This is a genomic window from Chromobacterium amazonense (assembly GCF_001855565.1).
GTDB classification, from domain to species: Bacteria; Pseudomonadota; Gammaproteobacteria; order Burkholderiales; family Chromobacteriaceae; genus Chromobacterium; species Chromobacterium amazonense.
The window spans coordinates 1-57,671 of record NZ_MKCR01000001.1 but is presented as its reverse complement, the minus strand read 5'-3'; the positions used below and the strand labels follow the sequence as shown (position 1 = coordinate 57,671).

Genomic DNA, 57,671 nt, shown 5'->3' with positions numbered 1-57,671 from the left:
GAAGGAATACCCGGATTGCGCCCAGGCGCTGGCCAAATACCGGATCAATCCCGGCAACGTCGGCAAAGGCGCCAAGGGCGACGACAAGTTCGCCTTCATGATCCGCACCGCGATGGAGTACGACAAGGCCGTGCGCATCGGCGTCAACTGGGGCAGCCTGGATCAAGCCTTGCTGGCGCGCATGATGGATGCCAATAACCGCTCCGCAGCCCCCTTGCCGCTGCCCAAACTGATGCAGGAAGCGCTGATTGTTTCGGCGCTGGAGTCGGCCGATAAAGCCATGGAAATCGGCCTGTCGCCGGACAATATCATCCTGTCCTGCAAGGTCAGCAATGTGCAGGACCTGATCAGCGTCTACCGCGAGCTGGGCAGCCGTTGCGACTACCCGCTGCACCTGGGCCTGACCGAAGCCGGCATGGGCAGCAAGGGCATCGTCGCTTCCAGCGCCGCGCTGGCCGTGCTGTTGCAGGAAGGCATAGGCGACACCATCCGCATCTCGCTGACGCCGCAACCGGGCGAGGCCCGCACCAAGGAAGTGGTGGTGGCGCAGGAGTTGCTGCAAACCATGGGGCTGCGCAGCTTTACGCCGCTGGTCACCGCCTGTCCGGGCTGCGGCCGCACCACCAGCACCTTCTTCCAGGAGCTGGCGGACGATATCCAGAACTACCTGCGCGAGCAGATGCCGGTATGGCGTCTGCAATACCCTGGCGTCGAGGACATGAAGGTGGCGGTGATGGGCTGCGTGGTCAATGGTCCGGGCGAGTCCAAGCTGGCCGACATCGGCATCTCCCTGCCCGGCACCGGCGAAGTGCCGGTGGCCCCGGTCTATGTGGACGGCCACAAGGATGTGACGCTGAAGGGCGACAACATCGCGGCCGAGTTCACCGCCATCGTCGACAACTATGTCAAAACCCGCTATGGCGAAGGCGGCGCCAAGCGCCGCGAAAACGCCAGCCGCACCATTCCGATCCAGCCGGTGAAAGCCTGACGGAACCAGAATTCAGCTGATACAAGAAGATAGCAATGGCTCAGAAATACCAAGCGGTCAAAGGCATGAACGATGTGCTGCCGACCGAATCCTACCAGTGGGAATATTTTGAAGGGGTGCTGCGCAAGCTGCTGGCCGACTACGGCTACCACAACATCCGCACCCCTATCCTGGAAAATACCGCGTTGTTTGTCCGTTCCATCGGCGAAGTCACCGACATCGTCGAAAAGGAAATGTACACCTTCATTGACAGCCTGAACGGGGACAGCCTGACGCTGCGCCCCGAGGGCACCGCAGGCACGCTGCGCGCGGTGGTCGAGCACAATCTGCTCTACAACGCCACCCAGAAGGTGTGGTACATGGGGCCGATGTATCGCCACGAGCGTCCGCAAAAGGGCCGCTACCGCCAGTTCCACCAGATGGGCGTGGAAGCGCTGGGCTTTGCCGGCCCGGACGTGGACGCCGAAATCATCGCGATGACGGCCGACCTGTGGCGCCGTCTCGGCATCAGCCAGTATGTGCGTCTGGAAATCAACTCGCTGGGCAACAAGGAAGAGCGCGCCGCCCACCGCGACGCGCTGATCCAGTACCTGGAGCGCCACGTCGACATCCTGGACGAGGATGGCAAGCGCCGCCTGTACACCAATCCGCTGCGCGTGCTGGACACCAAGAATCCGGCGCTGCAGGAAATGGCCAACGCCGCGCCCAAACTGTCCGACTATCTGGGCGAGGCGTCGCGTGCCCATTACGAGGGTTGGAAGGCGATGATCGCCGCGCTGGGCGTGGAGTATGTGGAAAACCCGCGGCTGGTGCGTGGTTTGGACTACTATAACCAGTCCGTGTTCGAGTGGGTGACCACCGAGCTGGGCGCCCAGGGCACCGTCTGCGCCGGCGGCCGTTACGACGGCCTGATCGAGCAGCTGGGCGGCAAGCCGGCGCCGGGCATCGGCTTCGGCATGGGCATGGAGCGCGTGCTGCTGTTGCTGCAAGACAAGGGCCTGCTGCCGTCGCAGCGCGGCGTCGATGTCTACCTAGTCAACCAGGGCGAGGGGGCGGGCCTGTACTCGATGAAGCTGGCGCAGCAACTGCGCGCCGCCGGTTTCTCCGTGGTGCAGCACCTGGGCGAGGGCAGCTTCAAGTCGCAAATGAAGAAGGCCGATGCCAGCGGCGCAGCGTTCGCCGTCATCGTCGGCGAGAACGAGATCGCCGCCGGCCAGGCCGTGATCAAGGCCTTGCGCGCGGAAATCGAACAAAAGACCGTGGCAGCCGCGGATGTCGCCGCGACGCTGGCCACTCTGAAAGCTTGATTGAATAAGGGGGAACGCAATGGCGTTCGACTTGCAGGAACAGGAACAGATCGATTCGATGAAGGCCTTCTGGCAGCAGTGGGGCAAACTGATCGGCGGCGCAGTGCTGGCGGTCAGCCTCGGCTACCTGGGTTACAAGGCCTATGGCATGTATCAGCGCCAGCAAGCGGAAAAAGCGGCGGTCGCCTATGAGGCGGTGGACGCCGCCATTGCCGCCAAGGACGTCGCCAAACTGAAAGCGGCGGCCCAGCAACTGCAAGGCGAGTTCGCCAGCACGGTTTACGCCAGCCGCAGCGCGCTGGTGCTGGCCAAGGCGGCGTTCGACAAGAACGACCTGGATCTGGCCGCCAGCCAGCTGCAGTGGGTAGTGCAGAACGGCAAGGATGAAGCGGTGCAGGCCATCGCCCGCCTGCGCCTGGCATCGCTGCATCTGCAGCAGAAGAAATACGATGCCGCGATTTCTGAGCTCAACCAGCCGCACCCGGCGGCTTTCGACGCTGAGTATCTCGAGTTGAAGGGCGATGTGTTCTCCGCCAAGGGCGATACCGCCGGCGCGCGCGACGCCTACAAGGCCGCGTTGGCCAAGCTGGTGGAAGAAAACCCGAACCGCGAGCTGGTTCGGATGAAACTCGACGCGCTGGGAGGCTGACCGCATGCGCCGCCAACTGTTGCTTACCGCTGTCATCTCTTCCTTGTCGCTGGCTGGCTGCGCCAGCTGGTTTGAAGGTTCCTCGCAATTTCAGCCGACCCCGCTGGCCGCCATCAAGCCGCTGCAGACGCTGGAGGTCAAGTGGACGCTGCAGCAGGCGGCGCCGGCCGGCAGCTTTCTGCCGGTGTACGCCAACGGCAATGTGGTGAGCGCCGACGCGACAGGGCGCATCCGCAGCATCGATGCCCTGTCCGGCCGTATCCAGAGCGATGTGTCGCTGAAGCGCGGCCTCAGCGCCGGCGTCGCCGTAAGCGGCGATACCGTGCTGGTGGGCACCCAGGATGCCAAACTGCTGGCGGTGGACCGCGCCAGCGGCAAGACGCTGTGGGAGCAGTCCCTGACCAGCCTGATGCTGGAAGCGCCGCAGATCGCCGGCGACAAGGTCATCGTGCGCACCAACGATGCCCGTCTGACGGGGTTCAACCTGGCCGACGGCAAGCAGCAGTGGTCGGTCGGCAACGTATTGCCGCAGCTGACGGTGCGCAACGACGGCTCGATGCGCGCGGTGGGCCGCGAGGCGGTGATGGTGGGGCAGGCCGGCGGCCAGCTCGACATCATCAATCCACAAACCGGCAATTCGCTGTGGCAGGGCGCCGTGGCCACGCCGCGCGGCGCCACCGAGCTGGAGCGCGTCACCGACGTGACCAGCCGCCCGGTATTCGATGGCGGCCAGGTGTGCGCCGTGGCCTATCAAGGGCGCGTCGCCTGCTTTGAGGCGCGCAGCGGCAGCTTGCAGTGGGCGCGCGAGATCTCGTCCAGCCGCGGCCTGGCGGTGGATGCCCGCAATGTCTACGTGACGGCGGAAAACGGTTCGGTCTGGGCCTATGATCGCCAGAGCGGCCGCAACGTCTGGAAAAACGACGATCTGAAGTACCGCGATGTCTCCGGCCCGGTCATGCTGGGCCGCTTCGTGCTGGTGGTGGATGGCGAAGGCTATGCGCATCTGCTATCCAACGAGAGCGGCGGCATTGTCGGCCGCAGCAAGATCGGCACCTCCGGTCCGGTCAATCAACCGGTGTCGCTCGGCTCCTCCGCCCTGGTACAGGGACAGGATGGCCGCTTGGCGATGCTGAATTTGGGATAAAAGCAGTTTTACATGAAACCTACCGTAGCGCTGGTCGGCCGCCCCAATGTGGGCAAGTCGACCCTCTTCAACCGGCTGACCCGCAGCCGTGACGCCCTGGTCGCCGACCAGCCGGGCCTGACGCGTGACCGTCATTACGGCCAAGGCCGGGTCGGCGAGAAGCCGTATCTGGTGGTGGACACCGGCGGTTTCGAGCCGGTGGTGGACGAAGGCATCCTGTTCGAAATGGCCAAGCAGACCTTGCAGGCCGTTGACGAAGCCGATGCCGTGGTGTTCCTGGTGGACGGCCGTTCCGGCCTGACGCCGCAAGACAAGATCATCGCCAACCGCCTGCGCCAGCTGGACCGTCCGGTGTTCCTGGCCGTCAACAAGGCGGAAGGCATGAAGCATGCCATCGCCGGCGCCGAGTTCCATGAACTGGCGCTGGGGGAACCGCTGGTGATTTCCGCCGCCCACGGCGACGGCGTGCGCGAGCTGATGGAACTGGTGCTGGAGGGCTTCCCCGATGAAGTGGAGGAAGAAGACAGCCGCCATCCGAAGTTCGCCGTGATCGGCCGGCCGAATGTCGGCAAGTCCACCCTGGTGAACGCCATTCTGGGCGAGGAGCGCGTCATCGCCTTCGACCAGGCCGGCACCACCCGCGACAGCATCTATATTGATTTTGAGCGCGAAGGCCATACCTATACCATCATCGACACCGCCGGCGTGCGTCGCCGCGCCAAGGTCAACGAGATGCTGGAGAAATTCTCCGTCATCAAGACCATGAAGGCGATTGAAGACGCCAACGTCGCGGTGCTGGTGCTGGATGCCCAGCTGGACATCTCCGAGCAGGACGCCACCATTGCCGGTTTCGCGCTGGAAGCGGGACGCGCCCTGGTGGTGGCGGTCAACAAGTGGGACAACCTGGACAGCGAGCAGAAAGACACCGTGCGCCGCGAGATCGCGCGCAAGCTCAACTTCCTGGATTTCGCAAAGTTTCATTACATCTCGGCCATCGAGGGCCGAGGTGTGGCAGACTTGTTCAAATCGATCGACGAGGCTTACCGCGCCGCGATGGTGAAGCTGGCGACGCCGAAGCTGACGCGGGTGCTGCAGGTGGCGCTGGAGCGCCAGCAACCGCCGCGCAGCGGCCTGATCCGCCCCAAGATGCGCTATGCGCACCAGGGCGGGCAGAATCCGCCTATCATCGTCGTGCACGGCAACGCGCTCGACAATATACCCAACAGCTACACCCGCTATTTGGAACATACTTTCCGTAAAGTGTTCAAACTGCAGGGCACCCCGCTGAGAGTGCAGTATAAATCGTCGGAAAACCCGTTCGACAACGACGACGGCAAGGAGAAATCCCGGGCCAAGCCTAAGCCGATGTCCAAGATGCGGGGCAGGGAAAAAGAAGTTCGCTACGGCAAAAACAGCAAAAAATAGTACGCCGGAATGTTTTCTGCTAAAAATAAGCAGGCCGCCGCGCTGTTCGCTGTACAGTTAATACAACAATCAACGATTCGGAGAAAAACGAATGAGCTCTAAAGGGCAAATGTTACAAGACCCGTTCCTGAACATCCTGCGTAAGGAACACGTGCCGGTCTCCATCTATCTGGTCAACGGCATCAAGCTGCAGGGTCAGGTTGAATCCTTCGACCAGTACGTGGTTCTGCTGAAGAATACGGTCACCCAGATGGTTTACAAGCACGCCATCTCCACCGTGGTCCCGGCTCGCGCGGTTACCATCCCGCACGAACACCCGGCGCAGAAGCAGGAACAGGCGCAGGACGCCTAAGGCAGCCGGCCTCGCCGCCCGGGCCGATTGGCCGCATCATGCATGCGGCCTTTCGGCCTTTGTCTTTTATCGCCGCACTAGATTGCTACAGCATGTTTGATCGTCCCGACTTAGGCGACCAGGCCGTTCTGGTCAGCCTGGATTTTGGTGATGCCGACTACCAGGAAAGTGTCGCCGAGTGCGCCGAGCTGGTGCGCAGCAGCCATGTCGAAATTCTCGGCATGGTGCAGGGCAAGCGTCAGCGCCCTGACGCGGCCCTGTTCGCCGGCAAGGGCAAGGTGGAGGAGATCGCGTCCATGGTGCGGGCCACCGGCGCCAACGTGGTGATCTTCAACCACGCGCTGTCGCCGGGCCAGGAGCGCAACCTGGAGCGCGTGATCCAGTGCCGCGTGATCGACCGCAACAGCCTGATCCTCGATATTTTCGCTCAGCGAGCCCGCAGCCATGAAGGCAAGCTGCAGGTGGAGCTGGCCCAGCTGTCGCATCTGTCCACGCGGCTGGTGCGCGGCTGGACCCACTTGGAGCGGCAGAAGGGCGGCATCGGCCTGCGCGGCCCAGGCGAAACCCAGCTGGAAACCGACCGCCGCCTGCTCGGCATCCGCGTCAAGGCGCTGAAGGAGCGTTTGGCCCAGGTGCAGAAGCAGCGCAATACCCAGCGCAAGGGGCGCAATCGCGCCGGCATCGCTTCGGTGTCCATCGTGGGCTATACCAACGCCGGCAAATCCACCTTGTTCAATGTGCTGACCAAGGCCAACAGCTACGCCGCCGACCAGCTGTTCGCCACGCTGGACACCACCAGCCGCAAGCTGTTCCTGAACCACCAAAACTCCGTCGTGCTGTCCGACACCGTCGGCTTCATCCGCGATCTGCCGCATACCCTGGTGGCGGCTTTCCGCGCCACGCTGGAGGAGACGGTCCAGGCCAATCTGCTGCTGCATGTGGTGGACTGCGCCAACGAGATGCGCGATGCGCAGATTGAGGAGGTGAACAAGGTGCTGGCCGAAATCGACGCCGATGGCATTCCGCAGCTGATCGTATGGAACAAATGCGATCTGAAAGCGCTGCCGCCGGAGATCGAGCGCGGGGAGGATGGCCAGATCGTTTCGGTACGCGTATCGGCGCTGAAGGGCGAGGGGCTGGAACTCTTGCGCGAGGCGATTGCCGAACGGGTGCAACCTTTCGCTAACAACCATAAAGAACCATACGAGCATGTCGCAGAATGACCCGAACCGTGGCCGCAACGGCCAGAATGGGCCACCGGACCTCGATGAAGTGTTCCGTGATCTGAACCGCAAACTGTCCCGCCTGCTGGGCGGCAAGTCCGGCAATGGCGGCCCGAACAATCCGATGGGCCAGGGCGGACGCCCCGGCTCCGGCATGTCGCCGCCGTCGTTCAAAGGCGGCGCCGCCGCCGTGATCGGCGTATTGGCCGCCTTGTGGCTGGCCAGCGGCTTCTACGTGGTGGACGCGCGCGAAGCCGGCGTGGTGTTGCAGCTGGGCAGTTTCAACCGCCTGACCGAGCCTGGCCTGCAATGGCATGCGCCTTATCCGTTCGAAAAGGCAGAGATCGTCAACCTGACCGAACTGCGCAGCGTCGAAGTCGGTTATCGCGGCAGCGCGCAGAACCGCGTGCCGGAAGAGTCGCTGATGCTGACCGAAGACCAGAACATCATCGACGTTCAGCTGTCGGTGCAGTACGACATCAAAGATGCGCGCGCGTTTCTATTCAACAACGCCTCGCGGGAGCGCGACGGCAAGGATCTGGTCAAGCAGGCTGCGGAAACCGCCATCCGCGAAGTGGTGGGGCGCAACAAGGTAGACTTCGTGCTGAACGAGGGGCGTGCCCAAATTGCTGCCGACGCCCGCAAGCTGATCCAGGAAGTGCTCGACCGCTATCAGGCCGGCATCCGCATCGCCAAGGTCAACATCAACGACGTGCAGCCGCCGCAGCAGGTGCTGGCGGCGTTCGACGACGCGGTGAAGGCGGGCCAAGACAAGGACAAGCTGCTGAACGAGGGCATGGCCTACGCCAACGAGGTGGTGCCCAAGGCCAAGGGCATGGCCTCGCGTCTGGTGCAGGAAGCCGAGGCTTACCAGCAGCAGGTGGTGGAGCGCGCCGAGGGTGATGCCCAGCGATTCAAGCAAGTGTTGCCTGAATACAACAAGGCGCCCAAGGTCATGCGCGACCGCATGTACCTCGACATGATGCAGCAGATCATGCACAACAGCAGCAAGGTGCTGGTGGATCAGAAGGGCGGCAACAGCCTGCTCTACCTGCCGCTGGACAAGCTGGTGCAGATGACCGCCCCCGGCGCCGCCGCGCCGGCACCCGCCCAACCCTCCGCGAGCCCGGCCCCTGCGGCCCCGGCCCAGCCGGCTAATCCGCCGGCGGCCAAGAACGGGCGCGATACCTCGCGCGGTCGCGATATTTTTGGAGCGGAGCGATGACGCAAAGACTGATCCCAACCCTGGTGGCGATCGCCGGCGCGCTGTTTGTCGCCAGCTTGTCGCTGTTCACCGTCGATCAGCGCCAGTACGCGCTGGTCTTCCAGTTCGGCGAGGTGGTCAAGGTGATCTCCCAGCCGGGCATCCAGTTCAAGATTCCGCTGCTGCAGAACGTGCGCTATTTCGACCGCCGCGTGCAGACCATCGATGCGGAAACGCCTGAGCTGTTCAATACCCGCGAGAAGAAAAACGTGCTGGTGGACAGCTTTGTGAAATGGCGCGTGGTGGATGTGTCGCAGTTCTACAAGAGCGTGGGCACCGAAGCCGCCGCGGTGGCGCGTCTGAAGCAGACCATCAACGATGGCCTGCGCGCGGAGTTCGGCCAAAAGACCGTTGCCGACGTCATTTCCGGCCAGCGCGATCAGGTGATGGAGACGGTTCGCAAGCGCGCGGACGCGGATGCGCGTAAAATAGGTGTGGAAATTCTCGATGTCCGCTTAAAACGCGTCGACTTTCCGGATAAAATAAGCAGTTCCGTCTACGACCGCATGCAGTCCGAGCGTCGCACCGTGGCCAGCAAGCTGCGCAGCGAAGGCGCGGCCGATGCCGAGCGGGTGCGGGCGGAAGCCGACAAGCAGCGCGACGTGATCCTGGCCGAAGCCTATCGCAAGGCGCAGGAGCTGAAGGGCGCCGGCGACGCCAAGGCTGGAGCGATCTACGCCGAAGCCTATGGCAAGAATCCGGAGTTCTACGCCTTCTGGCGCAGCATGGATGCGTACAAGGAGTCGTTCAAGAACAAGAGCGACGTGCTGGTGCTGGATCCAAGCAGCGATTTCTTCAAGTACCTGAAGAACCCGCAGGCGGGACAAGGCAAGAGCAAGTAAGCGACAATTGAGTATAAAGAAGACTGGCCGGGGCGACCTGGCCAGTTTGCTGATGACAAGGCGGGGCTCCTCCCGCCTTTTATTCTGTTGAAACGAAATGCGTAATTGGCTGTTACCTGAATATATCGCGGACATCCTGCCGGCCACGGCGCGCCAGGTTGAATCCGCCAAGGCCGCGATGCTGGAAGGCTTCCGCGTGGCCGGCTACGAGCTGGTGCTGCCGCCGCTGATCGAGTACATCGATTCGCTGGTCAGCGAAGGCGACGTCACGCTGGATCTGAAAACCTTCAAGCTGGACGACCAGTTGTCCGGTCGGCAGCTGGGCCTGCGCGCGGACATCACGCCGCAGGTGGCGCGCATCGACGCCCACCTGTTGGGCGGCCGCACCGGCGTCACTCGCCTGTGCTACGCCGGCAGCGTGGTGCACAGCCGTCCATCCGGCTTGACCAGCTCGCGCGAGCCGCTGCAGGTCGGAGCCGAGCTGTACGGATACGCCGGCATCGAGGCCGATCTGGAGATCATCGATCTGATGCTGTCCACGCTGGAAAAAGCCGGCGTGGAAAAACTGCGTCTGGACGTCGGCCATATCGCCATCTACCGCGGCTTGGCCGCGGCGGCGGGCCTCGCGCCGGAGGTGAGCCGCGAGCTGTTCAGCCTGTTGCAGAACAAGGACGCCGCGGGCATCGCCGCGCTGGTGGCCGGCGTGGCCGAGCCTTACAAGAGCGCCTTCCTGGCGTTGCCGGAGTTGTATGGCCCGGCCGCGGTGCTGGAGAAGGCGCGCACCCGTCTGCCCTCGCTGCCGGAGGTGGAGCTGGGGTTGATGCAGCTGTCCGCCATCGCCCGCGCGATGCAGGGCCGGGCGGAGCTGAGCTTCGATCTGGCCGAGCTGCGCGGCGACTTCTATCACACCGGCCTGATGTTCGCGGCTTACGCGCCGGGCTGGTCCGACGCCATCGCGCGCGGCGGCCGCTACGACAATGTGGGCCGGCGCTTTGGCCGCGCCCGTCCTGCCACCGGCTTCAGCCTGGACTTGCGCGATCTTTTGCGCATCCTGCCGGAGCGCGATTCCAGCCGCGGCATCCGCGTTTCGGCGCGCCATCTGCCGGCTGCCGCTGAGGAAGTGGCGCGTCTGCGCGCCGCGGGCGAGATGGTGGTGGTCGATTATCTGGGCGAATCGGCGGAAGCGTTGAATTGCGATCGCGAGCTGGTGCCTGCCGAGCAGGGCTGGCAGCTGGCGCCGTTTCATTGATTTTTATTTGAATCTGACTGACGAAGAGGTTTTTTCCAATGTCCAAGAACGTTGTCGTGATTGGCACCCAGTGGGGTGACGAAGGCAAGGGCAAAATCGTTGACTGGCTGACCGACCACGCGCGCGCCGTGGTGCGTTTCCAAGGCGGCCACAACGCCGGCCATACCCTGTGGGTGAACGGCAAGAAGACCGTGGTACGCCTGGTGCCGTCCGGCATCCTGCGTCCCGATGTGGAGTGCTTCATCGGCAACGGCGTGGTGCTGTCGCCGGAAGCCCTGCTGAAGGAGATCGACGAGCTGGAAGCCGCCGGCGTCAACGCCTCCGCGCGTCTGAAGATCGCCGAAGGCTGCCCGCTGATCCTGCCGTACCACATCGCGCTGGACCAAGCGCGCGAAGCCTCGCTGGGCGCCGGCAAGATCGGCACCACCGGCCGCGGCATCGGCCCTTGCTATGAAGACAAGGTGGCCCGCCGCGCGCTGAAGGTGATCGACCTGTTCAATCGGGAACGCTTCGCCTCCAAGTTGAAGGAAAACGTAGACTACTACAATTTCCTGCTGACCAACCTGTTCAAGGCAGAGCCGGTAAGCTACGAGGCGATCCTGGCCGACACCATGAAGATGGCTGAGCGCATCAAGCCGATGGTGGCGGATGTGTCGCGCACCCTGTACGACCTGGACAAGGCCGGCACGCCCATCCTGTTCGAAGGCGCACAGGGCACCCTGCTGGACATCGACCACGGCACCTACCCGTATGTGACTTCGTCCAACTGCGTGGCCGGCGCGGCAGCGCCGGGCGCCGGCGTGCCGCCGCAAATGCTCAACTACGTGCTGGGCATCGTCAAGGGCTACGCCACCCGCGTCGGCTCCGGTCCGTTCCCGACCGAGCAGGAAAACGAAATCGGCGCCTTCCTGGCCAAGCGCGGCAACGAGTTCGGCTCCGTTACCGGCCGCCCGCGCCGCTGCGGCTGGTTCGACGCCGCCGCGCTGAAGCGCTCGATTCAGATCAACGGCGTGTCCGGCCTGTGCGTGATGAAGCTGGACGTGATGGACGGACTGGAGGAGATCAAGCTGTGCACCGGCTACATGCTGGACGGCAAGCAGATCGACATTCTGCCGTTCGGCTCCGATGCCGTGACCAAGTGCGAGCCGGTATACGAAACCCTGCCGGGCTGGACCGGCACCACCGTCGGCGTGAAGCGTTGGGAAGATCTGCCGGCCAACGCCCAGGCCTACCTGAAGCGCATCGAAGAAGTTTGCGGCGCGCCGGTCGACATCGTGTCCACCGGTCCGGACCGCGAAGAAACCATCGTGCTGCGTCACCCGTTCGGCCTGTAAGCCGCGCGAGATTGCGCCAGTAAAAAAGCCCACCGTGCAGCGGTGGGCTTTTTTGTTGGCTGCCCACCTGATCGGGGCGAGCGCTCTCAGATCTTCTTCGGCTTGGGCGGTTTGTAGCCGTCGTTCAGCGTTTTCAGGAAGGCGAGCATGTCATTGATGTCCTGTTCGTTGAAAGCCGACTTGGCGCCGGGTTTGCCGCCGAATGGCGGCTCCATGTTGACATTGCCATGGTAGCGCGCCGGCAGATCATCAAACTTCGCCACTTTGCCATCCTTGCCTTTCGGGTACCACTTTTCCGGATGCGTGTCGCGCTCGGCATAGAAGCGCAATACCTGGCGCAGATCGCTGAACACGCCGTTGTGGAAGAAGGTTTTGCGCGTGGCGACATTGCGCAGGCTGGGCGTGCGGAACAGGCCGCAGTATTCGGGGTGGTTCTTGAGGTCGGTACGATAGGGGCCGCACAGGCCCAGGTCGTAGTAATGGCTGTTGCGGTTGGCGGCGATGGCAGGGTTGCGCGGCGCGCCGACGGCGATGTGGCCGAAATCGCTGAACAGCGGAAACGCGCCGTTTTCGCTGCGCGCGCTCAGATGGCAGGACGCGCAATTGCCCTTGGCCGGGTCATTGAAGGCTTTCAGCCCATGCATTTCCTGGGCGCTGAGCTTGGTTTGGCCGCGCAGATAGGCGTCGTACTTGCTGTTGTAAGGGGCAAATTCCCTGGGGTTCTGCTGGAAAACCTCCAGCGCCAGCACCGCCTTGGCGAACGCCGCGTCCGGATGGCTGAAGATGTCCTTGCCGAACAACTGGCGGAAACTGTTCGCCGCATGCGACGCCTGCAATTTTTTCACTACGGCGGCTGGCGTGCCATTGGCCATTTCGTTGGCGGCCAGCAAGGGCAGGGAGGCCTGGCTGTGGGTGGAGTCGGCGCGGCCGTCCCAGGTGAAGCCGCCAGTCGGGCCGGCATCCTCGCTGTCATTGCCATCGTCGTCGTGGAAGTGTTCGCTGAAGGCCGGCACGGTTTGCAGATAACGCAGGGATGGCACGGCGCGGGCGCCAGGTTGCTTGCCATCGACGCCGCCCAGTTGCACGGCCAATCCGTTGGGCGGGCCATAGGCATGCGCTGGGCTATGGCAGGTGGCGCAGGACATGGCGCCGGACGCCGATAGCGAGCGGTCGAAAAATAGCTGGCGGCCCAAGCTTTCCAAGGCCTTGGCGCTGACCGGCCGGGCGCCGGGCGCATAGGCGGCGCCGACATAAGCTGGTTTGGCTGGCGGAGCGGCAAGAGTGGAAGTGGAAAGGGCGGCCAGAATCGATAGCGGGATGAGTGTGCGCAGCATGATGTCGGATGAATGAGGTGTGGCGGCGACTGTACTGCGTGAAAGTGACAGAAATGTGACAGTGGGCAGTTTGTTTCCCGGATGTAGTGGGCGCGTGTAATGTTAACAGTTTGTAAGCATAATGAAACATTCCATCAGGATAATCCGCACACTTCATCAAACCGCAAGGATGATCATCCCATGCAACGCTTGACCTGTGGCTTTGCGCTGACCCTGATCGGCGCGGCCGTACTGACCGCCTGCGGCGGCGGCGGTTCCTCTACCGCCAGCGCGTCACCCTCCAGCACCAGCGGCGTGGTGACCGGCAGCTATTTCCGCCACGCCAAAGTGTGTCTGGATCAGAATGGCAACGGACATTGCGACAGCAATGAGCCGTTTACCTACACCGACAACAATGGCGCGTTTTCGCTGAAAGGCAGTGGCGCGGTGCTGGTGGAGGTGGGAACCGATGCGACGCGTTATGACCCCGATACCGGCACGGCCACCCCGGTAACCGACCCGCTGATTTTCCGCGCCCCGTCCGGCGCCAATAATGTGGTGGTCAGCTCATTGACCACCGAAATCGCTGACCTGATGGATGGCGGCATGGATCTGCCCACCGCGCGCAAGGCCGTGGCCGATCGCCTAGGCGTCGATCCGGAAAAAGTGATGGCCGACCACAACAAGGAAAGCGATCCCGACGTCAAGGCCACGCTGAAGTCTGCGATCAACCAGAACATCGACGCCATCGCCAGCGCGGTGAAGGAAGCCGGCGCCGCCGGCGATATCAAGAGCAATCTGCACAAACGTCTGGGCCTGAGCGATATCAAGAACGTGGTGGTGATCTACGCCGAGAACCGCGGCTTTGATAACTTGTACGGCCTATTCCCTGGCGCCAACGGCATTCCGAACGTCAATCCGACGTCCAAGGGCAAGGCGGAGCCGCAGAAGGATTTTGACGGCTCGGTCCTGCCCGTCTTGCCGCCGACATGGGGTGGCCTGACCGCTGGCGGCCAGAGCGTGAGCTTGACCCAGCAGCAGACGGCTAACTTCGCCAACAAGCCGTTCCAGATCGACGATCCCAAGGGCCTGAACGGCACGGGCGTGGTGGTGTCGCAATCGGTGATCACGCGCGATCTGGTGCACCGCTTCTTCAATAACCAGATGCAGATCAATGGCGGCGCCAACGACAAATTCGCCGCGTATTCCGATGCCGGCGGCCTGACCATGGGCTACTACGACGGCAGCAAGATGGCGATGTGGCAGCTGGCCAAGCAGTATACGCTGGCCGACAACTTCTTCATGGGCGCTTTCGGCGGCTCTTTCCTCAATCACCAGTACCTGATCTGCGCCTGCGCGCCGGAATATCCCAATGCCGACACCTCGGTCGCCAAGGGCAGCATCTCGGCGATCGATACCGACGCCAAGGGCAATTTCCTGCGTCTGACGCCGGCGGCCAATAGCCCGGCCTCGGCGCTGATTGGCAAGCCGGTTTACAAGAACGACAGCACCTTGACGCCTAAATTCAGGAGCGACGGCACCCCCGCGGCCAAGGATGGCAAGTTCTACGCCGTGAATACCATGCAGCCGCCGTTCCAGCCGACCGGCAACGCCTCCGCGGACAAAAAGCAATACGGCGATCTGACGAAGGCTTCCACTTTGCCGGTGCAAACCCAGGCCACCATTGCCGACCGTCTGGACGACAAGAAGGTCAGCTGGGCCTGGTATGCGGGTGGCTGGAATACCGCGCTCACCGACAGCAGCCAGATTTACGGCGGCGCGATCCAGTTCCAGCCGCATCACCAGCCTTTCAATTACTTCGCCAATTTTGACCCGGTGAAGCAGGCTGACTACCGCGCCAAGCACCTGAAGGACTTCGATCAGAGCTTCCTCGCCGACGCAGCCAAGGGCCAGTTGCCGCAAGTGGCGTTCTACAAGCCGCAGGGCAATCTGAACCAGCATCCTGGCTATGCCAGCGTGACCGATGGCGACCAGCACATCGCCTCGGTGATCGCCCAATTGCAGAAGAGCCCGCAGTGGAAAAACATGCTGGTGATCGTCACCTACGACGAAAACGGCGGTTTCTACGACCATGCCGCGGTGCCGAAAGGCGATGGCTGGGGACCGGGCACCCGCATCCCGGCGATTGTGATCTCGCCGTTCGCCAAGAAGGGCTTTGTCGATCATACCCAGTACGACACCGCATCTATCCTGCGCTTCCTGACTCGCCGCTTCGGCTTGAAGCCGCTGCCGGGCGTAACTGCGCGCGACGCGGCGCTGGTGAAGAACGGCGGCAAGCCGATGGGAGACTTCCTGAGCGCGCTGTCGTTCAACTAAGCGGGACATCGTTCCATTGCAACCGCCCGGCCTGGTCCGGGCGGTTTTGTTTGTGGGCGCGGCGGATAGCGCCGCGCGTAAGCGAGACGCAGTGGTGAGTACGGAGGATGGGCGGCCGAAAAGCGAGATGGACAAAGAAAAAGGCAGGCCTAGAGGCCTGCCTTCATGGCGAATTCCAGCGTAACGGCTTAGCGTTCCACGTGGTAGTTCGGCGCTTCCTTGGTGATCTGCACGTCGTGGACGTGGGATTCGCGGATGCCGGCCGAAGTGATCTCGACGAACTGAGCCTTCTCATGCAGCTCAGCGATGGTCGGGCAGCCCAGGTAGCCCATCGACGAGCGCAGGCCGCCCACCAGCTGGTGGATCACCTGGCCGATCGGGCCTTTGTACGGCACGCGGCCTTCGATGCCTTCCGGCACGAACTTGTCGGCGGCGTTGGAGCTGTCCTGGAAGTAACGGTCGGCCGAACCCTGGCTCATCGCGCCCAGCGAGCCCATGCCGCGGTAGGACTTATAGGAACGGCCCTGGAACAGTTCCACTTCGCCCGGGGCTTCCTCGGTGCCGGCGAACATGCCGCCCAGCATCACCGCGTTGCCGCCGGCCGCTAGCGCCTTGGCGATGTCGCCGGAGAAGCGGATGCCGCCGTCGGCGATCATCGGCACGCCGGTGCCTTTCAGCGCTTCGGACACGTTGTGGATGGCGGTCAGCTGCGGCACGCCCACGCCGGCCACGATGCGGGTGGTGCAGATCGAGCCGGGGCCGATGCCGACCTTGACGCCGTCGGCGCCGGCCTTGACCAGATCCAGCGCCGCCTGGGCGGTGGCGATGTTGCCGCCGATCACGTCGACATGCGGGAAGTTTTGCTTGACCCAGCGCACGCGGTCCAGCACGCCCTGGCTGTGGCCGTGGGCGGTGTCCACCACGATGACGTCCACGCCGGCGGCCACCAGCGCCTTGACGCGCTCTTCGGTGTCGGCGCCGGTGCCGACGGCCGCGCCGACGCGCAGACGGCCTTGGCTATCCTTGTTGGCGTTCGGGTGTTCGCTGGTCTTGATGATGTCTTTGACCGTGATCAGGCCCTTCAGCTCCCAGGCGTCGTTGATCACCAGCACGCGCTCCAGGCGGTGCTTGTGCATCAGTTCGCGGGCCTCGTCGATGCTGGCGCCTTCCTTGACGGTGATCAGGCGCTCGCGCGGGGTCATGATGGAGCCGACGGTCTGGTCCAAGCGGGTTTCGAAGCGCAGGTCGCGGTTGGTGACGATGCCCACCACCTTGCCGGCTTCGATCACCGGCAGGCCGGAGATCTTGTACTGGCGGGTCAGCAGAACCAGATCGCGCACCAACATGTCCGGCGCGATGGTGATCGGGTCTTTCACCACGCCGCTTTCATGGCGCTTGACCTTGGAAACTTCGGCAGCCTGCTTCTCGACGCCCATGTTCTTGTGCACGATGCCAATGCCGCCTTCCTGCGCCATGGCGATGGCGAGGCGGGCTTCGGTCACGGTGTCCATGGCGGCGGAAACCAGCGGCAGGTTCAAAGTGATGTTGCGAGTAAGGCGCGTGGCGAGCGAGACGTCGCGCGGCAGAACTTCAGAATGAGCTGGGACGAGGAGAACGTCGTCGAAAGTATAGGCTTTCTCGATGATACGCATCGCGTTTCCTTAGGCGGCAAAGCCGCATTGTACCGGATCGGCGACTGTTCTGCAAAAACGCGTTCCGACCGCTTTTGCGCGGCCGGATGGCAAGCCTTACAATCCGAGACATACAGCCAGAGGGTTCGGGGATAGCGACAATGAAGTCATCTTTAGTATGGACGTTTTTGCTGGTTTTGCTGACGCCGGCCGCCGCGTTGGCCGAGGTCTACACCTGGACCGACGCCAACGGCAAAAAGGTGTATTCCGATCAGCCGCCGCCCAATGTCAACGCGCGCAAGCTGAACGTGCGGACGCACTCTGCGCCGATGCCGGCCTCCGCGCCGCAATCGGAAAAAAAGACGGAAAAGAAAGCCGAGAGCAAGCCCGTGGCGTCGGATAGCGCGGCCATCGCGGCCGCCAACGCCAAGATCAAGGAGCAGAACTGCAAGCAGGCGCAAAACAATTTGTCCACGCTGCAGCTGAACGGGCGCATCCGCCTGCCGGGCTCCACCGCGCTGGCCACCGACGCCCAGCGCAACGAGATGATCCGCCAGGCTCAGAAAGACGTACAGACCTGGTGCAATAAATAAGTGTCCAAGCCCGAATTCGACTACCAGAGCGTATTGCAGAACCTGCCGTCGCTGCCCGGCGTCTACCGCATGCTGGGCGAAGACGGCAAGGTGCTGTACGTCGGCAAGGCGATAGATCTGAAGCGCCGCGTCAGCTCGTATTTCCAGAAGAACGACCTCAGCCCGCGCATCCGGCTGATGGTGCGGCAGATCGCCAATATCGAAACCACGGTCACGCGCTCCGAGGCCGAGGCCTTGATTCTGGAGAACAATCTGATCAAGGCACTGTCGCCGCGCTATAACATTTTGTTTCGCGACGACAAGTCCTATCCCTATCTGATGCTCAGCGGCCATGCCTTTCCGCAGATGGCGTATTACCGCGGCGAGCCGAAAAAGCCCAATCAGTACTTCGGACCGTTTCCCAACAGCTACGCGGTGCGCGAGAGCATCCAGATCCTGCAAAAAGTCTTCCGCTTGCGCACCTGCGAGGACGCGGTGTTCGCCAATCGTTCCCGCCCCTGTCTGCTGTATCAGATCAAGCGCTGCTCCGGCCCCTGCGTCGAGCATATTTCCAAAGAAGAGTACGCGGCGGATGTCGCCAGCGCGGTCGCCTTCCTGAATGGGCGGCAGAGCGAGCTGATAGACGAACTGACGCGGCGGATGACGGCGGCGGCGGAGGCGATGGCCTTTGAGCAGGCGGCCGAGCTGCGCGACCAGATCCAGGCGCTGGCGCGGGTGCAGGAGAAGCAGTTTGTCGCCAGCAACCAGAGCCAGCAGGACTGCGACGTGGTGGCGGCGCGAATCCGCGATGGCCAGCCCTGCGTCAATCTGGTGATGATACGAGGCGGCCGCCATCTGGGGGACAAGAGCCACTTCCCGATAGGCGGTGAAGCCGATACCGCTGAGGAAATCCTGCAGGCCTTCGTCGCCCAGCACTATCTGAATGCCGCGGTTCCGACGACGCTGGTCGTCAATGGCGGGCTAGACGACGCGCTGCAGCAGTTTTTGCAAGAGCGGGCAGGCCGCAAGATCGCCATCGTCAGCAACCCGATAGGCGAGCGTCGGGTATGGCTGGAGATGGCGGAAAAGAACGCCGAGCTGGCCATTCTGCAGCGTTTGGGCAGCAAGGCCACGCAAACCCAGCGGCTGGCGCAGTTGAACGAAGTGCTGGAACTGGAGGACGCCGGCCGTTTCGAGTGCTTCGACATCAGCCACTCCATGGGAGAGGCCACGGTGGCGTCCTGCGTGGTGTACGACAAGGGCGCGATGCAGCCTGGCGAATACAGGCGCTTCAACATCACCACCGCCGCGCCGGGCGACGATTACGCCGCCATGCGCGAAGTCCTGTCACGTCGCTACGGCAAACTGGCGGACGGCGAGGGCAGATTGCCGGACGCGGTGTTCATCGACGGCGGCAAGGGCCAAGTGGGCGTGGCGCTGGAGGTATTCGGCGAATTGGGGCTGAATCTGCCCATCGTCGGCATCGCCAAGGGGGAGGAGCGCAAGCCCGGTCTGGAAACGCTGATCCTGCCGTACTTGGAAAAGACGCTACAATTGCGCCAAGACCATCCGGCATTGCACCTGATCCAGACCGTGCGCGACGAGGCCCACCGCTTCGCCATCACAGGCCATCGCGCGCGCCGGGCCAAGGCGCGCACGGCATCGACGCTGGAAGACATTCCCGGCATCGGCGCCAAGCGCCGCCAGCAGTTGCTGACGCGTTTTGGCGGGCTGCGCGGCGTGGCGGCCGCCAGCGTGGATGACCTGACGCAGGTGGACGGCATCAGCCGCACCCTGGCGGAAAAGATTTACAATGCCTTGCATTAGTTGATTGTAAGCGGCGGGCACCCCTGATCCAGGCTCGGGGCGCCGGCTAGCGTTGTTGACGAGCCTAAAGCGACAAGACCCAAACCGATGCCCTTCAATTTGCCGATATTACTGACCTGGATCAGGGTCGCCTTGATCCCGATCTGCGTGGCGGTGTTTTTCCTGCCGGACTCCATCTTGCTGCTGCATAGCCGCAATGTCGTGGGGGCCGGCATTTTCGCATTGGCGGCCGCCACGGACTGGCTGGATGGCTTTCTGGCGCGCAAGCTGGGGCAGACATCGGCATTCGGCGCCTTTCTCGATCCGGTGGCGGACAAGCTCATCGTCGCCGCCGCGCTGATCCTGCTGGTGCAGCTGGGCCGCACCGAAGGCTGGATGGCCATGATCATCATCGGCCGCGAGATCACCATCTCGGCGTTGCGCGAGTGGATGGCGGGCATGGGCAACCGCAACAGCGTGGCGGTGGCTTATATCGGCAAACTGAAAACCGCTGCGCAAATGCTGGCGATCACGCTGCTGCTGTACGATGGCACCTTGTTGCCGGGCCTTGATGCCCGCTGCTTGGGAAATTTTTCCATGTACGTCGCGGTCATATTGACTTTATGGTCAATGGTTTATTACCTGCAAATGGCCGCCAAACAGTTTGCGGGGAAAAAAATAGATGTATGAAGTGTTGACAGCCCCAAACAAATCTCTATAATTCGCAGTCTCTCGCCGCCGCTGACGAAGCAGCAGCGAGATCAAGATGGTTGTAGCAAGTTATGCAGCGCGGGAATAGCTCAGTTGGTAGAGCGCAACCTTGCCAAGGTTGAGGTCGCGAGTTCGAGCCTCGTTTCCCGCTCCAGCAACTTGAAACAATTTTCGATGCGGGAATAGCTCAGTTGGTAGAGCGCAACCTTGCCAAGGTTGAGGTCGCGAGTTCGAGCCTCGTTTCCCGCTCCAAAAGTATTGAAAAAATTTGTGATGCGGGAATAGCTCAGTTGGTAGAGCGCAACCTTGCCAAGGTTGAGGTCGCGAGTTCGAGCCTCGTTTCCCGCTCCAAACAAGTTTGAAAAATCTGCACTGCGGGAATAGCTCAGTTGGTAGAGCGCAACCTTGCCAAGGTTGAGGTCGCGAGTTCGAGCCTCGTTTCCCGCTCCAGAATCAAGCTTGAAAAATTTGCAGCGCGGGAATAGCTCAGTTGGTAGAGCGCAACCTTGCCAAGGTTGAGGTCGCGAGTTCGAGCCTCGTTTCCCGCTCCAAAATTCAGATTGATCAGATATAATCTGGTCGATACGCCGGTTACGGCGGGGTAGCAAAGTGGTTATGCAGCGGATTGCAAATCCGTCTACGCCGGTTCGATTCCGACCCCCGCCTCCAAATAAAACCCCGTAAGTCAAAGACTTACGGGGTTTTTCTTTGTCTATTCCTTAGCTGTCAACCACAGGAAAACGGCCAGTTTTCCGCAATTTTCAGCCTCTAACCACTCGAAAAATCAGCCGAACCACGCGTAGACTATAGTTTTTGCCCTCTACGCGAGTTTTCATGGCTACCAAACGACAACGGCCCAGCGGTTCCTGGGAGTTCATCGTCCGGCGCAAGGGCGTATTGCCGCGCCCGGTGTCGTTCACGTTCGAACGCGAGGAAGAGGGCGACAACTACTGCTCCCGGCTGGAAGCGCTGCTGGACCGCGGCATCGTGCCGCCCGAACTGCTGCACGAAAAACCGGACCTGGCCACCATTGGCGACGCGCTGCGCGATTATCTGGTGAGTGTGCCGGTGGCGGAGTCCGACAAGCCGGTGCTGGCCACCCTGATGGGCAAAGTGGGCGGCGTGGAGCTGCGCACGGTCAATTACAGCTGGGCGGAAGCCTGGGTGCGCGCCTTGAAGCAGGAGGCGCAACTCTCGCCCTCTACCATCCGCCATTATGTTGGTTCGCTGGCCCGCTGTTTTGACCACCTGACGCGCCGGCCCAACTCCACCTTTGTCACCAACCCGCTGCGTCTGCTGCCCAAGCGCTACGCCACGTATAACGACGCCGACGCCGCGGTATTGCGCGCCACGGCGCCGCAAGGGCAGGTGGTGCAGGTGCCAGTGGACGAATGGCGCGATAGGCGGCTGGCGCCGCACGAGGAAGAGGCCGTGCGCAAGATCATGGCCGGTGAGAAACCAGCCGGCCGCCAGCGCGCCCTGGCGCTGCGTTGGCAAGGCGCGCTGGAGTTCCTGTTCGATCTGGCCCTGGAAACCGGCATGCGCCTGCGCGAGATGTACACGCTGGGGCTGGATCAGGTGGACGAGGGCAAGCGCACCATCTTTCTGGAAAAGACCAAGAACGGCGACAAGCGCCAGGTGCCGCTGACATCGGTGGCGCTGGAAGCGCTGGCGCGCTACCGGCGCCAGGTGGCGGCCGGCGAGCGCGGCATGGAAGGCTGGCAGTTTGAGGGCGGCCGGCTGTTCCCGTGGTGGGATGGCAATGACAGCGCCATTGTGTTGAAGAAGACCACTGCGCTACTCTCTCGCCAGTACGCGCGCATCTTCGAGGCGGCGGGCTGCGAGGACTTTGGTTTCCACGATCTGCGGCACGAATTCTCCCAATGTCACTGTGTTGCGCATTCCTAATAAGCATTGCCTGGCAAGGTTTTCTAGCAATACGCATCATTTCCCACGTTGCGTAAAGGTGTGGCATTCAGCAATTAGCTGAGATTGGCACTCCAACCGTGATTGGTTTTTACGCCAGATTTCCCGAAAACAATAACAATGTTGTTCATTCCGACCCAGTCCACCCTTCTCAGGGATATCTTGGACTATTACGTTGAAGCTATCTCGGTCAAAAAACGTAGCTACAAGACTGAGGTGTATCGAATCCGGCCATTAAAGGAATTGCTAGGCGACTTGCGTCTCAGCGAGATAACCCCAAAGCATGTCGTGGCCTACCGCGACAGACGCTTGGCTACGCCAAACCCGAAGAACAACAATCTGCCGCTTGCGAATTCTACGGTTAAGCTCGAGCTGATGTTGCTATCACATGTTTTCAGCACCGCCGTCATGGAATGGGGTATGGAATCTCTGATCAACCCAGTCGAGAAGATTCGCAAACCCAAAGCCCCACCTGGCCGTTCACGCCGGCTTACTCCACAGGAAGAAAAGAAGGTTTTGGGGGCCGCCTTTCGTCATCCAAATCATGAGTTCTTTGCCATTGTTGCTCTTGCCCTGGAAACAGCTATGCGCCAGGGCGAGATACTTGCCATTCGGTGGGAAAACATCAGTTGGGCCAAGCGCACTGTATTTTTACCGCTCACAAAAAATGGAGACCTGCGCGAAATTCCACTGAGCCGCAAGGCTTACATCGTTCTGCACGACTACATGACACCTGCCAGAGAGGGGCGGGTTTTCGGTTATACCTCCTCGGGTTTTAAGAGCACTTGGAGAGCGTTCATGCAGAGGTTAGAGATCAAGGATCTTCACTTTCATGATCTTCGGCACAGTGCTATCAGTTCGCTTCTGGAGCGCGGACTAAACACGATGGAAGTCGCAGCTATCTCTGGTCACAGAAGCATGGCAATGCTACGTAGATATAGCCACCTACTAGCTTACAAGTTGGTGGAGAAGCTTGACCCTAAACCAAAGCGAAAGAAGAATCGCCCAATTCTGCGCGACCAACTGCCACCCTATCCCGCTCTGATCACCCATTACAGCAACTGTGTTGTCGTGGACTTCCCCGATTTCCATGATCTGCGTGTAGGGGCCAGCAAAGAGCAAGACGCCATAGAGCGCGCCAAGGGTATATTGCTTCGCAAGGTCGTTGGCATACTCTGCGATGGATATGAGCCACCTACACCAAGTTTTCCGGACTCCATTGGCGTACCATCATCAAAGAGCCGGATTGAAATGATCTCCCCGATCTAGATTCCTTATCTGGACAGGATTAATGGCAATAAGGTGGCATTTCTTTCAATTTCCGGTGGTATTCGATAGCAATCCAAAAGGCGGAACTGGAAAATTGGTAATTGATATGAAAAAGGTCGATGTTCTGAATCGTTATCCCTGGCAATTTCGCATAGGGAGAGAGATTGACCATAGCGTACCGGAGAGCTGGCTGCCGACCATTGCTGATCTGTGCGCCGCCATTGATGAACTGGTTGGCCAAGATGTACAGGAACAGTTCTACTGGCGTGACATCAAGGAGAAGCGTGGCCAATTGGCAGTCGACTATGTTGCCCCGGCGGTGTTGGCCGACACTATCGAGGCCTTGGTCGATGCGGCAGAGTCGGACTGCCGCAAAGCGGGCCAGACCCCGCCTACCAATGCAAGCAATAAATGGATAAGTCCATGCTGATGTTTCTGGATACCGAGTTCACCGACTTCATCGACTGCGAGTTGATCAGCATCGGCATGGTTAGCGAGGATGGGCGACATGTGCTGTATGTGGAAGTGCAGGACTTCGACCGCTCAAAGTGCAACGGCTTCGTCCAGTCGGCTGTATGGGGTAGCTTGGGTCGGATAGATGGGGCAATCGTGCGCAAGGCCGATCTGCAAAGCCGGTTGCGGGAGTGGTTTGAGACGTTGCCGCGCAGCGTGACGATTGCTTGCGATTCACAGCATGACCGCGATTTGTTGGGCGACGCCCTGGGTGGCGAATGGCCGGCCAATCTCACCGGCTGGTTCGACCTGCGGCCGTTAGTTGATACAGGTATATTTGACCGGGCGGTCGTGGACTACCATTCCCTGGATCGGCCCTGGCATCACTCTCTATATGACGCACACGCACACCGAGCCGGATGGATGGCGTGGATGGATCACAAACGCCGCGAAAAATTGGGGGAGTAAAGGGCGGTACGTCCTCAGCCTGAAGGACAAACCCATGATCCTGAGCATGGAGATGGCCAAAGAGAGCCAGCTGCATGAAGATTTTCTTTTCAATCGCTTGGCATGCATCTATACTCAATGCCTCAATTACGCGTTTGGTAGCTTAGCTGCCTCAGCAGTGTGCAAGCTATCTATTGTCCGGCGTTTCGCAGGACTGAGTTGTGGTGGAGGGCATCAACGACACGAAGATCGGTGTCGGACGAGCCGACACCGATCTTCGTGTCTATTAAAGGTAATTGAGTGTGTCTGGCACTCCTTTGGATCAATTTATTGCTGTTGTTGACCCCAAGGGGTGCCACTTAATCAACCTACCCAATCGAATTTGGGTATTTGGCGGTCCTGTAGCTGAAAATACTCAGGAGCGCTCTGAGTCTTTACGAGACTCATTCTGGCGTCATACTCTCAACGCAACTCCTCCACAAAATTGGTTTGCGGATCTTGATCGCCCGGAAAATCACCAAGGGTGGTGGGCTTTTTCTGGTTATGAAGATCTTCTTGAGTTTGAGCGAGATGCATGTTATTTGGCCAGAAAAACTATTTTATTCTCAGAATCTCCGGGCGCTCACGCTGAATTGGGGGCCTTGGCACTTGATGACTCTATTCTCCCTAGACTCTTTGTTGTCGTTCAGAATCAGTATTTAAACGAAGGTACTCGCGAGTCATTCCTAAATTTGGGACCAATCAAAAGGGCTTTAAATAAAGGGGCTCGTTGCGTTATCGATGGGAGTGTGCCTAAAAATCTGACAAACGATGATTTCGAAGCGATTGTTGATAGTTTCAATGCGGTGCTTGGGGAAGGAGAGCATAATAGGGTTTCGCTGCAGTTAAAAAATCCTACGCATCGTTTACTTCTTATCGCCGATCTCGTAGATTTATTTTTGGTAAGCAAGGCCGTAGATATTCAAAAGGCTCTTTCTCATTTTGAAATAGAAATACATATTGATAGTCTTGCAAAAGAGCTCAATCTACTGAGTTTTTTCAATCTCGTGCGGTTGGAGTTTCGGGGCAATGAACCATTTTGGGTTAGGAGCCCAGGTAGTGATTCTCCTTGGGTAGACTATACAGCAAATTCCGGCAATGCTCATTTTGATAGAGGAAGATTTAAGGTAGTTTCTCAGACATATGTGGAAGCAGACAAAAGATTGAACTACATATTTAGGAGGTCAGCATGATTCCTGAATATGAATCTTTGTTTGCTCGCATTTTGGCTCAGAGCCCATTTTCCTCCAAGGAGCTTGTTACGCTGCTTGGAACTGCTCCGGATCGTTATAAAGATCATTTTATCCAGAAGCGTAATGGACGGGGATTGCGTCAAATTTCCCAGCCAACTGCAGAATTGAAATTCCTTCAAAGACTATTAGTAAATTTTGAATTTTGCAACCTCCCTGTACACAATGCAGCTACTGCGTATCGGGCCGAGAAATCTATAAAATCTCATGCCGTAGAGCATGCCAAGAACTCCTATTTACTAAAACTTGATTTTAAAGATTTTTTCCCAAGCATAGGCTCCGATGCGATCAAACATAGACTTCGTTTAGATATGAATTATTCTGAAACGGAGTTGTGGATGCTATGCCAAATTTTGTGTCGGCGCGATCGTTTGACCAACCGGCTTCAGTTATCCATAGGGGCCCCAAGCTCTCCATTTTTATCTAATTACATAATGTGGGAGTTTGATTGCAGAATTCAGAGTTACTGCGATCAGTTAGGTGTTTCCTACACAAGGTATGCTGATGACCTAGCTTTCTCCACTTCGGTACCACATATCCTTGATGTGGTTCATGAATATGTAGAGAGGCTTTTGAGGGAATTGTCTTATCTAGGCATTTCCTTGAATAAGGAAAAAACAGTTAATGTTTCAAAGAAGAATAGGCGTTCATTGGTTGGGCTTGTTCTAAGTAATTCAGGAAATGTTTCTATAGGTCGCGCCGAGAAACGTAATTTGCGGGCTGCGATGCATGCATTGATTAATAATAAATTAACTCAAGATGAGGCGGGTAAGCTTCGTGGAAAAATGGCATTTCTTTTGGCAATTGATCCAGATTTTGTCAATGGGTTATGTGTAAAATACAACTTTACAAGAGTGGCAGATATTCAAGCAACTAATTACGATTCTTCCCAGCCACAAAAAAATGATGGTACGGATGATCTACCCTTCTAAAGGGCCTGAATAATATGAATATCCGGATTGGCCGAGTTGTAGGTCTAGTCTTTCCGGGTGGTATCCGATTCAGCATGAAGAGCCTCACAGACAAGCAATCCGTCGAGCGTCAGCCTGCTCATCTATTTGAGCTGGTCATTAGCGCAACTCCTCGAGAGGAACTTTAATTACTTCAGGGAAGGCAGCTTTCCACGCATCTTCTTCAGCAGCACTAATTAGCCGAACGCATGTAAGGTTTCTCTTGGCTCGGGAACAAGCTACATAGACTAACTTCCTGTTTTTTTCAGTTTTTGAGTCTAAAGGGCTTGAGGTTGAAAATATATTCTCGAAATTATATTCATTCCAGAAGTACTCATCGAGTACTACAAGTACATTCTCAATACCTGTGCCTTTCGTCTTGTGCATCGTTATATAGCTCTTTTTCTCGTCGAGATAGTCGAAATAATTTATGATATTATCAAACGAGATGTCATTTCCAAGGAGCCTGCTCAGAAATTCATACTTATTTTTTTGATTCTTTAATTCATCAAATAGATATTCATCAATATCCCGCCCAGCATCAGTCATGCGTTTGACTGTATTGAGGCCACTGCTAAAGTCTTCGCAAAATAACAAGAACTGTGGATCTTGGCTCATGGTTGCTAAGAATTGATGAGCGTGTTTCACGTAGTTTTCATGAGATTCATTTTTTGCAATCAAACCATAATTTATTGAAGCTTCTAGTACCCCTATTGCTGGGGATTTTGAAGAAATGATCTCATTCATTCGATTGAACAAGTCTAGTTTGTCTGTTGATTTTGAGAGTGTGAAGCCATTCCTTCGTAATATGGAAATAACTTCATTATAACTTTTGCTCTGGAAAAGAGAGCATAGTTCCACGATCTCGTTGAACTGAAGAATGCCGAGTGTTTTTTCGATTTGTTCAGTGAGGTCAGTTCCGTAACGATCAGAGAATATTTCGAAGAGATTGCTAAAGCCAGCATCGGCAGCAATGGCTTTATTCGTTAGCATTAATATTTTTTGGTTGGACGTTCCCCCTGCACGTTCAACTAATTTGTTTAAGGCAGTCGAGTACTGTTCTTTATCAGCCCGCTCGCTCTTTGTGCTTGGCTTATTTTCGTAGATTGAATAGTAACCTCGTACATATCCTTGGCGATCATCCAGTGTTTCGCGGGAACCATCGTCTTTAGTTTTGAATGCCACCTCCTGGGTCATTTTATCTAATCTAAGTGGGTTGAGAAAATCTACTACCTGCTTTGAGCAGCGGAAATTATCCTCTTTTTCAATTCTAATCAGCATTCCTTCAGAAACGTATCGATCTACGTCCCCAATTCCATCGTCGTAAATTCCTTGCATTGAGTCACCAAACAATCCAACCAAAACATTTTTTTCTTTTGCTAATAGAGAGATGAGTACCTCGATGATTTCTGGAGAAGTGTCTTGATACTCATCAATAAAGATGTAGTTAAAGCGATCGGAGACTATTTTTCTTAAAACTGTAGATTGCCTTAGGAGTATACAAGCAATTGTTATGAGGCTGTCGTGGCCGTACGACAATGATCGAAGGCTGTCATACTTCCTTTGGTTGTATTTTATTGAATAGGGGTCTTTTGTGAAAATATAAACACGTAGATTCTGATTGAGATTATCAATTTTTTGATTAAGTTCAAGGTTGTACTTTGAACGATCCTTATCGTACTCCCTTTTTCCAACATGTTTTGGTGTTTTTGTGCTTGTTAATTCGTATGTGCGCCGAGAGTATATCTCATAGGTTTTTTTAAATCTTTCAAATTCAGCTTTAAGAAAATCACTTTCACTCTCATAGTCTTCGTTAGTCCCAACGGCAAATGGTGCGACCGCGAAAATATCGAAAATTATGCGATGTATATCAAGCTTAAAGCCAGATATAAGCGAGTGGAGGAACGAATGAATGGTGAGTGCAGGGAAAACTCCACCAATACGTTTATTTATCTCATTTGCTGCTTTGTTTGTATGGGTTATGCAGACAAGAGAGCTGTCGGCGTAATTTTTCGAAATAAAGGTCAGCAATTCTTTAAGCGTTTCTGTCTTTCCACTTCCAGCTCCACCCTGTAATACGAAATTTTGCTTATTAGTCAAGCATTGCTTAACCTGCTCCAATGCTGTTAGTTTGATATCCATTGAAGGCCCTCTTTTATGTAGCTGGGCGTCTGCCATTGAGCTTTGTCGCATGTTAGTGCTAGAAACAATAGAGACGATGCGAATGCCGATTTCTTGTCGAGAATTCGTTCAATAAGATCATATGCGTTGGGGTGTGAGTCAAAATCTTTTTTATTTTTCAATCCTTGTAAGCTATCAATATTATTCTTTATTAGTTCTCTGTTCAAATGAGCGAAGGCATCTTCAAAACTTCTGCCATGATATCCGTTTTCATTTTTTTGGTAGGCTACATATATGTTTGGATTGATTGTTTTTAAATTTTGGTTTCGTAAGTCTTCAAACCAAGATGGAAATGTTGTGTCACTAAGTTCAGGAGCAGCATAGTAATACTTGATAGTTTCGTTGCTTGTATTCTCAGCTGTTGCAACCGATGTAGCCTCATAAACGGTTTGCTTCTTTCCTTCTGTATTTGTATGGATTTCTGATTTTGTAGAATCGATATCGGTGATGATAAGGGTCTTTATTTCTAATAAATCTAGGAAGTGCCGAAATGCCTTTGCATTCGCACCAACCTCTAGGATTGTTATATTTTGTGAGGACAGCGGTACATAAGTCTTATCACCGTTCATCAATTTGTCATGCTGTTCAATGAAGTATGGTAGAAGCATTCTTTCTGTAATTCCCTCAATGAAAATTACTTTGTCCGCAAAGAATAATTCGCAAGAGTCTAGGGTCAGAAATTGCTCGAGAAATTTAAATGATTCAGTGTCGCTGCCGTAGCGTGAGGACAGAGCATCGTGAAAATTTATTATCGAGGCTTTTCCATCGGAGTTTCGCAAATATCGAATATCTTCAAAGTCGCATTGAGAAACGATATGTGATGAATGAGTGGTGATGAACGTCTGAAGGGAGCTGATTTCTTTCAGAATTAGCTTGATTTTGTTTGCAAAGACATACTGCATTTGTGGGTGAGTATGTGCCTCAGGCTCTTCAACAAAAAGAAGGTTGATTCCTCTTCCTAATTTGTTAAAAGACTCTTTTCTAATTTCTATCGAAAGCAACAAGTAAAGAATATTCATATGGCCGAGTCCATTAAAATTTTCCGGCAAATATTCTTTCTCGTCTCCATAAACGACTTGAGAGGCATCTTCTAGAATTTCATTTGACTCTAGATTCGATATGACTTTAATGTCATTCAGTCCTAGGAAAGTCTTAGATGTTTCCAGAAAGGGTTCGAAGAATTCTTTATATGTCTCTTCAAGCTTTTGATCCATTGTTAGCATTAAACCATTGATTGGATCGAAGTCTGTGGAGGCCTTATTGCTGCGATTGAAATATTGGGTGGTTAGCCGAGATAAAATGTTTTTGCCACCATCAGAGCTGGTGATCTGCCCCCGCTAGCCATACCAGCAATCAGGAGAGAAGTCCTAGGTTTGCATGGTGGTGGAACCTGCTGATCTTTGGCTTGCTAATTGTGCCTGGCGATGGCGTGCCGCAAATTCCGCTGGCGGTATCCGGCCAATCGATCCATGGGGACGGACTTGATTGTAATCGTCCCGCCACGCGGAGATGATCTGCCTGGCCTCCGCCAGCGAATCAAAGACATGCTCGTTCAGGCATTCGTCGCGGAGTCTGGCATTGAAGCTTTCGATGTAACCATTCTGCATCGGCCGGCCTGGTTGAATCAGGATGTGGCGGATGCCGCGGCTTTGCGCCCAGCCCATGAATGCCCGACTGGTGAACTCCGGCCCATTGTCCGTCCGGATCGCTGACGGATAGCCGCGAAATTGCGCCGCCTGATCCAACATCCGCGTGACGTATTGACCGGACATCGAGAAATCCACCGCAATCTGCACCGCTTCGTGGCTGAAGTCATCGGCGACCGTCAGGCATTTCAAGCGCCGACCACTGGCTAACTGGTCGCTGACAAAATCCATGCTCCACACCTCATTCCACTGCGTAGCGGCTTGCAGCAGCGTGCGCACGCCGGTCAGCTTACGCCGACGGTTACGTCGTCTAACCGCCAGACCTTGTTCGCGATACAAGCGGTACACCCGCTTGTGGTTGATGCCCGGAAACTCGGCGCGCAACAGGTCATGCACTCGCCGATAGCCAAAGCGGCGGCGCGTGTGGGCGATATCGATGATGCGGGCGGTCAGCCGATGCGTGAATGCATCGGTTTGCGGCGGATGTCGCCAGGCGTCTCGAGAAAGCCCCACAAGCCGGCAAGCGCGGCGTTCCGACAATGCCAGTCCGCTGCTTAGCATGATGCGGATGGCCTGCCGCTTGGCTTGCGGGGCTAGCGCTTTATCCCGAAGGCGACCTTGAGAGCTTCGATATCGAGGTGGGCTTCGGCCAGCAGCTTCTTGAGCCGGGCATTCTCGGCTTCCAGATCGCGAGCGCGCTGCAATTCCGCGACGTTCATGCCGCCGTATTTGCTTCGCCATTTGTAGAAGGTGGCTTCAGAGAAGCCTCCCTGGCGGCAGACCTCCTTGATGGCCATGCCGAGTTCGGCCTGCTTGAGAAAGCCGATGATCTGCTCTTCGGTGTATCTGCTCTTCTTCATATCCGTCATTTTCCTTCAAGTGACAGACTTCTCTCTACTTTTGATTGGTAGGAGCTGAGGGGAGCAGATCACAGCTTCTCGCGCTGCTCTTCGTTCAGTTCATGGGGCATGATCGAAAGCGGGAGAGTAGAGGCTACTCAAGCAGTGTAGCAGCTGCTTTAGGCATGTGACTGAGAAAGGGCTGACGCAGAACAAACGGCTTCAAATCCGCCGAACTAAGGGCCTCTCGCCTGGCCCATCGCGCGCCGCGCTCATAGGGTAGCCAGCATGAAGCTTTCCACCGCCTGCGCCAGCTCTTCCGGCTTTTCCCATTGGATCATATGGCCGGCGCCCGGTATGGTCGTTTCGCTCAGCCGGGCGAAACAGGCGCGGCGCTCGTCCAGCGTGGACATGACGCCTTTGACCGCGGGATGCTCAAACGGATGTTCGCCCATGACCCACAGCACAGGCGCGGTGATGCGGCGCCAGCAGGCCATCGCTTCCTCCAGCCGGTACAAAACCGGATTGACCATCTTTTGGCGCGGATCGGCGCGATAGATGACGCCGTTCTCGGTCGGTCGGGTCAGTTCCGCCGCCAGCCATTGCGCGCGTTCATCGCTGAGCAAGGGGTTGCGCCCGCGCAGCTTGTCCGCCACTTGTCTCGCATCCACCATCGCCTCGTAGCCGATGTCGGATTGGGTTTCCCGCAACCAACGGGCGTAACGGCCCGGAGCCTCGGCCGGCCGCGTGGCGTTCAGGCCAAACCCTTCCACCAGGGCCAGGCGGTCGATCCGCTCCGGCCGCACTCCAGCGTAAATCCCCGCGATCATCGCGCCCATGCTGTGCCCCAGCAACCGGACAGGCTGTTTTGGCGACAGCTGGGTCAATAGATCATCCAGATCCGCCAGGTAGTCCGGGAAGTAGTAGCTGCCTTCATTCCACTGACTGTCGCCGAAGCCGCGCCAGTCGGGCGCCACCACATGCCAGGCCTGCCGCAGGTTTTCCACCATGAACTGGAAGGTTGCCGAACTATCCATCCAGCCGTGCAGCAGCACCATCAGAGGCGCGTCTTCAGCCCCCCAGTGACGGAGATGATAGCGGCGCTGGTTCAGCGTCTTGTATTGCGAAATATGTTCGGGCATGGGAGAAGCTCCTTCCTGGCGGGGGGATTGCAAGCGGATGCGCGCACCTATTTTACGTCCGGTCCCGGCAGCAGAGATGGCTATCATTTAGTGAGAATTATTTTTAAGAAAAAATTTAAAGTGTTTTGTTGTGTTGTGTATTTGTAACACGTGAATAAGGAATTTGTTTACAAATTGACTTTGGGATATCTGATTTAAATCAAAATCTTATTGAAGTTTTTATGGATTGCAACTAGCAGTCTTCGTATTGAATGTCCTGCGGCGCTTACATTATGCTCCCGTCCAGATTGAGCAAGATGCTTGGCAATCGCCGCCGGCCGCGCAGCAAGCCGCGCCTACGGCCAAACCCTCGGAAGAGGTGCAGTTCAACCCGGTTTTCCTGAATCAGACCTCCAACGGCCAGCAAATTGATCTGGCGCGATTCAATCAGCCGGGGGCGGCCTTGCCGGGAACCTATCGTGTGGATGTCTATGTCAACAATGCCTGGGTAGGGCGTCGCGATGTCGAAATGAGGACGTTTGCCGACGGCAAGGTGTTGGCCTGCTTCAACCGCGCGCTGCTCGATGACTTGGGCCTGGACGCCTCGCGCCTGGCGCAGCCGGAAGTGTTGCCCGGCCGCAATGAGCCGGGGCGCTGCGTTGAAATCAGCGCTGTGGTGCCGGGCGCGTTTTCAGCGTTCAATAGCGCGGATTTGAGACTGGATGTCAGCATTCCGCAAAAATATCAACGCGCTTCGGCGCGCGGATATGTCGCGCCGGAATACTGGGATGCCGGGGTGCCGATTGCGGGCTTCGTCAATTACAACGCCAATGCCTATCGCGCCGACAACCGCGGGCAGGGCAATTCCACGCAATATTATCTGGCTGCGAACACAGGGCTGAATATCGGACTCTGGCGGCTGCGCTATGACGGCACCTTGACCCAGCAGGACGGCAATGGCCAAAGCCAGCGCAATTATCAAACCGCTTCCACCTACGCTCAGCGCGATGTGACCGATTGGCACTCGGTATTGACGATAGGAGATTACTTCACGCCGTCCGATTTGTTCGGCAGCGTATCGTTTCGCGGCGTGCAGATCGCATCGGATGATCGAATGTTGCCGGAGTCGCGACAGGGTTATGCGCCGGTTGTGCGGGGCGTGGCTGAGACGAATGCCAAGGTGTCGATCCGTCAAAACGGCAATGTGATTTATGAAAATGTGGTTCCGCCTGGCGAATTCAGCATCGATGACCTTTACAACACCGGTTTCTCGGGCGACCTGGAAGTGACGGTGACCGAGGCCGATGGCCGGGTGCGCAAGTTCATTGTGCCTTATGCCGCGGTGCCCCAACTCTTGCGCGACGGAAGCAGCCGGTATTCATTCAGCGCCGGCCAGTGGCGCAGCAATAATATGAGGCAACGGCCTAATTTCGCGCAGGCAAGCTATCAGCGCGGCATCAACAATAGTTTGACGGCTTATGGCGGCGTAATCGTGAGCGATCATTACCAGTCCATGCTGCTGGGCTCCGCCATCAACACCGCATATGGCGCCTTGGCCTTGGACGTCACCCAGTCTTGGGCCGCAGCCTTGGCCAACAGGCTGGGCGTGAACGCCATGCAAGGTCAAAGTTACCGTCTGTCTTTCAGCAAATTGCTGGAGAGGACGCGCACCAATTTCATGGTGGCGGCCTACCGCTTTTCCACGGCCGATTATCTGGGGTTCCAGGACTACGCCAATCTGCTGAACGGGAATGGATTTATCGCCCGCGCCAAAAACCAGTTCCAGTTGAATGTGGACCAGCCGCTGGGCGGCAAGCGCGGCCATCTGTTTCTGACCGGCACCACGCAGGATTACTGGAATCAGTCCGGCCGCAATACCAACTATCAGCTAGGGAAGGTCTGAACAAGTCTCCAATCTTCCCGTAAACTGACTCCCCCTCAGTCAGATCCAGGACGCCAGCATGCGACAGCAGATGACCTTCACCGATCTCGAACTCGCCGCTAAGAAGAAGCGCACCCGCCGCGAAATCTTTCTGACAGAGATGGATCAGGTCATGCCTTGGGCGCAGCTCGAAGCCGTCATCGATCCAGTGTATCCCAAGCCTGGCAACGGTCGCCGCCCCTACCCGTTGTCCGCCATGCTGCGCGTCTACTGCCTGCAGCACTGGTACAGCCTGTCCGATCCCGCCATGGAAGAAAGCCTGTACGAGATCGCCTCCATGCGCCAGTTCGCCGGCCTCTCCCTGGACGCCGTCCCGGACGAAACCACCCTGCTGAACTTCCGCCATCTGCTGGAAAAGCACCAGCTGACCCACGCTCTGTTTACCGCCATCCACCAGCATCTCTGCGACAAAGGGCTGATGTTGAAGCAAGGCACCATCGTCGATGCCACCCTGATCCACGCGCCCAGCTCCACCAAAAACGCTCAGGGCGAGCGCGATCCGGACATGCATCAAACCAAGAAGGGCAATCAGTGGTACTTCGGCATGAAGGCCCATATCGGCGTCGACGCCCAGTCCGGCTTGGTGCATCACGTGGCCGGCACCCCCGCCAATGTGGCGGATGTCACGATGGTCGATCAGTTGTTGCACGGCGAGGAAATCGATGTGTTTGGCGACGCCGGCTTTGCTGGCGTGCACAAGCGAGCCGAACACCAATCGCGAGCGGTGCGTTGGTGGATTGCGATGAGGCCCGGCCAGCGCAAAGCGCTGACCGATTCAGCCGACGACCGGCAGATCCAGCTGGGCGAAATGGTCAAAGCCAAGATTCGGGCCAAAGTGGAGCATCCGTTTCGGGTCATCAAGCAGCAGTTTGGCTACCTGAAAACACGCTACCGCGGTTTGAAGAAGAACACCGCGCAACTGATGACGCTGTTTGGGCTGGCCAACATCTGGCTGGCGCGAAAGGCCTTGCTGGCGGCGAGTTAAAAGGCCGGATGACCGGAAGCACCCGGTCATCCTCATGGCGGGCGATCTGGAATTGGTGGGTGAAATGCAACCGAAGCCCCGCGAGAAATTGCATTTCTGTTTGCGTGGCAGGTTGTTCAGACCATCCCTAGGGTATGGCAATAGTTTCAAACAGTTGAGCTTGAATCTGTCGGCCGGCCGTTCGCAAGACGGGGCAGGCCGCAGCGTCAATCAATATCTGCTGAGCGTATCTATGCCGCTGGGCGGCGGCCCTTCCGCGCCGCTCTTGAGCGCCAGCGTCGGAACCAGCAGCGATCAGAGCAGCAGTGGGCAAGTCAGCTTGAGCGGCGTGGCGGGCGAATTGCGCAATCTGAGCTACAACGTGTTCGCCAACCATAGCCATGCCGGCGCAGGCGGCAGCAGCGCCAGCGGCGGCGGGAGCGTGCAGTATGCGACTTCGCAGGCTGCTTTTTCCGCTGGCGGCAGCGTGACGGGATCCAGTAGCCAAGTGAATGCCGGCGTCAGCGGCGCGCTGGTTTTCCACCCGGGCGGGGTGACCGCGGCCCAGTCCCTGGGCGAGTCGATCGCCGTGATAGAAGCTCCTGGCGCCGAGGGCGCTGCGGTCGGCAACACCAACGGCGTGCGCATCAATCATGACGGCTATGCCGTAGTGAGCTCGCTGATGCCCTATCGCCAGAATGAAATCACTCTGGAGCCTCAGGGCATCAGCCAGGATGTCGAGTTGTTGGAGAGCAGCGTGCAGGATGCGCCGCGTTCCGGCGCCATCGTACTGGTGAAGTTCAATACCCAGCAGGGCAAGCCGGTTATCGTCACGCTGAAGCGCCCCGATGGCGGCAACCTGCCGGTAGGCGCGAGCATCAATGACAACAAGGGCCGCTATGTAACCCTGTTGGGCCAGGGCGCGCGCGCATTTATCCGGGGCATGGAAGGCCAGAGCCTTGTGGTCAGCTGGGGCAGCGCGCCGGACCAACAGTGCCGCTTTCAGTATCAACTGCCGCAACAGCGCTCCAGCACCGCTTACTCGCAGACGGAAGCTGCGTGTATGCCGCTGTGAGCATCAATCCGCGTCTGTTCAATGCGCGACTAGCGAGAGATTTAGATGAAAAATTGGATAACCTGCCTGCTGAGGGCGATGCTGCTGCTGGGATGGTTCATGATGCCGCTGGCCAGCCATGCCTTGGGGTGTTGGAGCGGTAAGAGCAGCGATGGCGCGGTAAAAGCCAATCTGACGCTGCCCGACAATCTCTATGTCGCCGCCAACATTCCCGTTGGAACCGTGATCTGGCAGTCGCCTCTGCAGTCGATCAGCCTCTATTGCACGCAAAGCATAGGCGAAAATGTTTATTTTTGGGTCAATCCCAAGAAGCAGACCCTGGCGTCCGGCGTCACGATAGGCATCATTTTCAATGGCGTGACGTACACCCAAAACAGCGGCGCGATCGATACCGGCATTTACGTGCCTTGGAATGGTTGGGCTTGGTCCAACCTGCAGTATTCGATTGTGTTGATCAAGTCCGATGGCGCGCCATCGAGCGGCTCGGTCACAGTTTCGCAGTATCCAGTTTTTCAATTGGACGGCATCGGGGGGATCAACAGCGCGCCGAATATCAACTTCAATCAGTTGATTACCGGAACCGTCAATTTTACGCCTGGCGGCACCTGTAATTTGAGTACAAACGACAGATATACGATCAACTTGCCTACGGTGGGAGCAAGCCAGTTTGCAGCGGTGGGCAGCACCCTGGCCCGCAGCTACCTGACGATCAATGCAAGCAACTGCTCCAAGGGCGTCAGAACGGCAACCTTCATTTTTAGCGGCATTCCGGACAGCGACAATCCGGTGCTGTTCGCCAACAGCGGGGGGAGCGCCAAGGGGGTCGGCATCAATCTTGGCAGCAGCGCGGACGGCGCCAATATCGGCGCGAATACCACCAATAACACCAGGGTGGTGAATGTGCAGGGGCAGTCGGCCCAACTCGGGGTGTTCGCGGAGTATGTGAGGACGAATACGGTAGTGCCAGGCAGCGTGCAGACTGCGGTCACCATCAATATGCTATACCAGTGAGGCTCAGCAGCCGTAGGCTTGCCTGGTGCCGCATGAACAAAAGCCTCTGGTCCGGAGACCAGAGGCTTTTGTTCATGCTATCGCGGCGGGATCAGTTGTAAACGACAGTCACGATCTGGCCTGTGCCTTGTGCATTGCCGTTGGCCATGCCGACGCTGGAAATGCTTAAGGACTGTGTGCTGTTCAGGCCGGAGCAAACTTGGGATCCGGTTTCTTTTCGCGCCGCCTGATAAAGGCGAGGGTTTTGCGCGTATTTCAGCAGGCTGCTTTCCGACTGGGCGCAGGGCTCTTTGACGATGGCGCCTGTGAAGGAGATGGTGCCGCTATTGGAGGCCAAGACCAAACCGGACTGCAGGGCTGCCATGGCGGCCAGCATGAGGATGACTTTTTTCATTTGGACCTCCCTGCCTTGGCCCGAGCGGGCGCGGCTGAAATGATTAAATTAAAAGTTTAAGATAAGTTGCTTTTATGTAATTCATGCTGTTAAGTTGAGTATATGCAGAGTGATTGTAAACATCAAGCACGTTTTTTATTGAATTATTAATAACAAAATATTTAATATTGGGTGGCGCGGTTGCGCGAGGGCGGCAGGAAAGACTGAAGCTAGGGGCGGATGAGATGGAACGCGTGGCCGATCGGCTTGCGCCTGTGGGACTGGACTTAGGTCATCCCGATGCGGGCTTCCATTTCAGCATACTGCATTTGGGGAGAATTGCTTGCCGGGTGGCGGTGCGGGAGTGGGGGGAAAAACAAGCCGGCAGAATGCCGGCTTGTTGAGGTCACATGTAACGAAGATCGAACTGCGCCAGACCATTGGCGGAGCCGGGTTGGACTCCGCCAGCTTGCCCCGATGCAGATGCTGCTCGGGTGGATTCATACATGGCGTTGAAGCGAAGGTTATTGGTGCCGTTGGTCAATCCTGTCAGCGGGGAATACTCGCCCAGAGTGATGTCGGTTCCGTTGGGCGATTGCAGACGAATGCCGATGCCCACCGCGTTGCCGGTGATGGCCATCAGCGAGGGATTTTCTCTGTCTTGCGGTCCTGTAAAACGGACAGCGACGGTTGTCTGCGTGCTGATCGAACATTCGATGAGGCGGATATCGAACGGTATTGGTTGCGAGCGATCGCCGATTTGCCTGAAACGCTGGGTAGATACCAAACCAAGACCTACTTCAAGCCGTTGGGAATTGGGATCTAGTCCGCAGGCGCCGATTACCAGTTCTCCATAGACATCGAGCTTGCCATCTTCAGCCTGAGCCAATGGAGCGATGATGGCGAGAGCGGCCAGCATGGCGCGGAATTTCATATAGGATTCTCCACTTCAGCCGGGCTAAGCGGCTCAGATATAGTCCAGATCGATATTGATGGTGCCCTTGAATGGCCCCGGCTCCACTTTGCCCAGGTTGGTGGGCACGATGACCCCATACATCGGTACCGTTTTCAAACGATCGCCCTGGCGGAACGTAGCGAGGAACTCGGATTGTTCAAAGCGCAGCCGGTTGCCGCTGCCGTAGTAAAGCTGTATGCCCAAGCCGCTGTCGCTGCCATCTTTCTGCTTGATCAAGGTGGCGGTGTAATCATCCTTCTTGCCATTGATGCCGCGGAAATAGCCATTGACCTGCACTGGATCGTCGCAGGTTTTCTCCAGACCCAGCGTGAAGTCGCGCCGAGGGGCGGAGGGCGTCAGGCCGGTATTGCTTTTGACGATGCGTCCGAAATCCAGCGTGTTGTTGGGCGGGTTCAGCCACACTTTCACCGCGCATTGAATGAAGCGGATTTTGTCGAGGCCGGTGATTTTGTAAACCAGATTACTGTCGGGAATATTATTAATTCCACCCACGCCATCGAATTGCATCACCTGGAATTGGGTTTTGCCTACGCTTCCGCTGCCGGGATAGGGTTTTTTGGTCGCTACCACCACTTGGAAGCTCAGGCTGAACGTGGTGGCGGGGCAGTTACGGATGTCCGGATAAATATTCTTGGGACAGGCCGGAATGGTTTGGCCCGTGGGGATGCGTTGGGTTTGGTAATAAGTCTGTCCCTTATATACCACGCCGAATTGCACCCCCTGCGGGTCGGAGTCATTGCGGGGGTTGGGATAGAAAAAAACCTCCTCGGCATCGCGCAGCCCGTCGTGATCTTTGTAACAGGACACACTGATTGTACGTTGGGTAGAGTGCCAGATCTCCACCCCGGTGCCTAACGTGATGGGGACTGCAACAGTGGAGCCGATGTCTTCGGTGATCAATACGCTGCCGTAGCGATTGTCCTGCTTGCAAGCCAGCGCATGGCTCAGGGTAGGAAGCACGGCGAGCGCGGCGAGCAGCAGCAGGCGGGCGAAACGGACGGTCAACATGGCATTCCCCTGTCGGGCCTCAAACGGTTATTGCTTGTCTTCTTGGTAGCGGCAGGCGCCGGCTGAGCATGCAAAGGTGTAGGTGTCTTGTGCGCCGTAGTCGTTGATATTGGTGAGCTTCAACGAGGCCGGCAGGGCCTTGAGCGCAAGAGTGGTTTGGTCTTTGGGCGGCACCATCTGGCCGTTCAGGTCGCGCGGTGATTTTTCCCCGGGCAGGCTGAGGCCTGTCAGCGTGATGTAATACGGGCTAGGATTTTTCAGCACCAGTTTTCCGGCCGCCGCGTCAAAAGTGAGTTGCAATTGCTTGGCGGGGTTTTCTCCGCGCGGCAATTGCGCGGCTTTGGGCCGGTAGAACACCTTGAGGCGGGATTTGATGGCCAGTTGCAGCACGTTTTCCTGCTCGCTCTTGGGCGGGATTTCCTGGATGTTCAGGTAAAACAGCGACTCGCGGTCCAACGGCAAGGTGTTGTCGGGGATGCGGGTCAGCCGCACCACGCCTTTTTCAGCGGCTTCGATGCGTTGCAGCGGCGGCAATACCAGGAAGGGCGAGGAAAGGCGTTTGCCATCCGCGTCGCTGAGCCAGGATTGCACCAGGAAAGGCTGTTCGCTGTTCTTGTTGGTCAGCACCATGCTGACATTTTTGTCTTGCTCCAAATAGATGACGCGGGTGCGGTCCAGCAGAATATTGGCTTGCGCCAGCATGGGGAAGACCAGTGCGGCGAGCGCGCCAGCTAAGGCCATTCCGCGTTGCAGCTTGTTCATTTGCATTTCCTTGTTCATTCAGTCGCCACGGCGCAAAGCGCATCTTTGCTGCCCTGGTTCAGATCGTATTCGGCAGGGAGTGGCGCCAGGTGGCAGCGCTGCGTTCCCCACGAAATTTCCATACCGGCCCGGGCGCCGAGGCCTGAGACGAAGGTCAGGCCATTGTCCCCCACCATGCCGACGCCGTGCCGGGTTTGCAGGTCGATGACGGTTGCGCCGAGCGGGGGCACGCTGCCATCGGCCAGACGCACTTGCAGCAGGGCCTTGCGTCCAACCTTGACGGGAAAGGCTGCCTTGCCGACGGCGCCCTCGGTCAGCACCACGCGGCGCACGGCGGCGCTGGCTTCAACGGTATCCGGCATATTGTCCGCGTCCAGCCGGATGTCATGGCTCTGGTAGGGGCCGATGCCGGTCAGCACGGCGTAGCCGTTGCGGTCGGTATCGGCGGCCGAGCCATACACCGGCACCCCCGGCACCCCGTCAGTGTCAACCAGCAGGCGGGTTTCACCAGTGGAAGCCGTACTCATGCTGACGCCGCCGGCATGCAGGAGCAGCGAGCTGGCCAGCCCCGCGGACAGGCTGCCGTAGCCGCCTTGCTGCTTGCTGGCGGACAAGTCGGCCTGCAGCGCCGATCCATTGTAGTGATAATCGCCGGAAACCTGGGGCTTGGTATCTTGGCTGCTGATGCTGGCAGACACATTGTAGCTTTGGTTGGGGCGGCTGTTGTCAGAGTAGGTTGCCAGATGCGTGGTATTGCCCGAACCGCCCTGCACCGAGTAATTGATGCGGCGGTTATTGTCCAGTGGGAGGCTGAAACTCAGCGACGCCCCTAGATTATTGCCGCTTTGGTCGCGGACGGATTGCAGGCTGAAATTGACGCTGACATTGCGCATCGGTCCGATGTCCAAGTCCCGGCTCATCGATAAATCGACGCGTTGGGTAGGCGTGGTATTCCAATAGGTTGCGCGCTCGCCGGACAGGAACAGTGTGGTGCGGCCAAACGATTTGCTGGCGTTCAGGCCCACGCTTTGCTTGTAGTTGTAGCCGTAGGTGCCGTTCTGGCTGTTCAGATATTGGCTCAGCGAGCGATAGGTCTGTTCGGAAAACCGGTAGTTGAACAGGCGCAGATCGGCATCGATGCTGTCCAGTTTTTTCGCGTAGTTCAGGCGGTAGGATTTCCCGCTGTAATCATTGCCATCGGGCATGCGCGCCGAGGCTTGGGTGATGTCGGCAGAGATCGCGCCAAAGCTTCCCATGTCCTGGGCCACGCCCAACGCCGCGGCATGGTAATCCGCGCTGGCGATGAAGCCGCTGTACAGGGAGAAGGTATTGGTCAGGCCGTAGGATGCCTCCGCGGTGGCGATATTGGGGCGCTGCGCGGAGCCCGTCATATCGGCCTGGCCCACGGCCATCTTGTAACGCAACATCCCATTGCGCGTCAGGAAGGGCACGGAGGCGGTGTTGACGGTGAATTTTTGCTTGCTGCCGTCCGCTTCTTCGATGGTCACTTCCAGCTGGCCCTGCGCCGTGCTGCCCAAGTCTCGGATGGAGAATGGGCCAGGCGGCACATTGGTGGAGTACAACACGCGGCCCTGATTGCGCACGGTCACCAGCGCGTTGGTTCGGGCGATGCCATTGATCTGCGGCGCATAGCCGCGCAGGCTTTGCGGAATCATCCGGTCATCGCTGTTCAGCGTGGCGCCGCGCATGGAAAAGGCATCGAAGATATCGGACGTGGTGAAGACTTCGCCCACGGTCAACCGAGCCTGCAGGCCGCGCAAGTCGCGGTAGACCTGGGTGTTGTTCCAGCTCAGCTTGTTGCCGTTTTGGATGTTGTTGTCGTACTGGTAGTTGGAGCGCAGCCGCCAGGGGCCCAAGTTGGCGCCAGCCACGCCGTAACTGGTGATATTGCTGGACGAGCCGTTCTGGCCATTGTCGGTTTTCTGGTAGAACACGCGGTAATCCAGCAGCGCCGCCGGAATGCCATCATTCCAGGTTTCCGGCGGAGCGTAGTCTTCATCGCGGTAGGCCAGATCCGCCTGCGGGACCTGGATATCCAGCTTGCCGTTGCTCTTGGAGTAGCGGACCTTGGCCTGGCTGACTGCAGGCAGGTCGACGCATTGGCTGTCTTGCGGCCACAGAATGGACGCGCGCAGCCCCAGCTGGCGGATCAGATCGGGGGGCAGGCATGGTTGAACCTGCTGTTCAGGGCCTGATGGGCGGAAATCCAGCTCCATTTGCTGCAGGTAACGCTGGTTCAGGTAGATATCTACGATATAGCGGCCGGGCACGATGTAGCCGGCTTGTTCAAACTGCTCCAGATTGACGGTGCTGTCCGGGCCCAGTTGCAGGAAGGCGTCATTGAACTCGACCGCGTGCGACATGCAAGGGCTGAGCGCCAGCGCCAGTCCTACGATGTATGTGCGTTGTCTGTCCATTCCTGCTGTTTTCCCAATCATGGAAGAGCATCAAGGCTCTTGTCGCTTGTAGTGTGTTCAGTCAGCCGTTCAATTTCTGTGGCCAAGGCTTGGCCAGGGCGCGGCAATGCGCGGATAGCAATTTGAGGGAGGTAGTGAACAGCTAATCCCGTGCCCAGGTTTGCAGACTACTCATCGCTGACAGCGGACAAACCAGATCTGTTCAGATCATGCGGGCACAAGGAAGCAGCGAGCGGAATGCTCAATGTATTCCGCGGGTGGAGGCCAGGACTTACTGGTAGTTCAGGTCGAACTCAGCGTGGCCGTTGGCGGTACCCGGCTTGACCGAAGCGGCGGCTTTGGAATCGCCCAGGGCTTCGTAAGCGGCGGTAAAGCGCAGCGTGTTGGTGCCGTCAACCAGATTGATGGGACTGCCATATTGACCCAGCTGCAGCAGTTCGCCAGTGGCGTTTTGCAAGCGAACGCCCACGCCGGAGGCGGAGCCGGTTGTGGCCATCAGTTGAGTGTTGCCCGGAGCGGCCGCGCCAGCGAAACGCACGGCAACCGTCTTCAGGGTGCTGGTGTCGCACTGGGTCAGCTTGATGTTGAAGTCCTGCGAAGAGGAGCGGTCGCCGCCCTTCTTGAACACGTGGGTCGGAACCTTGCCCAGGTTCACAACCAGGTTGGAGCTTTGCGGATCCACGCCGCAAGCTGCGGTCACGATCTCGCCGTTGACATCCAGGGTGCCGGCAGCGGCGAATACGGAAGAGGCGGCAACAGCCATCAGGGAACCGGCGAATACGAGCTTTTTCATAACTTAAAGTACTCCGTAAAGAATGGATCGACTCTGGCCGCTAGGCTGCCGGATTGGATCGGATGACAGCATTGCAGCGTAGCCAACTGGCTAGGATTCAGGCCAGATGGCAGGGCGATCATAACAATTCGGAAGATTGAATAGTTAATTTTGTTACATATTAAACTTTTAGTTTAAAATTTAGGCGAAGCATCATGGAATAATTGTTTTAAGTAAATATTGTTTACAATGTAAAAATCCGTTTTAAATCATTCTTTTAGAAATGATTTTGCAACATTTGTATAAAAACAACATAAAAAATAAAGCCCAGCCATTTATTCCGGGCCGGGCTGGGTTTACTTGAAACTTGGAAGGATGTGTCAGAAATAGGTCACCGTCAGGTTAACGGCGTTTGCATGCGCGGTTGCGCCGCGCAGCAGTTCACGGCTGGAGTAGCTGTTCTGGCCTTTGCGCACACTGAGCGAGGTGCGCTGGTCGTTGAGCGTCAGCGAGGCGGGGGTGGCGCATTCATTCAGCTCAAGCGCCGAAGTAGCGCTCGGTTTGGGGGCGATCGCATGAGTCTGAGCGCTGCAGCCTCCTTCTACAATCGCGCCGTAGAAGTAAACATCCCCGCCTTGGGCGAGCGTGGCGACAGGAAAGGTCGAGATCACTGCTGCGATTGCCCATGCTTGCAGTTGGTTCATGATCTGTCTGTCTTTCTGGTTTAAGTTTAAATCAATTGATTAATAAAATTCATTTTATTAATCGCATTCTGTGTTTAATCCATTTTAGTGCAATTTTGATTTAAATTGAAAGTCTTATTTTAATTAAAATTTTATAAATTGCCTGATGTGACTTGTAATATTTAATTATTAAAATGCCTGTTTTTGATAAGTAATGGCCCGTTCATGCGGTTGCGCGCAGAGTTCTAGGCGGGGCTGCTGCCGGCTAAACGCAAGCCGATGATGCTCAATGCAATGGGCGCGGTGGTTGGCTGGCCGGCTTACGCGCGTCGCTCTTAATGCGTTATGGCATATAGCAGCGACGGGAATCGTGGATTTGGTGTGAGGATGTATGAAGATGGGCTGTGTGGGGTGGGATGCGGGAGCGCGTAGGGTGAGGGCGCTCCCGCGAGCATGAATCGGCTTAGCGCTGGTGAATGTCGTTGCGGAAGGTTTCCTTCAGGAACAGCAGGCTCACGATCAGGCTGACGGCGTAGACCACGATGGGATACCACAACCCATACAAGATATCGCCGGTGTAGACCACCAGCGAGAACGCCACGGTAGGCATCAGCCCGCCTATCCAGCCATTGCCCAGGTGGTAGGGCAGCGACATCGACGTGTAGCGAATGCGGGTGGGGAACAGCTCCACCATCATCGCCGCCAACGGGCCGTAAGTCAGCGCCGAGATCACCGACAGCAGCACCAGCACCAGCACCACCATCGCATGGTTGATCTTCTCGGGATCGGCCTTGTCCGGATAGCCCGCCGCCTTTAAGCCAGCTTGCAGCGCCTTCTTGTCGAAACCCGACTGCACCACGCCGCCGATGTGAATTTCCGTCACGCCGGCCGGCGCGGCTTGCTGTTTGTACGGCACGCCGTTCTTGGCCAGCAGGGCCTTGGCCTGGTCGCACGGGGTGTCTAGCTTGGCCTTGCCTATCGGGTCAAACTGGAAGTGGCAAGTGGCCGGATCTGCCACCACCACCACCGGCGCCCGGGACTGGGCCGACGCCACGTCCGGATTGGCGTAGTCGGTCAGCCAGCGAAAGGCCGGGAAAGTCAGAGCCAAGCCCAGAATCAGCCCGGCAAGCAGCACCGGTTTGCGGCCGATGCGGTCGGACAGGTGGCCGAAGTACAGAAACAGCGGCGTGGTGATGATCAGGGATGCGATCAGCATCAGGTTGGCGGTTTGCGGGTCGACCTTCAAAATCTGCGTCAGGAAGAACAGCGAGTAGAACTGCGCGCAGTAGAAGGTGACGGCTTGGCCGCCGTTGAAGCCGAACAGCGAGATCAGCACGATTTTCAGGTTTTTCCAGTTGCCGAATGCCTCGCTGATCGGCGCCTTGGAGTGCTTGCCTTCCGCCTTCATCTTCAGGAAGACTGGCGATTCCTGCATGGACAGCCTAATCCAGGTGGAAATGGCCAGCAGGATGATGGACAGCAGGAAGGGCAGCCGCCAGCCCCACTCATTGAAGGCGTCCCCGGTCAGCTTGCGGCAGGCCAGGATCACCAGCAGCGACAGCAGCAGGCCGGCGCCGGCGGTGACCTGAATCCAGCTGGTGTAGCCGCCGCGCTTGTGGTCCGGCGCATGTTCGGCCACGTAGATGGCCGCGCCGCCGTATTCGCCGCCTATGGCCAGGCCCTGCAGCATGCGCAGGCTGACCAGGATGATAGGCGCGGCGATGCCCAGCGTGGCATGGCCCGGCAGCACGCCCACCAGGAAGGTGGACAGGCCCATGATGACGATGGTGGCGAGAAAGGTGTACTTGCGGCCCACCATGTCGCCCAGCCGGCCGAATACCAGGGCGCCGAACGGCCGCACCAGGAAGCCGGCGGCAAAGGTCATCAGCGCGAAGATGAAGGCGGTGGTTTCATTGACGCCGGAGAAGAACTGCTTGCCGATGATGGCGGCCAGCGCGCCGTACAGGAAAAAGTCATACCATTCGAACACGGTGCCGAGCGAAGAGGCGAGTATCACCTTGCGCTCGGCTTGGCTGATGCCGACAGTGGACGCCGTCGGCGCGATGCTGTTGCTCATGTCCAGGTCTCCTTTGCGGGTGGTGCCGGCGTCCTGGTTGGCGCCGGCGCGTTGTTGTCCTGCGCGATCATCTGCGCCGCCTTGGCGGCGATCATGAGCGTAGGGCTATTGGTATTGCCTGAGGTGATGGCGGGCATGATGGAGGCGTCGGCTACGCGCAGCCCGGCGATGCCATGCACCCGCAGCCTGTTGTCGACGACCGCCAGCTCGTCGCTTCCCATCTTGCAAGTGCCCACCGGATGGAAAATGGTGGTGCCGATGTCGCCAGCCGCTGCGATGAGTTCCTCCTCGCTTTGATACTGCAGCCCGGGGCGGTATTCCTCCGGCAAATAGCGCGCCAGCGCCGGCGCGGCGGCGATGCGGCGCGTCAGCCGGATGGCGGCGGCGGCAATGCGCTGGTCTTCCGGGTGGCTCAGATAGTTGGGTTGAATGATGGGGGGAGCGGCCGGGCTGATGCCGCCGATCGCCACATGGCCGCGGCTGGCCGGCCGCAGATGGCAGACCGAGGCGGTGAAGGCCGGGAAGCGGTGCAAAGGCTCGCCGAAACGGTCCAGCGACAGCGGCTGCACATGATATTCCAGGTCCGGCCGCGCCGCGTCCGGTCCGCTGCGGGCGAAGGCGCCAAGCTGGCTGGGCGCCATCGACAACGGTCCGCTGCGTTTCCATAAGTATTCCCAGGCCATCGCCAGCTTGCCGCTCCAACTGGCGGCGCGCTGGTTCAGCGTGGCCACCCCTTGGACTTTGAATACCAGCCGCAGCTGCAGATGGTCTTGCAGATTGGCGCCGACGCCGGGCAGAACCCGCTGCGGCGCGATGCCATGCCGCGCCAGCAGCGGCGCCGGGCCGATGCCGCTGCGCTGCAGCAAAAGCGGCGAGCCTATGGCGCCGGCGGCGAGGATGATTTCGCCGCGGCAACGGGCTTGCAGGCGCTCGCCATGTTGCATAAATGCGATTGCCGCGGCGCGGCCGTCGCTTAGCAGCAGTTTGTCCGCTTCCGCTCCGGTCTGCACCGTGAGGTTGGGTCGATGGCGGATGGGATGGAGAAAGGCCTTGGCGCAGTTCCAGCGCAAGCCGTCTTTTTGATTGACCTCGAAGTAGCCGCAGCCGGCGTTGTCGCCGCCATTGAAATCCTTTACCGGCGCGATGCCTTGCTGAGCGGCAGCGGCGCGGAAGGCATCCAGAATCTCCCAGGACAGGCGTTGTTTTTCCACCCGCCATTCGCCGCCATGGCCGTGCAGCGGCCGCGCCGGGTCGTAATGGTCTTCCATCTCGATGAAATGCGGCAGTACGTCGCGCCAGCTCCAGCCGGCGTTGCCCAGGGAGGCCCAGTGGTCATAGTCGGCGGCCTGGCCACGCATGTAGATCATGCCATTGATCGACGAAGACCCGCCCAGCACCTTGCCGCGCGGATAGCCCAGCGCGCGGCCGTTCAAGCCGCTTTCCGCCACCGTGCGGTAGCACCAGTCGGTGCGAGGATTGCCGATGCAATAGAGGTAGCCGACCGGGATGTGTATCCATGGGTAGCTGTCGCGGCCACCGGCCTCCAGCAGCAGCACGCGCTTGGCTGGATCCGCCGACAGCCGATTGGCCAGCAGGCAGCCGGCGCTGCCGGCGCCGACGATGATGTAATCGAACTCGCCGCTGAGCATGGTGCGATACCTGCTTATGTCTTTGTCTTGTCAACCATCTAAACCGAAGTGCGCGCGGGTGGAAATAGTCATATGGAAACAAGGTGTGTTAATTTTTGAACAGCGGATAGCCGTAAGGCTTTCCTCTCCGTGTGCAAACGCACAAGTCCCGATAGGGGGGTGGGCATGTTCGACTGGAACGATGTGCGCTATTTTCTGGCATTGCAACGCTGCGGCAAGCTGCTGGGCGCAGCGCGGCAACTGGGCACCACCCATGCCACGGTGGCGCGCCACATCGATGCGCTGGAACAGGCGATGGGACAGCCGCTGTTCATCCAGCAGGCCGACGGCTATGCGCTGACGGCCGCCGGCCGGCAACTGCTGCCGCTGGCGGAGGCGCTGGAAAACACCGCCTCGCAGATGCTGGACAGCGGCAAGCGCGGCCATGTCGAGGTCAACGGCGTGGTGAGGCTGGGCGCGCCGGAAGGGCTGGGCGCCCAGTTTCTGGCCAGGCACTTGCCAGCCTTGATGGCGCAGTATCCTGGCCTGGAGATAGACCTGGTGGCCGTGCCGCGCTTCGTCAGCATCACCAGCCGCGAAGTGGACATCGCCATTACGCTGGAGCGGCCGCAGGCCAATCTGGTGGTGACCCGCAAGTTGACCGATTACTGCCTCGGTCTGTACGCCACGCCGGCCTATCAGGCGGCCCATCCGCCCATCGCCGAGCGCGAGGACTTGAACGGCCATGCCATCCTGGCCTATGTGGACGACCTGCTGTTCTCGCGGGAATTGATGTTTCATCACGGCCTATGTCGCCATCCCAGCATGCCGTTGCGCAGCACCAGCGTGGTGGCGCAGAAGGAAGCCGCCCTGGCTGATGGCGGCATCGTGGTGCTGCCTTACTATATGACTTATGACGATCCGCGGCTGGCGCAGCTGTTGCCGGAACTGCGCATCATTCGTTCTTACTGGATCAGCGCGCGCAGCAATATCCGCCGCACCCTGCGCTACCGTGTGGTGTGGGATTACGTGGTGGAGTTGTGCCAGCGCATGCAATGGCTGCTGCTGCATGAAGAGCAAAATCGATGCATCGACTGAATGCGCAGTGCGTCACGCAGTCCGGAGGCGGGTGGTACACTGCTATGGTTGTTTTGCCATTCAAAAGTCATGAAGTTGAAAATCGCCCCCGGCATGGTGACGCCATTGATTGTCGCCACGGCGCTGTTCATGGAGAACATGGACTCCACCGTCATTTCCACTTCCTTGCCGGCCATCGCCCGCGACCTCGCTGTCGATCCGATATCGTTGAAACTGGCGCTGACATCCTATCTGGTGAGTCTGGCGGTGTTCATTCCGATCAGCGGCTGGATGGCCGACCGCTTCGGGGCCAGGCGCATTTTCCGCTCCGCCATCGTGGTGTTCATGTTGGGATCGCTGCTGTGCGCGGCGACCAGTTCGCTGCATGGCTTCGTGATGGCGCGCTTTCTGCAAGGCATAGGCGGGGCCATGATGGTGCCGGTGGGGCGGCTGGTGATTCTGCGCACGATAGACAAGGCCGATCTGGTGCGGGCGCTGAGCTATCTGACGGTGCCGGCTTTGCTGGGCCCGGTGATCGGTCCGCCGCTGGGCGGTTTCATCAGCACCTATTTTCACTGGCGCTGGATCTTTCTGATCAATATTCCCATCGGCCTGCTGGGGCTGGCGCTGGCCGGGCGTTTCATCGCCAATCTGAAAGAAGACGATGTGCCCAAGCTCGACCTGGCCGGTTTCGTCTTCACCGGCGCCGGCTTGTCCATGCTGATGCTGGGCCTGGCTTCGGAGGGCAAGCACATGCTGTCGGCTCAGGCGTCGATCTGGCTGACCGTCATCGGCGCGGCGCTGCTGCTGGCTTATCTGTGGCACTACCGGCGGCAGGAGCATCCGCTGTTGGATCTTTCCTTGCTGCGCCTGCCGACGTTCCACGCCGGCGTAGTGGGCGGCTTCATGTTCCGCGTCGGCATCGGCACCATTCCTTTCCTGCTGCCCTTGATGCTGCAGCTGGGTTTCGGTTTCTCGCCATTTGAATCCGGCCTCTTGACCTGTTCTACGGCAATGGGGGCGATAGGGATGAAGACTGTCGTCGCCAAGGTGTTGCAGCAGTTCGGCTTCCGCCGCATCCTGATACTCAACAGCATCCTGGCCGGTTGTTCGGTAGCCGTGTACGTATTGTTCCAGGCCGATACGCCGCATTGGGTCTTGCTGGCGGTCTTTGTGTTGGGCGGGTGTTTGCGCTCACTGCAGTTCACCAGTTTGAACGCCATTACGTTTGCCGATGTCGGCAAGGACAGGCTCAGCCATGCCACCAGCTTGTCCAGCGTGGCGCAGCAGCTGGCAGCCGGTTTTGGCGTGACGGTGGGCGCGTTCGCGCTGCAGAGCGCGGCCTGGCTGCAGGGCCATCCGCAGCTGCAAGCCGACGACTTTGGCCACGCCTTCCTGATCATGGGAGGGCTGACCGCGCTGTCCAGCTTGCTGTTCGTGCGGCTGGCGCCGAATGCCGGGCAGCAGGTGTCGGCAGGTCATGAAGGCGGGGGCAAGTAAGACGCAGGGCGCCGCCGTTGGGCGGCGCTTTGCAGCATAGGGTGGCGAGAATGCAAAAAAGCCGTTGATCATTGATCAACGGCTTTTTTGTTTGGTGCCCAAGAGAAGACTCGAACTTCCACACCCTTGCGGGCGCTAGGACCTGAACCTAGTGCGTCTACCAATTCCGCCACCTGGGCAAATCTCTAAATTGTCATGCCGCAAGTTTCTTATTCAGAGAAACCTGCTTGGAAACTTTGGTGCCCAGGAGAAGACTCGAACTTCCACAGTGTTGCCACCGCTAGGACCTGAACCTAGTGCGTCTACCAATTCCGCCACCTGGGCAAACCTGAATTTTATGATGCCAGCTATTCGACGGGCTTACAATAGTAAGATTGGTGCCCAAGAGAAGACTCGAACTTCCACACCCTTGCGGGCGCTAGGACCTGAACCTAGTGCGTCTACCAATTCCGCCACCTGGGCGTCGCTTTGCTGTATCATTTGTTGCATCGCTGCAACGAGATGCGAATTATAAACATAACCTCGAGGGTGTCAATGGCTCAATCGCAAAAAAAACAAAAAAAACTTTCCCTGAGAGGCCAGGACCCCTTCCTGGAACGGGAAAAACTCAAATACTCCAATCCCTTGCCTAGCAGAGAGTTCATCATGCAGATTCTCGCCGAGCAAGGGGTGCCGCTGTTTCCGGATGAGTTGGCGCAGATGCTGTCGATTCATGCCGACGAGCAGGCTTTTTTTGAACGTCGCCTGCGCGCCATGGGGCGCGATGGAGAAATCCTCATCAATCGCAAGGGCGCGGTGTGCGTCGCCCAGAAGCTTGATCTGATGCGCTGCAAAGTATCCGGTCACCGCGATGGCTTCGGCTTCGCCATTCCCGACGAGGGCGAGGGCAGGGGCAATGATATCTTCCTGCCTGAGCGGGAAATGAAAAAGGTCATGCACGGCGACCGCGTGATGGTGCGGCCGTCGGGCCTCGATCGCCGCGGCAGGCAAGAGGGCAAGATCGTCGAGGTGCTGGAGCATGCGGTGACCAAGTTGGTCGGTCGCATCCAGCATGAGCGCGGCGTGTGGGTAGTGAGGCCGGAAGACAGGCGCATCAACCACGACGTGCTGATCGAGCCGGGCGGCGAGGGCGGCGCGCAGGATGGCCAGGTGGTGATGGTGGATATCCTGCAGCAGCCGGATGCCTATCACCAGCCTGTCGGCAGGGTGGCTGAGGTGCTGGGCAACTACGCCGATCCGGGCATGGAAATCGAGATCGCCTTGCGCAAGCACGATTTGCCGCATCGCTTCCCGGACGACGCGTTGGAGCAAGCCCAGGCCACGCCTAAGAAAGTGCGCAAAAAAGACTGGACCAAGGATAGAGTCGATCTGCGCGATCTGCCGCTGGTGACGATAGACGGCGAAACGGCGCGCGACTTCGACGATGCGGTGTATGCGGAAAAACAAGGCAAGGGCTTCCGCCTGGTGGTGGCCATCGCCGACGTCAGCTTCTATGTCCAGCCTGGCGACGCGCTGGATCGCGAAGCGCTGACCCGAGGCACCTCGGTTTATTTTCCGCGCCGGGTGATCCCGATGCTGCCGGAGGCCCTGTCCAACGGCATCTGCTCGTTGAATCCCGACGTCGAGCGCATGTGCATGGTTTGCGACATGCAGATCAACGCCAAGGGCGAGGTCAAGAAATACAAGTTCTACCCTGCGGTGATGCAGTCCAAGGCCCGCCTCACCTACAACCAAGTGTGGGACTGGCTGCAGAACGGCGCCGATCATCCGATGCTGCCGCATGTGAAGGACTTGTATGCCTTGTTCAAAATACTGCTGACTGCGCGCGGCAAGCGCGGCGCCATCGAGTTCGACTCGGTGGAAACGCAGATGATTTTCAACGACAAAGGCAAGATCGAGCGCATTGTCCCCATCGTGCGCAACGACGCGCATCGCTTGATCGAAGAATGCATGCTGGCGGCCAATGTCTGCTCCGCGGATTTTCTGCAGAAAAACGGCCACAAAGCGCTGTACCGCGTGCACGAAGGCCCAACCGAAGAAAAACTGGAAAATCTGCGCAACTACCTGCGTCTGGTCGGCCTGACGCTGGGCGGCGGCGATAAGCCCAGCGCCAAGGATTACGGCAAGCTGGCGGAGCAGATCCACGGCCGCCCGGACGCGCCGGTGCTGCAAACCATGCTGCTGCGCTCCATGCAGCAGGCGGTATACACCCCGGACAATGCCGGCCACTTCGGCTTGGCCTATGAGGCTTACACCCATTTCACCTCGCCGATCCGGCGCTATCCAGACCTGCTGGTCCATCGCGCGATCAAGGCGGTATTGAAGGGGGAAAAGTACAAGCCCGGCAAGTGGGCGGCTTTGGGCGTGCATTGCTCGATGACCGAGCGCCGCGCCGACGATGCCAGCCGCGACGTGGAGTCTTGGCTGAAAACCTACTACATGCGCGACAAGATCGGCGAAGTGTTCCAAGGCAAGATCAGCGCGGTCACCAGTTTCGGCGTATTCGTGTTGCTGGACAACGTCTATGTGGAAGGCTTGGTGCATATCTCCGAACTAGGCAAGGACTATTTCCACTTCAAGAAGGAGTTGCAGGCCATCATTGGCGAGAAAAGCGGGATTCAGTACCGTCTGGGTGATACGCTGACTGTCAAGGTCATGAGCGCCAATCTGGAAAACGCCCAGGTGGAGTTTGCCTTGGTCCGGGACGAGCAGTCGCCGGCAGGCGGCGCATCGGAAGAGGGCGGATCGGCCAGTCCGGAAATCGTTGAACCTGTTGAGCCGGTGAGCAAGCCTGCTGGTTTGCCGGCGCCGCCGCAGGGTCGCAGGCGGGCGGCCAAGCAACCATCTGCGCCAGCGGTTGCGCGCGAGCAAGCTGCGCCGCCTCAGCCTGCCTCTGGTCGGCGCGGCGCAGGCAAGCCTGAGTCCGGCGCGGCAGCCAAACCGGCTGCTTCGCAAGTGAAGCCTGCAACCGAACCCGTGGCTTCGGCTGCGCCAGTCAAATCGTCTAGGCAGGCGTCCAATAGGCAGGCGGGAGCGAAGTCTCCAGCTGGCAAGCCGCAAGCATGGCCGAAGCAGCCAAGCGCGCGTACGCCGTCGCAAGGGCGGAGCCAGCCCGCCAAGCCGGTTGCGGCCACGCCGCCGACAAGCGCGACGCCGACCCCCTCGGCGCCGCCGAATGAGCCGCCTGGCCAGGCCAAGTCCGCGTCGCGTCGCCCGCAAGGACGCCGCAGTCAGCCGCCTCAAGCCGAGACGTCAGCGCAGCCGGTAGCGCGCAAGCGCGGGGCCAGCAAGCGGCGCACCGGCGAGGAGTGATCGCCAGCTATCTATATTAAAGGAATCAATTAAACCGGTTCGAATCCAGAATTCGAACCGGTTTTTCTTTGTTTACGCCCTTTTCGATCGGGGCTTGGAGTCGTGGCACGGGGTGTCATCGCGCAGGGATGCAAAATTCTTTCATTGCCGTTTTCTTTCAAATCAGCAGCTTGCAGGATTGTGATGAAGAAATCTCACTTTTTCCCGCAAAAGGTGTTGACGAGGTTCGGGTCCGGGCGTATAGTTCGCCTCCTCAGCTGACGCAGCGAACGAAACAAGCCGAACGAAACAGGTTCCGGCGACGGTTGCAGCGACCAGCACAGCTCTTTAACAGAACGAATAACCGATAGGTGTAAGTGCTTGGCGAAAGCCAAAAACTTGCACTGCAAGAGATAGGAAATACCAGTTATTTCTTTGAACTTGCGTGCCAGAAGTTGCTATGAGATTGAACTGAAGAGTTTGATCCTGGCTCAGATTGAACGCTGGCGGCATGCTTTACACATGCAAGTCGAACGGCAGCACGGGAGCTTGCTCCTGGTGGCGAGTGGCGAACGGGTGAGTAATGCATCGGAATGTACCGTGTAATGGGGGATAGCTCGGCGAAAGCCGGATTAATACCGCATACGCCCTGAGGGGGAAAGCGGGGGACCGAAAGGCCTCGCGTTATACGAGCAGCCGATGTCTGATTAGCTAGTTGGTGAGGTAAGAGCTCACCAAGGCGACGATCAGTAGCGGGTCTGAGAGGATGATCCGCCACACTGGGACTGAGACACGGCCCAGACTCCTACGGGAGGCAGCAGTGGGGAATTTTGGACAATGGGCGCAAGCCTGATCCAGCCATGCCGCGTGTCTGAAGAAGGCCTTCGGGTTGTAAAGGACTTTTGTTCGGGAGGAAATCCCGCTGGTTAATACCTGGCGGGGATGACAGTACCGGAAGAATAAGCACCGGCTAACTACGTGCCAGCAGCCGCGGTAATACGTAGGGTGCAAGCGTTAATCGGAATTACTGGGCGTAAAGCGTGCGCAGGCGGTTGTGCAAGTCTGATGTGAAAGCCCCGGGCTCAACCTGGGAACGGCATTGGAGACTGCACGACTAGAGTGCGTCAGAGGGGGGTAGAATTCCGCGTGTAGCAGTGAAATGCGTAGAGATGCGGAGGAATACCGATGGCGAAGGCAGCCCCCTGGGATGACACTGACGCTCATGCACGAAAGCGTGGGGAGCAAACAGGATTAGATACCCTGGTAGTCCACGCCCTAAACGATGTCAACTAGCTGTTGGGGGTTTGAATCCTTGGTAGCGTAGCTAACGCGTGAAGTTGACCGCCTGGGGAGTACGGCCGCAAGGTTAAAACTCAAAGGAATTGACGGGGACCCGCACAAGCGGTGGATGATGTGGATTAATTCGATGCAACGCGAAAAACCTTACCTGCTCTTGACATGTACGGAACTTGGTAGAGATATCTTGGTGCCCGAAAGGGAGCCGTAACACAGGTGCTGCATGGCTGTCGTCAGCTCGTGTCGTGAGATGTTGGGTTAAGTCCCGCAACGAGCGCAACCCTTGTCATTAGTTGCCATCATTAAGTTGGGCACTCTAATGAGACTGCCGGTGACAAACCGGAGGAAGGTGGGGATGACGTCAAGTCCTCATGGCCCTTATGAGCAGGGCTTCACACGTCATACAATGGTCGGTACAGAGGGTCGCGAAGCCGCGAGGTGGAGCCAATCTCATAAAACCGATCGTAGTCCGGATCGCACTCTGCAACTCGAGTGCGTGAAGTCGGAATCGCTAGTAATCGCAGATCAGCATGCTGCGGTGAATACGTTCCCGGGTCTTGTACACACCGCCCGTCACACCATGGGAGTGAGTTTCACCAGAAGTGGGTAGGCTAACCGCAAGGAGGCCGCTTACCACGGTGGGATTCATGACTGGGGTGAAGTCGTAACAAGGTAGCCGTAGGGGAACCTGCGGCTGGATCACCTCCTTTCTAGAGAAGGCGATCGTCAAGTACTTACAGCCTATCGGTTATTCAAGTTAAGGGCATTTTCGATGAAAATCTGCGCAGCTCTGCGTTGAAAGCCTCCTCGTGTACTGGATGTACACGTCGTCAGCTTTCGCCTGGATCTGCTTGATTTTGATCGAAAAGGATGTGGTATGAAGCGACTACTGGGTTTGTAGCTCAGCTGGTTAGAGCACTGTGTTGATAACGCAGGGGTCGTAGGTTCGAGTCCTACCAGACCCACCAGTATTTTTTGGGTCAGGCAAGGCGCGAGGGAGCGACATGTGCTTATGCACATGAGCGACTGAGCAACGCAGCATCACCCAAAAAGAGGGGGATTAGCTCAGTTGGGAGAGCACCTGCTTTGCAAGCAGGGGGTCGTCGGTTCGATCCCGTCATCCTCCACCACACCGCAAACAAAATCGAATTGAGAAGTTTGATTCTGTTTGCGTTGTAAAACGCCCGATCTTTAACAAACTGAAGAAGCCGAATATATAAGACGGCGAAATGAAAGCGTAGAGTTAACTCTTTACGCGGACAAATCGTCATCTTGGGTATTTGATTGTATCTAAGGCTGCGTCGCCAACTCAAAAGGGGCGGTGCAGTCGTCGCACAAACACACTTGTTGTTTTAGTGATCTAGGTTACTGAAATGATAGGGTCAAGCGACTAAGTGCATCTGGTGGATGCCTTGGCGATCACAGGCGATGAAGGACGTGTAAGCCTGCGAAAAGCGCGGGGGAGCTGGCAATAGAGCTTTGATCCCGCGATATCCGAATGGGGAAACCCGGCCCTTAGGGGTCATCCCAGACTGAATACATAGGTCTGAGGAGGCGAACTCAGCGAACTGAAACATCTAAGTAGCTGAAGGAAAAGAAATCAACCGAGATTCCGTAAGTAGTGGCGAGCGAACGCGGAACAGCCTGTATGTGATAGAGATTGCGTTAGTGGAAGGTTATGGAAAGGACCGCCATAGTGGGTGATAGCCCCGTACACGAAAACGCATTCTTGGTACTAAGCATACGAGAAGTAGGGCGGGACACGCGAAATCCTGTCTGAAGATGGGGGGACCATCCTCCAAGGCTAAATACTCGTGATCGACCGATAGTGAACCAGTACCGTGAGGGAAAGGCGAAAAGAACCCCGGGAGGGGAGTGAAATAGAACCTGAAACCGGATGCATACAAACAGTGGGAGCGGACGTGTTCCGTGACTGCGTACCTTTTGTATAATGGGTCAGCGACTTACGTTCAGTAGCGAGCTTAACCGAATAGGGGAGGCGTAGGGAAACCGAGTCCGAATAGGGCGCTTTAGTTGCTGGGCGTAGACCCGAAACCGAGTGATCTATCCATGGCCAGGATGAAGGTGCGGTAACACGCACTGGAGGTCCGAACCCACTAGTGTTGCAAAACTAGGGGATGAGCTGTGGATAGGGGTGAAAGGCTAAACAAACTCGGAGATAGCTGGTTCTCCCCGAAAACTATTTAGGTAGTGCCTCATGTATCACTTCCGGGGGTAAAGCACTGTTATGGCTAGGGGTCATTGCGATTTACCAAACCATGGCAAACTCTGAATACCGGAAAGTGCGAGCATGGGAGACAGACGGTGGGTGCTAACGTCCATCGTCAAGAGGGAAACAACCCAGACCGCCAGCTAAGGTCCCAAATGATCAGTTAAGTGGTAAACGAAGTGGGAAGGCCTAGACAGCCAGGATGTTGGCTTAGAAGCAGCCATCATTTAAAGAAAGCGTAATAGCTCACTGGTCGAGTCGTCCTGCGCGGAAGATGTAACGGGCTCAAACTGATAACCG

Annotated in this window: 43 protein-coding genes, 11 tRNA genes and 2 rRNA genes (1 of these 56 running past the window's edge); 38 read left to right on the top strand and 18 right to left on the bottom strand. The window is 58.0% G+C overall.

From position 1 onward, the window contains the following. The 11 genes from ispG to BI343_RS00225 form a co-directional block, all read left to right on the top strand. A protein-coding gene (ispG, locus tag BI343_RS00275; RefSeq protein ID WP_071108189.1) for a flavodoxin-dependent (E)-4-hydroxy-3-methylbut-2-enyl-diphosphate synthase crosses the window boundary here: on the top strand, window positions 1–988 show its 3' portion. 296 nt of this gene lie to the left of the window's left edge; the window shows 988 of its 1,284 coding nt (coding positions 297–1,284); the start codon falls outside the window, past its left edge; its stop codon occupies window positions 986–988. Between the two features lie 35 nt (window positions 989–1,023). After that, window positions 1,024–2,295: a histidine--tRNA ligase gene (hisS, locus tag BI343_RS00270; RefSeq protein ID WP_071108188.1), complete on the top strand. Its 1,272-nt coding sequence runs from the start codon at window positions 1,024–1,026 to the stop codon at window positions 2,293–2,295. 19 nt (window positions 2,296–2,314) lie between these two features. Beyond that, window positions 2,315–2,944: a YfgM family protein gene (locus BI343_RS00265; RefSeq protein WP_071108187.1), complete on the top strand. Its 630-nt coding sequence runs from the start codon at window positions 2,315–2,317 to the stop codon at window positions 2,942–2,944. A gap of 4 nt (window positions 2,945–2,948) precedes the next feature. Beyond that, window positions 2,949–4,088 carry an outer membrane protein assembly factor BamB gene (gene bamB / locus BI343_RS19485; protein ID WP_071108186.1) on the top strand — a complete coding sequence of 380 codons (1,140 nt, stop codon included), beginning with the start codon at window positions 2,949–2,951 and terminating at the stop codon, window positions 4,086–4,088. Window positions 4,089–4,100: 12 nt separating this feature from the next. Then, window positions 4,101–5,513 (top strand): ribosome biogenesis GTPase Der, encoded by a 1,413-nt coding sequence (der, locus tag BI343_RS19480; protein ID WP_071108185.1) that lies wholly within the window; start codon window positions 4,101–4,103, stop codon window positions 5,511–5,513. Window positions 5,514–5,604: 91 nt separating this feature from the next. Next, on the top strand, window positions 5,605–5,865 hold the full coding sequence (gene hfq, locus BI343_RS00250; RefSeq protein WP_043625265.1) for an RNA chaperone Hfq: 261 nt from the start codon (window positions 5,605–5,607) through the stop codon (window positions 5,863–5,865). A gap of 92 nt (window positions 5,866–5,957) precedes the next feature. Next, window positions 5,958–7,088: a ribosome rescue GTPase HflX gene (gene hflX, locus BI343_RS00245; protein WP_071108184.1), complete on the top strand. Its 1,131-nt coding sequence runs from the start codon at window positions 5,958–5,960 to the stop codon at window positions 7,086–7,088. Further along, a complete protein-coding gene (gene hflK, locus BI343_RS00240) occupies window positions 7,075–8,313 on the top strand; it encodes an FtsH protease activity modulator HflK (RefSeq protein ID WP_071108183.1) in 1,239 nt (412 codons plus the stop codon). Before hflX ends, hflK begins: the two co-directional genes overlap by 14 nt. Further along, window positions 8,310–9,194 carry a protease modulator HflC gene (hflC, locus tag BI343_RS00235; protein WP_043625274.1) on the top strand — a complete coding sequence of 295 codons (885 nt, stop codon included), beginning with the start codon at window positions 8,310–8,312 and terminating at the stop codon, window positions 9,192–9,194. The genes hflK and hflC overlap by 4 nt, the downstream gene beginning before the upstream one ends. Before the next feature lie 97 nt (window positions 9,195–9,291). After that, complete coding sequence (locus BI343_RS00230) at window positions 9,292–10,443, top strand: ATP phosphoribosyltransferase regulatory subunit (protein ID WP_071108182.1); 1,152 nt, start codon at window positions 9,292–9,294, stop codon at window positions 10,441–10,443. 38 nt (window positions 10,444–10,481) lie between these two features. Further along, the gene (locus BI343_RS00225) at window positions 10,482–11,777 is read left to right on the top strand and encodes an adenylosuccinate synthase (RefSeq protein WP_071108181.1); all 1,296 of its coding nucleotides are present in this window, start codon (window positions 10,482–10,484) and stop codon (window positions 11,775–11,777) included. A gap of 86 nt (window positions 11,778–11,863) precedes the next feature. Here BI343_RS00225 and BI343_RS00220 read toward each other — a convergent pair whose 3' ends face one another. Continuing rightward, window positions 11,864–13,111 (bottom strand): cytochrome-c peroxidase, encoded by a 1,248-nt coding sequence (locus BI343_RS00220; protein WP_071108180.1) that lies wholly within the window; start codon window positions 13,109–13,111, stop codon window positions 11,864–11,866. 180 nt (window positions 13,112–13,291) lie between these two features. Here BI343_RS00220 and acpA point away from each other — a divergent pair, with 180 nt between their 5' ends. After that, entirely contained in the window at window positions 13,292–15,427 is a 2,136-nt protein-coding gene (gene acpA, locus BI343_RS00215; RefSeq protein ID WP_071108179.1) for an acid phosphatase, read from the top strand. A 188-nt stretch (window positions 15,428–15,615) separates the two neighbouring features. On the opposite strand, the gene guaB is transcribed toward acpA, so the two are convergent. Continuing rightward, on the bottom strand, window positions 15,616–17,079 hold the full coding sequence (gene guaB / locus BI343_RS00210; protein WP_043625289.1) for an IMP dehydrogenase: 1,464 nt from the start codon (window positions 17,077–17,079) through the stop codon (window positions 15,616–15,618). A gap of 140 nt (window positions 17,080–17,219) precedes the next feature. Between guaB and BI343_RS00205 the strand changes: the two genes are divergently transcribed. The 15 genes from BI343_RS00205 (at window position 17,220) to BI343_RS19145 (ending at window position 26,463) form a co-directional block, all read left to right on the top strand. Next, window positions 17,220–17,651, top strand: a complete 432-nt coding sequence (locus BI343_RS00205; protein WP_071108178.1) for a DUF4124 domain-containing protein — start codon at window positions 17,220–17,222, stop codon at window positions 17,649–17,651. After that, complete coding sequence (gene uvrC, locus BI343_RS00200) at window positions 17,652–19,457, top strand: excinuclease ABC subunit UvrC (RefSeq protein ID WP_071108177.1); 1,806 nt, start codon at window positions 17,652–17,654, stop codon at window positions 19,455–19,457. It abuts the gene before it with no gap. Window positions 19,458–19,544: 87 nt separating this feature from the next. Continuing rightward, window positions 19,545–20,126, top strand: coding sequence for a CDP-diacylglycerol--glycerol-3-phosphate 3-phosphatidyltransferase (gene pgsA, locus BI343_RS00195; protein WP_071108176.1), 582 nt, complete (start codon window positions 19,545–19,547; stop codon window positions 20,124–20,126). Window positions 20,127–20,225: 99 nt separating this feature from the next. Beyond that, window positions 20,226–20,301 (top strand) — tRNA-Gly (locus BI343_RS00190). Between the two features lie 22 nt (window positions 20,302–20,323). Next, a tRNA-Gly gene (locus BI343_RS00185) sits at window positions 20,324–20,399 on the top strand. Between the two features lie 23 nt (window positions 20,400–20,422). Next, window positions 20,423–20,498 (top strand) — tRNA-Gly (locus BI343_RS00180). Window positions 20,499–20,521: 23 nt separating this feature from the next. Continuing rightward, window positions 20,522–20,597, top strand: a tRNA-Gly gene (locus tag BI343_RS00175). A 25-nt stretch (window positions 20,598–20,622) separates the two neighbouring features. Further along, a tRNA-Gly gene (locus tag BI343_RS00170) sits at window positions 20,623–20,698 on the top strand. A 44-nt stretch (window positions 20,699–20,742) separates the two neighbouring features. Further along, window positions 20,743–20,816 (top strand) — tRNA-Cys (locus BI343_RS00165). Window positions 20,817–20,981: 165 nt separating this feature from the next. Further along, complete coding sequence (locus BI343_RS00160) at window positions 20,982–22,055, top strand: site-specific integrase (protein WP_071108175.1); 1,074 nt, start codon at window positions 20,982–20,984, stop codon at window positions 22,053–22,055. Window positions 22,056–22,235: 180 nt separating this feature from the next. Next, window positions 22,236–23,342 (top strand): site-specific integrase, encoded by a 1,107-nt coding sequence (locus BI343_RS00155; RefSeq protein ID WP_169828963.1) that lies wholly within the window; start codon window positions 22,236–22,238, stop codon window positions 23,340–23,342. A gap of 22 nt (window positions 23,343–23,364) precedes the next feature. Next, complete coding sequence (locus BI343_RS00150) at window positions 23,365–23,772, top strand: hypothetical protein (RefSeq protein WP_139165596.1); 408 nt, start codon at window positions 23,365–23,367, stop codon at window positions 23,770–23,772. Next, the gene (locus tag BI343_RS00145) at window positions 23,766–24,263 is read left to right on the top strand and encodes a hypothetical protein (protein ID WP_071108172.1); all 498 of its coding nucleotides are present in this window, start codon (window positions 23,766–23,768) and stop codon (window positions 24,261–24,263) included. Before BI343_RS00150 ends, BI343_RS00145 begins: the two co-directional genes overlap by 7 nt. A 281-nt stretch (window positions 24,264–24,544) precedes the next feature. Next, a complete protein-coding gene (locus BI343_RS19475; protein WP_139165595.1) occupies window positions 24,545–25,474 on the top strand; it encodes a retron St85 family effector protein in 930 nt (309 codons plus the stop codon). Beyond that, entirely contained in the window at window positions 25,471–26,463 is a 993-nt protein-coding gene (locus tag BI343_RS19145; protein WP_083340716.1) for a retron St85 family RNA-directed DNA polymerase, read from the top strand. The genes BI343_RS19475 and BI343_RS19145 overlap by 4 nt, the downstream gene beginning before the upstream one ends. A gap of 138 nt (window positions 26,464–26,601) precedes the next feature. Here the strand turns inward: BI343_RS19145 and BI343_RS00135 are convergent, their stop codons facing one another. The 4 genes from BI343_RS00135 to BI343_RS00120 form a co-directional block, all read right to left on the bottom strand. Continuing rightward, window positions 26,602–28,623, bottom strand: a complete 2,022-nt coding sequence (locus BI343_RS00135) for a UvrD-helicase domain-containing protein (protein ID WP_071108170.1) — start codon at window positions 28,621–28,623, stop codon at window positions 26,602–26,604. Beyond that, the gene (locus BI343_RS19140) at window positions 28,608–29,963 is read right to left on the bottom strand and encodes an ATP-dependent nuclease (RefSeq protein ID WP_244886547.1); all 1,356 of its coding nucleotides are present in this window, start codon (window positions 29,961–29,963) and stop codon (window positions 28,608–28,610) included. Before BI343_RS19140 ends, BI343_RS00135 begins: the two co-directional genes overlap by 16 nt. A 66-nt stretch (window positions 29,964–30,029) precedes the next feature. Then, window positions 30,030–31,168 (bottom strand): IS3 family transposase gene (locus tag BI343_RS00130; protein WP_422614096.1). Its coding sequence is split into 2 segments (ribosomal slippage): window positions 30,030–30,913 and window positions 30,913–31,168, totalling 1,140 coding nucleotides; the frame shifts between segments, so codons are not numbered across the junction. Window positions 31,169–31,419: 251 nt separating this feature from the next. Further along, on the bottom strand, window positions 31,420–32,289 hold the full coding sequence (locus tag BI343_RS00120) for an alpha/beta fold hydrolase (protein WP_071108167.1): 870 nt from the start codon (window positions 32,287–32,289) through the stop codon (window positions 31,420–31,422). A 358-nt stretch (window positions 32,290–32,647) separates the two neighbouring features. Here BI343_RS00120 and BI343_RS00115 point away from each other — a divergent pair, with 358 nt between their 5' ends. From BI343_RS00115 to BI343_RS00100, 4 genes are read left to right on the top strand one after another with little or no spacing between them, the layout of a single operon-like run. Further along, on the top strand, window positions 32,648–34,171 hold the full coding sequence (locus BI343_RS00115) for a fimbria/pilus outer membrane usher protein (protein WP_169828962.1): 1,524 nt from the start codon (window positions 32,648–32,650) through the stop codon (window positions 34,169–34,171). A gap of 58 nt (window positions 34,172–34,229) precedes the next feature. After that, window positions 34,230–35,195 carry an IS5 family transposase gene (locus BI343_RS00110; protein ID WP_083340712.1) on the top strand — a complete coding sequence of 322 codons (966 nt, stop codon included), beginning with the start codon at window positions 34,230–34,232 and terminating at the stop codon, window positions 35,193–35,195. A gap of 34 nt (window positions 35,196–35,229) precedes the next feature. Then, on the top strand, window positions 35,230–36,249 hold the full coding sequence (locus tag BI343_RS00105; RefSeq protein WP_083340711.1) for a fimbria/pilus outer membrane usher protein: 1,020 nt from the start codon (window positions 35,230–35,232) through the stop codon (window positions 36,247–36,249). A gap of 45 nt (window positions 36,250–36,294) precedes the next feature. Next, window positions 36,295–37,260, top strand: a complete 966-nt coding sequence (locus BI343_RS00100; protein ID WP_083340710.1) for a fimbrial protein — start codon at window positions 36,295–36,297, stop codon at window positions 37,258–37,260. A 91-nt stretch (window positions 37,261–37,351) separates the two neighbouring features. On the opposite strand, the gene BI343_RS00095 is transcribed toward BI343_RS00100, so the two are convergent. From BI343_RS00095 to BI343_RS00055, 9 genes are all read right to left on the bottom strand, one after another. Beyond that, on the bottom strand, window positions 37,352–37,654 hold the full coding sequence (locus tag BI343_RS00095; RefSeq protein ID WP_071108162.1) for a fimbrial protein: 303 nt from the start codon (window positions 37,652–37,654) through the stop codon (window positions 37,352–37,354). 385 nt (window positions 37,655–38,039) lie between these two features. Then, window positions 38,040–38,567, bottom strand: a complete 528-nt coding sequence (locus BI343_RS00090) for a fimbrial protein (RefSeq protein ID WP_043629316.1) — start codon at window positions 38,565–38,567, stop codon at window positions 38,040–38,042. A 33-nt stretch (window positions 38,568–38,600) separates the two neighbouring features. Continuing rightward, a complete protein-coding gene (locus BI343_RS00085) occupies window positions 38,601–39,617 on the bottom strand; it encodes a fimbrial protein (protein ID WP_071108161.1) in 1,017 nt (338 codons plus the stop codon). Window positions 39,618–39,644: 27 nt separating this feature from the next. After that, on the bottom strand, window positions 39,645–40,379 hold the full coding sequence (locus tag BI343_RS00080; RefSeq protein WP_169828960.1) for a fimbrial biogenesis chaperone: 735 nt from the start codon (window positions 40,377–40,379) through the stop codon (window positions 39,645–39,647). Between the two features lie 14 nt (window positions 40,380–40,393). Continuing rightward, window positions 40,394–42,817, bottom strand: coding sequence for a fimbria/pilus outer membrane usher protein (locus BI343_RS00075; protein ID WP_071108159.1), 2,424 nt, complete (start codon window positions 42,815–42,817; stop codon window positions 40,394–40,396). 271 nt (window positions 42,818–43,088) lie between these two features. Further along, window positions 43,089–43,610 (bottom strand): fimbrial protein, encoded by a 522-nt coding sequence (locus BI343_RS00070; protein WP_043629321.1) that lies wholly within the window; start codon window positions 43,608–43,610, stop codon window positions 43,089–43,091. A gap of 359 nt (window positions 43,611–43,969) precedes the next feature. Further along, window positions 43,970–44,293 carry a hypothetical protein gene (locus BI343_RS00065; RefSeq protein WP_071108158.1) on the bottom strand — a complete coding sequence of 108 codons (324 nt, stop codon included), beginning with the start codon at window positions 44,291–44,293 and terminating at the stop codon, window positions 43,970–43,972. A 442-nt stretch (window positions 44,294–44,735) separates the two neighbouring features. Next, window positions 44,736–46,349 (bottom strand): MFS transporter, encoded by a 1,614-nt coding sequence (locus BI343_RS00060; RefSeq protein ID WP_071108157.1) that lies wholly within the window; start codon window positions 46,347–46,349, stop codon window positions 44,736–44,738. Further along, on the bottom strand, window positions 46,346–47,998 hold the full coding sequence (locus tag BI343_RS00055) for a GMC family oxidoreductase (protein WP_071108156.1): 1,653 nt from the start codon (window positions 47,996–47,998) through the stop codon (window positions 46,346–46,348). Before BI343_RS00055 ends, BI343_RS00060 begins: the two co-directional genes overlap by 4 nt. A 129-nt stretch (window positions 47,999–48,127) precedes the next feature. Between BI343_RS00055 and BI343_RS00050 the strand changes: the two genes are divergently transcribed. Then, window positions 48,128–49,075 carry a LysR family transcriptional regulator gene (locus BI343_RS00050; protein WP_244886543.1) on the top strand — a complete coding sequence of 316 codons (948 nt, stop codon included), beginning with the start codon at window positions 48,128–48,130 and terminating at the stop codon, window positions 49,073–49,075. A 69-nt stretch (window positions 49,076–49,144) separates the two neighbouring features. Next, a complete protein-coding gene (locus BI343_RS00045; protein ID WP_071108154.1) occupies window positions 49,145–50,554 on the top strand; it encodes a DHA2 family efflux MFS transporter permease subunit in 1,410 nt (469 codons plus the stop codon). A 92-nt stretch (window positions 50,555–50,646) separates the two neighbouring features. Here BI343_RS00045 and BI343_RS00040 read toward each other — a convergent pair. The 3 genes from BI343_RS00040 to BI343_RS00030 form a co-directional block, all read right to left on the bottom strand. Then, window positions 50,647–50,733, bottom strand: a tRNA-Leu gene (locus BI343_RS00040). 58 nt (window positions 50,734–50,791) lie between these two features. Beyond that, window positions 50,792–50,878 (bottom strand) — tRNA-Leu (locus BI343_RS00035). 51 nt (window positions 50,879–50,929) lie between these two features. Then, a tRNA-Leu gene (locus BI343_RS00030) sits at window positions 50,930–51,016 on the bottom strand. A gap of 72 nt (window positions 51,017–51,088) precedes the next feature. Here BI343_RS00030 and rnr point away from each other — a divergent pair. The 5 genes from rnr to BI343_RS00005 all read left to right on the top strand — a co-directional run. Beyond that, window positions 51,089–53,866 (top strand): ribonuclease R, encoded by a 2,778-nt coding sequence (gene rnr, locus BI343_RS00025; RefSeq protein WP_071108153.1) that lies wholly within the window; start codon window positions 51,089–51,091, stop codon window positions 53,864–53,866. A 447-nt stretch (window positions 53,867–54,313) separates the two neighbouring features. Next, window positions 54,314–55,851, top strand: a 16S ribosomal RNA gene (locus BI343_RS00020). Window positions 55,852–56,032: 181 nt separating this feature from the next. Next, a tRNA-Ile gene (locus BI343_RS00015) sits at window positions 56,033–56,109 on the top strand. 86 nt (window positions 56,110–56,195) lie between these two features. Next, window positions 56,196–56,271, top strand: a tRNA-Ala gene (locus BI343_RS00010). Between the two features lie 250 nt (window positions 56,272–56,521). Further along, window positions 56,522–57,671 (top strand): 23S ribosomal RNA (locus BI343_RS00005); the annotation flags it as partial.

Coding starts and splice junctions, on each gene's coding strand:
- BI343_RS00090 (WP_043629316.1), bottom strand. CDS start 38,567: ATGAAATTCCGCGCCATGCTGGCCGCTCTCGCCATCATCGCTCCATTG.
- BI343_RS00085 (WP_071108161.1), bottom strand. CDS start 39,617: ATGTTGACCGTCCGTTTCGCCCGCCTGCTGCTGCTCGCCGCGCTCGCC.
- BI343_RS00105 (WP_083340711.1), top strand. CDS start 35,230: ATGGCGGGCGATCTGGAATTGGTGGGTGAAATGCAACCGAAGCCCCGC.
- guaB (WP_043625289.1), bottom strand. CDS start 17,079: ATGCGTATCATCGAGAAAGCCTATACTTTCGACGACGTTCTCCTCGTC.
- BI343_RS00265 (WP_071108187.1), top strand. CDS start 2,315: ATGGCGTTCGACTTGCAGGAACAGGAACAGATCGATTCGATGAAGGCC.
- BI343_RS00070 (WP_043629321.1), bottom strand. CDS start 43,610: ATGAAAAAGCTCGTATTCGCCGGTTCCCTGATGGCTGTTGCCGCCTCT.
- BI343_RS00100 (WP_083340710.1), top strand. CDS start 36,295: ATGAAAAATTGGATAACCTGCCTGCTGAGGGCGATGCTGCTGCTGGGA.
- BI343_RS00205 (WP_071108178.1), top strand. CDS start 17,220: ATGAAGTCATCTTTAGTATGGACGTTTTTGCTGGTTTTGCTGACGCCG.
- hfq (WP_043625265.1), top strand. CDS start 5,605: ATGAGCTCTAAAGGGCAAATGTTACAAGACCCGTTCCTGAACATCCTG.
- BI343_RS00075 (WP_071108159.1), bottom strand. CDS start 42,817: ATGGACAGACAACGCACATACATCGTAGGACTGGCGCTGGCGCTCAGC.
- pgsA (WP_071108176.1), top strand. CDS start 19,545: ATGCCCTTCAATTTGCCGATATTACTGACCTGGATCAGGGTCGCCTTG.
- BI343_RS00230 (WP_071108182.1), top strand. CDS start 9,292: ATGCGTAATTGGCTGTTACCTGAATATATCGCGGACATCCTGCCGGCC.
- BI343_RS00065 (WP_071108158.1), bottom strand. CDS start 44,293: ATGAACCAACTGCAAGCATGGGCAATCGCAGCAGTGATCTCGACCTTT.
- hflX (WP_071108184.1), top strand. CDS start 5,958: ATGTTTGATCGTCCCGACTTAGGCGACCAGGCCGTTCTGGTCAGCCTG.
- BI343_RS00080 (WP_169828960.1), bottom strand. CDS start 40,379: ATGAACAAGCTGCAACGCGGAATGGCCTTAGCTGGCGCGCTCGCCGCA.
- BI343_RS19145 (WP_083340716.1), top strand. CDS start 25,471: ATGATTCCTGAATATGAATCTTTGTTTGCTCGCATTTTGGCTCAGAGC.
- hflK (WP_071108183.1), top strand. CDS start 7,075: ATGTCGCAGAATGACCCGAACCGTGGCCGCAACGGCCAGAATGGGCCA.
- BI343_RS00150 (WP_139165596.1), top strand. CDS start 23,365: ATGGCAATAAGGTGGCATTTCTTTCAATTTCCGGTGGTATTCGATAGC.
- BI343_RS00045 (WP_071108154.1), top strand. CDS start 49,145: ATGAAGTTGAAAATCGCCCCCGGCATGGTGACGCCATTGATTGTCGCC.
- BI343_RS00110 (WP_083340712.1), top strand. CDS start 34,230: ATGCGACAGCAGATGACCTTCACCGATCTCGAACTCGCCGCTAAGAAG.
- BI343_RS00120 (WP_071108167.1), bottom strand. CDS start 32,289: ATGCCCGAACATATTTCGCAATACAAGACGCTGAACCAGCGCCGCTAT.
- BI343_RS00060 (WP_071108157.1), bottom strand. CDS start 46,349: ATGAGCAACAGCATCGCGCCGACGGCGTCCACTGTCGGCATCAGCCAA.
- BI343_RS00095 (WP_071108162.1), bottom strand. CDS start 37,654: ATGAAAAAAGTCATCCTCATGCTGGCCGCCATGGCAGCCCTGCAGTCC.
- BI343_RS00225 (WP_071108181.1), top strand. CDS start 10,482: ATGTCCAAGAACGTTGTCGTGATTGGCACCCAGTGGGGTGACGAAGGC.
- BI343_RS00160 (WP_071108175.1), top strand. CDS start 20,982: ATGGCTACCAAACGACAACGGCCCAGCGGTTCCTGGGAGTTCATCGTC.
- rnr (WP_071108153.1), top strand. CDS start 51,089: ATGGCTCAATCGCAAAAAAAACAAAAAAAACTTTCCCTGAGAGGCCAG.
- hflC (WP_043625274.1), top strand. CDS start 8,310: ATGACGCAAAGACTGATCCCAACCCTGGTGGCGATCGCCGGCGCGCTG.
- hisS (WP_071108188.1), top strand. CDS start 1,024: ATGGCTCAGAAATACCAAGCGGTCAAAGGCATGAACGATGTGCTGCCG.
- bamB (WP_071108186.1), top strand. CDS start 2,949: ATGCGCCGCCAACTGTTGCTTACCGCTGTCATCTCTTCCTTGTCGCTG.
- BI343_RS00145 (WP_071108172.1), top strand. CDS start 23,766: ATGCTGATGTTTCTGGATACCGAGTTCACCGACTTCATCGACTGCGAG.
- acpA (WP_071108179.1), top strand. CDS start 13,292: ATGCAACGCTTGACCTGTGGCTTTGCGCTGACCCTGATCGGCGCGGCC.
- BI343_RS00055 (WP_071108156.1), bottom strand. CDS start 47,998: ATGCTCAGCGGCGAGTTCGATTACATCATCGTCGGCGCCGGCAGCGCC.
- BI343_RS00135 (WP_071108170.1), bottom strand. CDS start 28,623: ATGGATATCAAACTAACAGCATTGGAGCAGGTTAAGCAATGCTTGACT.
- BI343_RS00220 (WP_071108180.1), bottom strand. CDS start 13,111: ATGCTGCGCACACTCATCCCGCTATCGATTCTGGCCGCCCTTTCCACT.
- der (WP_071108185.1), top strand. CDS start 4,101: ATGAAACCTACCGTAGCGCTGGTCGGCCGCCCCAATGTGGGCAAGTCG.